We start from the raw sequence: 57,671 nt of genomic DNA on the forward strand, positions 1-57,671 counted from the left end.
TAGAACAGGCATTTTTCGCCAGAGCTCTTGGCCCGTTTCCAAGCGGATTCCGCATGCTCCAGCAACAAAGCCGGCGTATCGCCGTCCTCGGAAAACATCGCCACTCCGCACACCAGCGATAAGGAGAGCGCTTTGTCCATCGCCTCGAAACCGTCAGCCAGGCACTCCCGCAGCAGCGCATCCAGGCACGCCGCGGCCTCGCTTTCGCTGCCCGCCTGCGGCAACAGCAGCAAGAACTGATCCGCGCCCAGCCGGGCCAGCAACGACGGGTCCTTGACACTCCACTCCAGCCGTCCCGCCAGCGATTGCAGCATCTGATCGCCCGCGATGCGGCCATAAGCGTCATTGATGGATTTAAACTGAGCGACATCCAGATGCGCCACAGCGAAGCGCTTGCCCTCCCTCAAGGCATCCGCTTGCCGCTGCGCCAGCCTATCCAGCAACAGGCTGCGATTGGCCAAGCCCGTCAGGCTGTCGTAATAAGCCAGGTAGTGCAGTTGATCGGCCTTCTCCAGATGGCCCAGCGCATAGGCGATATCCTCCTGCAGCTCCCTGAGCAGCGCCATTTCCTGGTTGTCGAATGTGCCGGCGTCGGCGGCGAACAAGCCCAGCACGCCATGAGTCCGCGCATCGCGGACAATCGGCAGATAGACCGCGGCCCTCACCCCCTTGTCGACCAAATCGGCGAGCAAGCCTCCCAGAGTCGGGTCGTCGGCCAAATCGTTGCAGACCACGATCCGTTTTTCCCGCGCCGCCTGATTGCAGGGCCGGTTCAAGAAAGGCGAATCGCGCCGCAGGCTGAGCTGGATTTGCGGCTGATGCGGAACTTGCAGACCGCGATAGGCGAGAATATTGCCCTCCCCGGTCTCGTCATTGATCTCGCCCATCCAGGCGATCCGATACGCGCCCACCTCGACCGCGATCTGGCATACGCCATCGAACAATGCCTGCCGAGTCTCGCAACGGACAATCAAAGCGTTCACCCGGCTTTGCAAGACATGCAGACGCCCCAGCCGCTCGACGCGCAAGCGCAGCAAAGACTGCTGCAGGCCGATCGCCAGCAACTGGGCATAGGCGGACGCCGCCTCGATTTGCGCCGCCGGGAAACCGCCCGCTTGATCGGAAGCCAAGTCCAGCATGCCGAGCAAGACGCCCTCCGCCATCAACGGCAGGCGGACGCCGGAACGCATGCCCTGCTGAAACAGCCGCTCATGCAAGGAAGCGCGCTTGGCGCATGCCTCCAGATCGCCGCAAGAGCAGATATTCCCCGCCTTCAAGCTCGCCACGTCATCCTGGCCATAGCTGAGCAAGCTCACTTGCTGGCCGGGATCGAAACGGGACGACGCTTCTCTTTGCACCGCCAGCACCCGCGCGAGCCGCGGCTCCTCTTCGATCAACATCACGGCGGCGCCCCAGAACAGCACCTGCTGATGCAATAGGCGCAAGCCTACTTGGGCGATCTGCCGCGGCTCGCTCGCCGATAGAATCGCCTGGCTGAGATTGTTCAATGACTCCAGTTGCAGCACATGGCGGCGCAGTTCCAACTGCGTCCTGCTCCGTTCGCTGACATCCCGCAGGATCGCGGTGAAAAACGACTCGCCGTCCTGCTGCTGGCGCGAGATCGAGGCCTCCAGCTCAAACTCCTCGCCGTTGGCGCGCACCCCTTGCAGCAGCCCCAGCTTGCCCATGCTGCGATTGGTTTCGCCGCTGTCGCCGAAGGCCGCGATCCATGTATCGTGCAGCCCGCGGAAAGGCTGCGGCAGGAAACGCTCCAGCGAGCCGCCCAGCACCTCGTCAGCGCGGCAGCCGAACATTCTTTCCGCCGCCGGATTGAACTGGATGACGCGATGCTTGGCGTTGATGGTGATGATGGCATCCATCGCCCCATCGACCATGCCGGCGTAACGGGCCTCGCTGTCCCTCACATCCTGCTCGGCAGCCCGTTGCCGCGTCAGATCCTGGCTGATCTCGGCATAGGCGGACAGTTTGCCTTCTGAATCGAAAATGGCGTAGAGAATGAAGCGCGTCCAGAAACGGCCGCCGCTCTTCCTTACCCGCCAGCCTTCACGCTCGTTGCGCATCCGCTCCTTGGTCTGCGCCAGCAAGGTTTGCGGCGCGCCGGCGGTTTGATCTTCGCTGGTGAAAAAACAGGCATAACTATGCCCGACGATCTCCTCCGCCGCATAACCCAGAATATTCTGCGCGCCGGCATTCCAATTCATCACCGAGCCGTCAGGCGCCATCAGGAAAAACGCGTAATCGCTGATGGTTTCGGCCAATAAGCGGAACTCGTGATCGCGCCGCGCCAGCTCCCGCGACATCTCGTGCTGGGCGCTGACATCCAGCACTACGCCGTGCAAATACTCCTCGGCGCCAAAGCGGACCTTGCGCAAGGAGAGCAAACCATGAATGGCCCGGCCGCGGACATCGACGAAGTCCATCGCCTCGCTTTGCACGCCGCCATGCTGGCTCAACACCGCCAGCACCCTCTCCCTGTCGGCGGGCCTGCGCCAGATGCCCAGCCCCAAAGAGCTTTTGCCCAGCGCGGCGCTTTTCTCCACGCCGAACAGATCCAGCCAGACCTGATTGATCTCGGTCAGCGCGCCATCCGAGACGCGGCTGATCGCCATCGCCACCGGACTGTCTTCAAACAAGGTCTGAAACCGCTCGTCGCTCAGACTCACTTCGCGCAGCGCCGCCGCCAAGCCTGCCTGGGAGCGCAGATGCAACTCGCTGAGCATGCTCAGCAGCAATCCGATCAGCGCCAACATGGCATGCTCAAGCAGGAAGGTTCCGATTTCGCCGCCAGGCGCCGGCGACACCATCAGAAAACGCATGGCCAGCGAACTGGCGATGGTGCCGACTGTCGCCAAAATGCCAGGGCCAGCCCCCCCGAACAAGGCGCTCAAAGTGATGGGCAACACCAGCAGCAGCAGCAGGTGGTGCGAACCCAACCCGCTGCCCAAGGCAATGCGTACCCCCTGAATCAAGGCAACGCTCAACACGGCGAACAAATACTGCATGCCGCTTACCCACCAGCTTGAAGGCGGGAGCCGGGCCAAAGAGGCCGCCTCCGGATCCGTCGAAGACAGCGCGCAAAACAAGAGATAGGCGCTCAAACCAACGAACAACCCATCGAAAAACACAATCCCGACAAAATAGTGCGTGCCATGCAAAACCCTTGGCAGCAAAATATCCGGCACCGACAAAAATAGGGTGGACACCACCGCATACACGGCGGCAGCCGATAAGGCCAGACATCCCGGCCTGTCCGTCAGCCAATGCCATGCCGCGCCCCGGCGAGCGAGCCATTCGCGCCACATGGGGCTGTAGCGCCAGACGCCCTGGCATAGCACAGCCGCATTCACCACGATGAACAGACCATCCCATACCCAACCAGACGGAACGTCCTTGGCCGCCAGCCACACATTCTGTTCCAGCGCGTCCGGCACCATGATCCAAAACGCAGCCAGCAAGGCATACAACAACACAATGATGTAACGCATGCGCGAACCACGCATTTCCACCCCCAGACGCGAAACCACACCGTAAACCGCCATTTCTGGCGCAAGACATTGTTTCAAGTATGGCAATCATCTCGGCGGCGACAACATGCTTTTGGCCATGAAAACAAAAAGCCCGCGATGAATCTCGCGGGCTTGGCTTGGGCCTGAAGGCAGGGCGGCGCTCAACTCAAGGGCAGCAGGCTGTCTCGCGTCAGCAATTCGGCGAACTCGCCGGCCGGCAAGGGCTTGGCGATCAGATAACCCTGCACGAAATCACAGCCCTCCTGCTCCAGGAAATGCCACTGCTCCATCGTTTCGACGCCTTCCGCCACCACCTGCATGTTCAGGTTCTTGGCCATATTGATGATGGCGCGGGCGATGGCGCTATCGTCGGCGTCCTGCGGGATATCGCGCACGAAGGAACGGTCGATCTTCAGCTTGTCGGCCTTGAAGCGCTTGAGGTAGGACAGGCTGGAATAGCCGGTGCCGAAGTCGTCGATGGACAATCTGAGACCCATGCTCTTCATATTGTCTATCGCCTGTATCGTGGCCTGGGCGTCTTCCATGATGATGCTTTCGGTCACCTCGATATCCAGCGCGTGGCCCGGCAGGCCATTGGACACCAGCGCCTGCTGCACCTGCTCGGCCAGATCCGGCTGGCGGAACTGCAGCGCCGACAGATTGATCGCCAGCGTCAGCTCCGGCAGCCCGGCCTGGCGCCAGGCCACCAGCTGGCGCGTAGCCTCGGCGATCACCCAGTTGCCGATCTGCACGATGAAGCCGCGCTCCTCGGCCACCTGGATGAAACGCACCGGCCCCAGCAGGCCCAGCGAAGGATGGTTCCAGCGGATCAGCGCCTCCGCGCCTATGATGCGGCCGCTCTTCATGTCCACCTGCGGCTGGTAATGCAGCACGAACTCGTCGCGCTCCAGCGCGAAGCGCAGCTGGCTTTCGATGGCCAGGATTTCGCGGGCGCGGGCGTTCAGGTCGGCGGTGTAGAACTTGTAGCTGTTGCGGCCGGACGATTTGGCGTGATACATGGCCGCGTCGGCATTGCGCACCAGGGTTTCGTAATCGCGGCCGTCCTCCGGATAGACGCTGATGCCGATGGACGGCGTGATGGTGATCACGTGGTTGTGCAGCTCGATGGGATTGGCGAACACTTCCCGCACCCGCTCCGCCGCCAGCGCCGCCTCGCCCGGATCGGTGATCACCGGCAGCAGCACGATGAATTCGTCGCCGCCCTGCCGCGCCAGCATCTCGCCCGGCCCCAGCACCGAGCGGATGCGATCCGCCGCCACTTGCAGCAGCGTGTCGCCGGCCGAATGGCCCAACGACTCGTTGACGGTCTTGAAGCGGTCCAGGTCCAGCAGCAGCATCGCCAGCCGCTGGTTGTCGCGCACCGCGTTGTGGATGGCCAGCTCGACGCGGTCTTGCATGTGCACGCGGTTGGGGAGGCTGGTGAGCACGTCGAAATGGGCCAGGAACTGGATGCGCTCGTCGGCGGCCTTGCGTTCGGTCAGGTCGCTGAAAATGGCCACGTAATGAGTGATCTCTTCCAGGCTGTTGCGCACCGCGTTGATGGCCAGCCATTCCGGATACACTTCGCCGTTCTTGCGGCGGTTCCACAGTTCGCCCTGCCAGGAGCCTTGTTCGGCGATGGCCTGCCACATCTGCTCGTAGAACGGCGCGTCATGGCGGCCGGACGACAGAATGCTGGTTTTCTGGCCCAGCACCTCGTGCTGGGTGTAGCCGGTGATTTCGGTGAAGGCGCGGTTGACGCTACGGATGCGCTGATCGGCGTCGGTAATCATGATGCCTTCGACGGTGTTTTCGAACACCTTGGCCGCCAATTGCACCCGCTCCTCGGCGGCGCGCTTTTCCGAGATGTCGCGCACCATGCGCCACACCGCGTTGATGCGCCCGAAGGCGTCCCGCATCGCCACCGTCTTGACGCTGACCGGCACCTGGTTGTCGAAGCGGTTCAGATAGGTGGCTTCGAATTCGTCGCAATAACCGAAGCGCAACACCTTGTTGTCCAGATTGAAGCGCTCCAGCGCCTCGCTTTCCTCGGCCACCAGGCTCCAGAAATTCTGCTGTTTGAGCTGATCCAGGCTGTAGCACATCAAATTGAGGAAGGCGGGGTTGGCGTCTATCACCTGGCCGTCCAGCGAGCTGATCACGATGCCGTCCAGATTGGACCAGAACAGCTCGCGGTATTTGTTCTCGGAGCGGCGCAGCGCGTCCTCCACCTCGCGGCGGCGGGCGATGTCGGCCTCCAGCGCCAGCGTTTTGGCGCGCAATTCGTCCACCAGCCGCTTCAGCTCGGAGCGGGTCCACTCCAGGTGGGTGCCAAGGCGTCCCAGCTCGTCGCGGCGCGACCATTCGAACGGCGCGTCCAGCTTCAACTCAGCCAATAGCCGCGCCTGCTCGGTCAGCAAACGCATCGGCCTCAAGAAGCGCGAGTGCAGGATGCTCATGATCAGCATGATGGACAGCACCAGTTGCGCCGCCAGGATCAGCAGGATGTTTTTGACCTGGTTGCTCAACGCGATGGCCAGGTTCTCGTTGTCGAACTCCATCGTCACCTGGCCGATGGCCTCGCCGCGGTAGATGACCGGCTTTTCGACATAGGACACGCTGCCGATGCGGCGCTCGCTGCGCACCGCCGACAGGAACACCTGATTGGACTGGGTATCGGTGACGCGGATGGAAATCACCCGCGGGTCCTCCATCACCGACGCGATCAAGGGATTGCCGGCCTGGCGGCTCAGGTTCCACAATGGCTCCTGCATGCCCAGCGCGACGATATCGAGCAGGCGGCGCTGGTCGGTATCCAGCTGGCTGGTCAGATTGTCCTTTTGGATATTGAAGCTGAGGTAGCTGATGATGGAGGCTGGAATCAATAGGCCGAGAATGACGGCGATGAGAAACACATCCCGCAAGTTCAGGCCAGAGCTGGCATTGGATTTATCGTCTGCTTGTTGAGCCATGTCGCGCTAGTCTTAAGTTCGCCCAAATCGAAAACCGGTAGCCCTGGTTCAAAACGTTTTAACAATCAGCAGTATACACCGGACAAGCCCGGCGACGGCTGGAATATTCAACAGTCATCCCATTTCGCGGTTTTTCAAGCCGCGGCGGCGAGCTCTACTGGGCTGCGCCGACAATTGCCTTGCCAAGCGGCTAGGCCTACAATCCACGACACTTTCGATACCGGATTCAGGATAATAACCATGCCGCAGTCACGTTATGAAAAGATTATTTCCGCCCGCTGGATCATCACCGTGGAGACTGACGGCGAAGTCCTGGAAAACCACGCGCTAGCCATCAAGGATGGCAGGATTGCCGCCATTATTCCAGCGGCGCAGGCCGCCGCGCTAGAGGCCGATGAACGCATCGAGCTGCCCGACCATGTGCTGATGCCCGGCCTCGTCAACCTGCACGGCCACTCGGCGATGACGCTGCTGCGCGGCCTGGCCGACGACAAGGCGCTGATGGACTGGCTGACCAACCACATCTGGCCGGCCGAAGGCAAGCATGTCCGCGACGACTTCGTGTTCGACGGCGCGCTGCTGGCCATGGGCGAGATGATCCGCGGCGGCACCACCACCATCAACGACATGTATTTCTACAACGCCGCGATGGCGCGCGCCGGCCTGGCCTCGGGCATGCGCACCTTCGTCGGCTGTTCCATCCTGGAATTCCCGACCAATTACGCCACCAACGCCGACGATTACATCGCCAAAGGCATGGCCGAGCGCAGCCAGTTCCTGGGCGAAGACCTGGTCACCTTCACCCTGGCGCCGCACGCGCCCTACACCGTATCGGACGACACCTTCCGCAAGGTTGTGACGCTGGCCGAGCAAGAAGACATGCTGATCCACTGCCACATCCACGAAACCGCGGAAGAAGTGAGCAACAGCGTCAAGGATCACGGCCAACGCCCGCTGGCCCGCCTGCAAGGCCTGGGCATGCTGTCGCCGCGCCTGGTGGCCGCCCACATGGTGCATTTGAACGACGCTGAAATCGAGCTGGTGGCCAAGTACGGCGTATCGGCCGCCCACAACCCGGCCTCCAATATGAAGCTGGCCTCCGGCATCGCGCCGGTGGACAAGATGCTGGCCGCCGGCGTGGCGGTGGGCATCGGCACCGACGGCGCCGCCTCCAACAACAAGCTGGACATGCTGGCGGAAACCCGCCTGGCCGCGCTGCTGGCCAAGGTCGGCACGCTGAACCCCACTTCCGTTCCCGCCGCCGCCGCCATCCGCATGGCCACGCTGAACGGCGCGCGCGCGCTGGGCATCGCCGACAAGGTGGGCTCGGTCAAGGAAGGCAAGGACGCCGACCTGATCGCCATCGACCTGTCGGCGCTGGAAACCGCGCCGGCTTTCGATCCGATTTCGCACGTGGTGTACGCCGCCGGCCGCGAGCAGGTCAGCCACGTCTGGGTCAAGGGCCGCGCGCTGATGGCCGGCCGCAAGCTGTCCACCCTGGACGAAAGCAATTTGAAAGCCCGCGCCGACGACTGGCGCAACCGCATTCTGGCGAAGTAAAGCATGAGCAACGTAGACGAACTCGAAATCGACAAATTCAGCCAGCTGGCGCACAAGTGGTGGGACAAGGACAGCGAATTCAAGCCGCTGCACGAGATAAACCCGCTGCGCCTGGACTTCATCGACAGCCACGCCTCCATCGCCGGCAAGAAGGTGCTGGACGTGGGCTGCGGCGGCGGCATTCTGGCGGAAAGCATGGCGCTGAAAGGCGCGCAGGTGACCGGCATAGATCTGGCCAAGAAATCGCTGAAAGTGGCGCAGCTGCACAGCCTGGAAACCGGCGTGCCGCTGGATTACCGCTGCGTGGCGGTGGAAGATCTGGCGGCGGAGATGCCCGGCCAGTTCGACGTGGTGACCTGCATGGAAATGCTGGAGCACGTGCCCGATCCGCAAAGCGTGGTGCGCGCCTGCGCCACGCTGGTGAAGCCGGGCGGCTGGGTATTCTTCTCCACGCTGAACCGCAACGCCAAGGCCTATCTGTTGGCGGTGGTGGGCGCGGAATACGTGCTGAACATGCTGCCGCGCGGCACGCATGACTACGCGCGCTTCCTCAAGCCTTCCGAGCTGGGCCGCATGGCCCGCCACGCCGGCCTGGGCTTGTCCACGGTGAAGGGCATGGGCTACAACCCGATCAGCCGCATTTATTCGCTCAACGACGACACCGCCGTCAACTACCTGATGGCCACCCGGCGCGCCGCCGAATAACCCCATCCAGCCGGCTCGTACCCGCGAGCCGGCTTCTCCCCCTCGCTCTCTTCTCCCGCTCAAGCCACTCGGACGTTTGTCGCTGGCTTTGACATAACTGGCAGCTTTCTGCCGCCCTTCCTGCGCCTTCACTCTGCAAATTTGCCTTTGCTGCCGAATTCCATGCCGAACCCTGATTTCATTGCTTAAAAATGGAAAAGCATAATATTTCAAATCAAGAAGTCGAGATTACGATAAAACATGCGCTTTAATCTCCTGATTGATATGATAGCGCCCGATCCGAGGGGGCTTGACGCATTCTCGATCCGTCTCCGATTGGCGATTTCGCCCAAATGGAATGAATACATACCGGCAGACAGACAAAATATTGCCCGACAATCTGCCAAATACTTGCCGTACAATACGCACCAGAACGATAAAATTGATTTCCGGAGATGATTCATGACTTTCAAGGCCAACGACCTCTTGACCGAGCAGATCGCGCAGTATCTCGGCAAGCAGATCATCCAAGGCGACATGAAGCCGGGCGAGCGCATTCAGGAATTGCGCATCGCCGCCGAGCTTGAAGTCAGCCGCGGCTCGGTGCGCGAGGCCTTGCTGATTTTGCAGCGCCGCCACTTGGTCGATATCTTCCCGCGCCGCGGCGCAGTCGTCGCCAGCATCAGCCCTAATGATGTGCGGGACTTCTTTGAGATGTGGTTCTTATTGCTGGAGCGCGTGGTGCAAAACCTGGCCGCCGGCTGGCAAAACGACGACCTCGCCCGCTTCATCGAACTGATGGCGCAGCTGGAAGAAGACAACCACCACGCCGATCTGCAGGCTTTCTACGATCACGGCATCGAGTTTCTGTCCGCCTTGTACCGCCACGCCGGCAACCGCTACCTGACCGAAACGCTGAACGACATGCTGCCGCTGACCCAGCGCTGCCTGTACGCCATTCTGCGCGCAGGCCAAAGCCAGATGAACCGCACCCATGAGTTCCTGGAAAGCCTGCTGAAAACGCTGATCGCCCGCGACACCAGCAAGCTCAAGCAGATGGTGGCCGAATTCGGCCGCGACTACAGCGAGCTGGCCCAAAGCGCCGTCGAAGCGCTGGCTGGCAAAGGCTGAGACTCCGCAACGCCCTTGCCGGGCAGCCGCAGCTGCCCGGACATCGCCGCGGCCTAGCGCCCGCTAGGCAAGCGGCCAGCGCTTTTCGCCGTTCTCATCGTACAGCGTCTCGGCCAGGTCTCCGCCATTCAACTCCACCCGGGCGAAGCCGTTCAGCACCCGCTGCGGATACTGGCCATCGCCGGCCGATTTCGTCTCCGCCCACGCCACCTGCGGCTTGCCGTTCAGTACGCTGGCGACGCCGTAAGGAATGGCTCCATGCCCGACGCAGCGCGCCCGCATGCCATTTTGCGGCTGATAGCAGATCACATTGTGCAGATGCCCCCAATACCAGTAGTCCGGGGCGCGCCCTAAAGCGCCGCTCACCGCCTGGCATAGCGCATTCGGCTCTCCGACCATCGAATACCCCTGATGATGGGAGAGCACCATGATCTTGCCCTGCCAGCCAGCCGCCACCTCCTTAAGCCAGGCGGTCTGTCCATCGCCCAGCGCGCCGTCCATGTACAGATTCCACTTGTCGCTCCAATAAGCGGTGTCCAGCCCCAGGATCAGCCAATTGGAATTGAACAGGCTGAAATAGCTGGTGCCCTGCTGCAAGGGGAAACGGCTGGCCAGCACGCCGAAATAGCCGAAGGCGCCGTTATACATCTCATGGTTGGAGTTGAGCGTCAGCTGCCCGCGCGCGCCGCTTGGCCAGCCGGCAAAATCCTGGTTCTCGTCCGAACCCACGCCGGCGTAATAGACATCGCCCAGATGGATGGTGTAATCGGCCGGCCGGCCGGCCATCGCCGTTGCCACCTTGTGGGCGATGTAATCCCCGGTTCCCCAGTCGCCGGCGATATTGAAGCTGACCTTGTCGGGTATGGCCAGATGACAGGGCTGCGTCCGCCACGGCGCCCGATTTTCCAGATGCTCGATCCACTGCGTCAGCGCTTCTCCCCACAATGGGTCCAGCAGCTCCCACTTGCGACAGCCCAGCAGCGTGCCGTCGTCCATCACCCGCGTCGGCAGCTGCACCTCGGTGGTCGGCAGCGGCTTGCCGTCCTCCAAACGGCCCAGAATCGACAAGCCATTGGCGAACTCCCACGGCACGCCCTCCGCGCTGAGCGCATCGGGATTATTGATCACCGCCCTTGCCTGAGCGTCGATCTGCTTCAGCTTCGCCAAGATTCGCTGCTGCTGTTGCAGATCTTGCTCAACGCCCGCCAAGCCTTGCTCTATCCGGTCTTTCCATTCATCGAAAATGCCCATCGCTTGCCTCCCCTTCTCAGGAATCGCCGCCGACGGCGGCTACAAGGTCTTCATGTATTCGATCAAGTCCCACTTCTCGCTGTCGCTAAGATGAATGCCGTATTCGTGCCCGCTGTTGTGGTTGCCCGGCAGGCGGGTATCGAACTTGAAGTATCCTCCGCCCTTGACCTCCGGCCCCGCCGAGCTGAAACCCACGTTGCGGACATCGAACACGCTGGAGCCGCGGTAGAACACCTTGGGCCGTTTGTCCGGCGGCTGCAGCAAATCCCACAGCGTCGGCACCGAACCGTTGTGCAGATAGGGCCCGCGCAGCCAGATGCCGTCCGTCGGCGTATTGCTGTAGCTCTGCGTCTTGCGGTAGGCGCCGAAATCGAACGGCGGCTTCTTGAACTCATGGAACTTGTCCACCAGGCCCACGGTGAATGAATTGACGCGATAGGGGTCGGTGCCAAGCTCATCCAAACCCACCGTCACCTGGCCGGTGGCGGCCTTGCCGAAATCATGGCAGCTGGTGCAGTTACCTTCCCACAAGGTCCGCCCGCGCGACACTCGCACTTGGTCCAGTCCGCCAAACGGCCACTTCGGCGGCTGATGGGTCAGCAGCCAATCGGTCACGCGGGTGAATTCGGCCGGCAGCACCGATTGCGGCGTGGCGCCCACCGCCATCGCCGCGGCGTAATTGCGTTCGTGGATGTCGTTGTTGTTGCCGTCCCAGTGCAGATACATCGATTCGCGCGGCTTCTGGTTCCAGATCTGCGGCAGATCCACCGTGCCTATGGTGGAATCGTCCGGGAAGCCGAAGATCACCATCTTGGTGGGATTGAAAGTGTCGGTGCGGCCGGGTCCCTGCAGCGGCCGCAGCTTTTGCCAGGCGTACTGCTTTTCCTGCTTGAGGAAGGCCTGCTGGCTGGCCGGCACGATCAGGAAGCGGTAGAACAGCTTTTCGATGGGCCCCAGATCGTAATGCTGCTCGATGGCGTCCATCACCTTGCTCTTGAAGTTAGGATCGCCGGCGCAGTCGTACAGGAACCACTGGAAGGACTCCAGGTCCAGCAGCGCCGCCGGCGCGGTGGGCACCGGCACCGGCACGTCATCCGCGCTCTTGCGGTACTGCCCGGTATGGCATAGCGCGCAGTTGGGCTCGACCGACGGATAGCCTATCTGCCGCTTGGCCAGGCCTATGGGCAGATCATGCCCGCCCTCGTAGATGAAGCCGAAGGTCTGCCAGCCGGTGCCCATCCTGGGCATGCGCTGAGCGCACACTTGCGGCAAGACCGAGAAAACATAGAGCGGAATGCGCGCGTCCGGTCCCAGGCCGATGGCGGCGTACTTGAAGTGGTCCACATCGGATGCGATGGGCGGCTGCGGCACTTCGCGGAACAGATTGAGCCAGGTCTCGAAACCGACAAAGCCCAAGACCAGGGCGACGATGAGCGCCGCCTTGCGGCAGCGGCCGCAGAAACAATGGCAGAAGCAGCGCCACAGCCCGCGCAAGCCGGCGCGGATCAGCGGCCATGGCCTGTGCTCGGGCGGCATGCCGGCGTACAGCAGGCCGCCCAGGATCAGGAACATCGCCCCGTCCGAGTACAGCAACGGCCGGAACGCATCCGGATAGCCCGAAGTCTGGATCAGGTAAATCCAGAACACCACGGCGATCAACCGCGACAATACGCACAGCCAGGCGTACACCGGGTAGCGCTCGGCGCGGACGCCGGCCGGCGCGTAAAACAGGCTGACGCCCACCAGCAGCATGCCGGCGTTTTGCAGCCAGGGGTAAACCGCCTGGGCCGGCAGGCCGAAGTAGCTGTTCAAGTAGTCCGGCCACAGCAGCGCCGGCACCGCGAACACCATATTGATGAGAATCCCGATCCAGATGAACCGCTGAAACCAACGGATCGCGGGCTGGGCGGAGCAGGCGTTTTCCATGACTTCATCCTCGTGGCGCCGCCCCGGGCGGGGCGGCTGCAGGGTTCAGGATTAGGCGGTCTTGTCCAGATGGACCACGATGGCCGGGTAGATGTCCAGCGCCGCGCTCTTGCCGAACATGCAGTCGATATGGCCGTAGCCCGGCACCACCAGCCGGCTGTAGCTCTCCGGCCCGTAGCTCGCCACCAGCTTGTCGTAAGTGCGCTGCGTGCTTTCCGGCAGATAGCACTCGTTGTTCGCGCCGCTGATGAACAGGATGGGCAGCTGCAGCCGGTCGAAGTGCGGCATGTAGGCGTCCGCGCCGTCAAAAGCCACCAGATGCCCCGCGCGGCACATCCGCGCCAGATGCTCCATGGTGCGCATATTGGCGATGCCGAACAGCTCGTGCAGATTGTCGTGCAGCGTTTCATTCAGCTTGTCGTGGCGATACAGCGAGGCGTACATGAAGGTGATGCGGTGGCACACCGGGTTGTCGCAATAGCCCTGCGCCTCCGCCAGCGCATAGCCTTTCAGCGCGGTGTCGTACAGTTTTTCGAACCAGCTGGAGTCGGTCGCGGTGTAGGCGGTCAGCGACTGCACGCCCAGCTTGTCCAGCACGCTGGGCAGATGCAGCCCGGTCTTCACCGCGGTGGCCGGCGGCACCACGATGTCGGCGGCGATCTGCGAGCACACCACCGAGCGCACGCCTTCCAGCCCGGCCAGCAGCGACATGAAGAAAGTGGTGGCGCCGTAGCAATGCACCACGCACTGCACGTCCTTGGCGCCGGTCGCCTCGCGGATTTGCCGGATCGCCGCCGGATAGTCGTAGCGGGCGATCTGATCGCCATCCCACTGCTCCTTGCTGGCGGGCAGCAGGATGCTGACGCGGAAATCCAGCAGCCACACGTCGTAGCCGTGCTGGTACAGGTACTCCAGCAGATTGGTGGCGATGGTGTCGGTGGAGAAGATGTTGGACCCCACGCCCAGGCCGTGAACCAGCATCACCGGCCCCTTCGTCCCGCCCTGGTAGCGGGTGAGCTTCAGGTCCACGCCATCCTCGGTGCGGAAGAAAGTCACCTCCGGCGCGCCCGCGTTCAACGGCCGCTTGCGGCGCGGCGGCGCCTCCGGGTTGAAGTAGACATTGGGCGCCAGCACGCCGCCGTAACTGTCCCACAGCACGCCGGCGAAGTATTCGCCGAAACGGGCCAGCTGTTTCAGCCTCTCGGCCTCGCTGTCCACGTTCAGCACCTTCATCGTGGTCATCTGCCGCGCGAAATCGGCCGGCGCGATATGCAGGACGCCGCTGCCGACGACCTCGCCAGAATCATCGGCGCCGCGATAAACGGTGACATACAGCGTGCTGGTGTCCGACCATACCCTGAGCGCGCTGTGATTGCTCGGCACGTACTTGAAGGCGCTGAAGAAGAACTCAGCGCCATCCTCGGCCGTCAGCCGCATGTTGTAGTTCATGTGCCGCACGCCCACCTGCTCCGGATACTCCTCGAACAGATTGAACACCCCGTGGCTGACCGTCAGCGGCAACGGCGACAGCGCCGGCGCGTCCAGAGTGCCGACGATGGACGCCTGGTGCTTGGGGTTGGAAATCAACTGCTCCAGATCGTCCGATTCCACGGTGACGGTGAAACCCATGGCCGAGCCGGCATCCTTGCCGGCCTGGTACGCCGCCTGGTAGACGGCCAGATCCGTGCCCGCCGGCTGGCGATGGGCGGTGGAGAAGAAGCCCTTCATCGTCTCTGTGAATTCGATGCCCGGCTTGGCTGCCGCCTGCGGCGCGCGCGGGGCGGAAGGCAGCGCGTAGTCTATGCTCCAGCCTCGGTCCGCCGCCAGCAGCGCCATCGCGCGCTCGCTGATGGCGGAAATGGTCAAGAGCGGGTTGACCGCCAGCGAAGTGGGAATGACCGAGCCGTCGGTGACGTACAGCCCCGGATACACCGCCTCGCCCGCCTGGCCGCTGAACACCTGGCCCTTGTGATTGACCACGCCTTGCGCGGCGTCCTCGCCCATCACGCAGCCGCCCAGCGGATGCACGGTGATCAGGCTGTGGCGGAACAGCTCGGTCCAGATCGGATTGCGCACATAGATGCCGCCCAGCGCGCGCGTCGACTCCAACAGCCGCGCGTTGCCGATCTCGAAATTGGGCTGCTCGCCCACGCCCGGCCACTCCAGCTTCAGCTGGTCATGCTCATCCAGCGCCATCACGCCGGCGCCGTCGTCATGGCTCATGATCAGATAGGTCTGCAGACGGTTCATCGCGCCGTGATAAGGCCCGCGCAAGGCGCTGTCCGCCTCCCGCGCCAGATAGGCGAGCTTAGCGCCCATCCCGGTTTCGGCCGGCTGCCCCAGTTCCGCTGACGCCAGCGCCATGGCCGGCTTCATGACTTCGCCGATGGCGCCGGGAATGGAGCCTTCCTCTATCACCATGCGCTTGCGCCAGTCGGCTTCGTCGCGCATGTCGATGATGGAGGTGATACAGGGGCCGACCGGGCCGATTTCCTTGGCCGAATGCGTGCCGAAGCCTATGCCGTTGATGCGCTCGTCGTTGTTGTAGCCGAAGCCCAGAATGTCGCCGTTGCCGCTCATATGCTTGCCCAGCTCGCCGGACAGCGCCAAACCCTGCTCGCGCGAGCGCAGCAGGATTTCGGTGGAGCCCAGCGTGCCAGCGGACAGAATGACGATGTCGGCCTTGACGAACAGCGTCGGCGCGTCGAATTTCTCGCGCCCGGTGCCCACGTACTGGTAGTGCACGATCCAGCCGTCGCCGTCGCGCTCCAGATGGCGCACCGAGGCCTGGCAGAAGATTTCCGCGCCGTGGTTGCTGGCGTCCGGCAGATAATTCATCAACGTGGTGTTCTTGGCCTTGTTGTTGCAGCCGGATACGCAGTCGCCGCAATAATTGCACGGCAGCTGCTCCACGCCGACGTGATTGCGGTCGCCCGGCAGCTTGTCGAAGGTGACGTTGATCGGCGGGCGGTAGAAAACGTGCTTGTCCTTGAGCCGGTCCGACGACTTTCGGTTGGCCTCCAGCTTGGGCAGCGCCGGCGCGCATTCCGGATAGGGATTGGGCTTCAGCATTTCCCGCGCCCGCGCGAAGCCGTCCTTCAACAACGTATCGGCATGCTCGCGCACCAGTTTCGGCCAACGCGGGTCTTCGAACACCTGCGGCTCCGGCGGCAGCGAGACATTGGCGTTGATCAGCGAGGTGCCGCCCAGGCCGCAGCCGACCATCACGTTCTGCTGCGGGTTGACATGCAAGTCGTACAGGCCGGTGCGCGAACCCAGATGGCCGTCGGGATGGTGAACCTGGAACTCCGGCGAGGCCTGCGCCAATGTGGCCGGGTATTCGCCGGGAATGATCTCGCGCCCGCGCTCCAGCAGACAGACGCTGCGGCCGGCCCGCGCCATGCGCGAAGCGGCGATGCCGCCGCCGTAGCCGGAGCCGATCACCACGACTTGGTAATGTTCCTTGATTTCACTGAGGGGGATAGCAATGCGCGCCATGCTTCGTGCTCCTGTCCGGATCGAACGACGAGCCACGAATACCTTGCAAAAGGCGCGGGGCAGCCTGGCTGCGCGAGCGCGGCGCCGCCTGACGGCGGCCTTATCGTTTTGTGACGCTTAAGATTTGATCTAGATCAAAAAAATGCTTGCGGCAATGACTAATCGACAGCGAGGCGCGCATGGCATGCCCACAGTGAAAGGAAAAGCCGGAAGCGCAGGCCTCCGGCTTTGAATAAGCGCCAAACGGCGTTTAAACGCGCTGATAATCGACGAAAGCGTAAGCCAGGCCGTTCGCGCCCACCGCCTCAGCTCGCGAGACCTCGCGCCAAGCCGCCGGGTCAAACTCCGGAAAGTAGGCGTCGCCATCGAAGCGCTGGGCGATTTCGGTCAAACGCAGTTGATCCGCCCGCGCGATGGCCTGGCCATATAGCTGCGCGCCGCCGATCAGGCACACCTCCTCCACCGAGCCCGCCAAGGCCAAGGCCTCCTCCAGGGAATGCGCCGCCTCGGCGCCTTCCGCTTGCCAGTCCGCCTGCCGCGTCACCACGATATTGCGCCGGCCCGGCAGCGGCCGGCCTATGGAATCCCAGGTCTTGCGGCCCATGATCACCGGCTTCCCCAGCGTCACCGCCTTAAAGTGCTTGAGGTCTTCCGGCAAATGCCAGGGCATGCGGTTGTCCAGGCCGATGGCGCGGTTGGCGGCCATGGCTGCCACCAGGGTCAGGATGGGTTTCTGGCTCATACCGCCACCGGCGCCTTGATGGCGGGATGCGGGTCGTAGCCTTCCAGCGTGAAGTCCTCGAAACGGAAGGCGAACAAATCTTTTACATCCGGATTCAGCTTCATGGTCGGCAGCGCATGCGGTTGGCGCGTTAATTGCAACTGGACCTGCTCCATATGGTTGCTGTACAGATGGGCATCGCCCAGCGTATGGATGAAGTCGCCCGGCTGCAGGCCGCACACCTGGGCCACCATCATGGTCAGCAAGGCATAGCTGGCGATATTGAAGGGCACGCCCAGGAAGATGTCGGCCGAACGCTGGTAGAGCTGGCAGGACAGCTTGCCGTCGAGAACATAGAACTGGAACAGGCTGTGGCAAGGCGGCAGCGCCATCTCGTCCACCAGCGCCGGGTTCCAGGCCGACACGATCAGCCGGCGCGAGTCCGGGTTCTTTTTGATCATGTCCAGCACATTGGCGATCTGGTCGATGTGGCGGCCGTCCGGCGCCGGCCAGCTGCGCCACTGGTAGCCGTACACCGGGCCCAGGTCGCCGTTTTCATCGGCCCACTCGTCCCAGATCGACACGCCGTTTTCCTTGAGGTAGCGAATATTGGTGTCGCCGGACAAAAACCACAGCAGTTCATGGATGATGGAGCGCAGATGGCACTTCTTGGTGGTCACCAGCGGAAAACCTTCCGCCAGGTTGAAGCGCATCTGATAGCCGAACACCGAGCGGGTGCCGGTGCCGGTGCGGTCGGATTTGTCATGGCCATGTTCCAGCACATGGCGCATCAGATCGAGGTACTGTCGCATGTCGAATTTCCTGTTGATTGCCGACATTGTACCCGCTGGCGGAGGCGGAGGCGAGGCGGCGGGCTGGCCGGACAGCCCCCTGATAAGCTAACATTCATTTTAAAATCAAGACAAAAGCATTATTAACGCCGAAACGAGCCCATGGCAGAAGATTCAGACCTCGAACGCACCGAACCCGCGTCAGCCAAACGGCTATCGATGGCGCGAGAAGACGGCAACATTCCCCGATCGCGGGAGTTGTCGACGTTCGCCGTCACCATGACCGGCGTCGCCTTGCTGATGGTGCTGGGCGGCAAGATCGCCCGTTACCTGGGCGACACCATGCAAAAGCTGCTGACCTTCGACCAGAGCACGGTGCAAAACACCGAGCCGGTGCTGGCCCGTTTCAAGGAATCCATCTTCGGCGCGTTGTGGGAGCTGGCGCCCTTCTTCGGCGGGCTGGCGCTGGTGGCGCTGTTCACCCCCATGCTCATCGGCGGCTGGAACCTGACCTTCAAGGCGCTGGAGCCCAACTTCGGCAAGTTGAACCCGCTGCCGGGCATCAAGCGCCTGGTATCGATCAATTCCGCCACCGAGGCGCTGAAGGCGATACTCAAAAGCCTGCTGATAGGCGGCATCGCCACCTGGTACATCTGGAAAGAGCGCGACGAAATCATCGGCCTGTTGGCCATGCCGCTGGAATCCGGCGCGCTGAAGCTGACCGATCTATTGATCCGGACATTCTTCATCGTCACCGCCTCGCTGATCCTGCTGGTCGCCATCGATGTGCCTTACCAGCTGTGGAGCTACTACAAGAAATTGCGCATGACCAAGGAAGAGGTCAAACAGGAATACAAGGAAGCCGAAGGCTCGCCGGAAGTGAAGGGCCGCATCCGCCAGATGCAGCGCGAAGCCGCGCGCAAGCGGATGATGCAGGAAGTGCCCAAGGCCAATGTGATCGTCACCAACCCGACCCACTTCGCCGTGGCGCTAAAGTACGATGAAAACATGCGCGCGCCGCAAATAGTCGCCAAGGGCTCTTTGAAACTGGCCGAGAAAATCATCGATACCGGCAAGGATAGCCGCGTGCCGGTGATGCGCTCGCCTCGCTTCGCCCGGGCGCTGTATTTCAATGCCGAACTGGGAGAGGACATCCCTTCCGCGCTCTACGCCGCGGCGGCCCAGGTGCTGGCCTATGTCTACCAGCTGCAGCAATATCAGTCGGTCGGCGGCGTCGCGCCGGTGTTCCCGGACAAACTGGAAGTGCCCGAGGAGCTTGACCCGTACAGCAAACGTCCGCAAGATTCGGCGCCAGAAGAAAGCCGATAAGCCAGCATGGATTCGATACTGCAAATACTGCGCAACCTGAAGATCTTCCAGCTCGCCGGGCCGCTGCTGATCATCCTCATCCTGTCGATGATGATCCTGCCGCTGCCGCCGGTGCTGCTCGACATCTTCTTCACCTTCAACATCGCGGTGTCGGTGATTGTGCTGCTGGTCGGCATCAATGTGCGCAAGCCGCTGGACTTCTCGTCCTTCCCCTCGGTGCTGCTGATCACCACCATGCTGCGGCTGTCGCTGAACGTCGCCTCCAGCCGGGTGGTGCTGCTGGAGGGCCATACCGGCCCGGACGCCGCCGGCAAGGTGATTGAATCGTTCTCCCACTTCCTGGTGGGCGGCAACGTCGCCATCGGCATCGTGGTGTTCGTCATCATCACCATCATCAACTTCGTGGTGATCACCAAGGGCGCCGGCCGGATCGCCGAAGTGTCGGCGCGCTTCACACTGGACGCGATGCCCGGCAAGCAAATGGCGATCGACGCCGACCTCAACGCCGGCCTGATCGGCGAAGACGAAGCCCGCAAGCGCCGCTCCACCATCGCCGAGGAAGCCAACTTCTTCGGCGCCATGGACGGCGCCTCCAAATACGTGCGCGGCGACGCCATGGCCGGCATCCTGATCATTTTGATCAACGTGATCGGCGGCCTGATCGTCGGCGTGGTGCAGCATGACCTGCCTGTCGGCCAGGCGGCGGAAACCTACACCCTGCTCAGCATCGGCGACGGCCTGGTGGCGCAAATTCCGGCGCTGATCATCTCCACCGCCGCCGGTATCGTGGTGACGCGCGTCGGCACCGATCAGGACATGTCGGAGCAGTTCCTGACCCAGCTGTTCACCAAGCCGCAGGTGCTGTACATCACTTCGGCGGTGATAGGCATGATAGGCCTGATCCCGAATATGCCTCACTTGTCCTTCCTGCTGATCGCCGGCGCCTTGCTGGCCTTGGCGAGGGCGATGGAGCAAAAGGCCAAGCGCGCCGAGCGGGCTGCCCAGCAGCAGGCGGTGCAACAGGCAGCCCCGCCCGAACAACAGGGCGCGGAAGTCAGCTGGAGCGATGTGCAGCATGTGGATCAGCTGGGCATGGAAGTGGGCTATCGTTTGATTCCGCTGGTGGACCGCACCCAGGATGGCGAGCTGCTGCGCCGCATCCGCGGCATCCGCAAGAAGATCGCCCAGGACTTGGGCTTCCTGGTGCCGCCGGTCCATATCCGCGACAATCTGGAAATCAAGCCCAATGCCTACCGCATCCTGCTCAAGGGCGTGGAGATCGGCAAGGGCGAGGCCTTCATGGGCCAGTTCCTGGCGATCAACCCCGGCCGCGTCAGCCGCGAAATCGCCGGCAACGCCACCACCGACCCAGCCTTCGGCCTGCCGGCGGTGTGGATAGACGCAGGCAAGCGGGAAGAAGCGCAGTCTCTGGGCTATACCGTGGTAGATGCCAGCACGGTTGTGGCCACCCATATTTCCAACCTGCTGCAGACCCACGCGGCAGAGTTGCTGGGCCGCGAAGAGGTGCAGGCCCTGATCGACCACCAGGCCAAGGAATCGCCGAAGCTGATCGAAGACCTGGTGCCCAAGGTGGTGCCGGTGGGCACGCTGCAGAAAGTGCTGCAGCAATTGCTGAACGACGGGATTCATATCCGCGACTTCCGCACCATCGTCGAAACGCTGGCCGACCACATCCCGCAAAACCAGGATGTGGACGAACTGACCGGCGCGGTGCGCACCGCCTTGTCGCGGGTGATCGTGCAGCAGCTGTTCCCTGGGGAAAACGAGCTGCCGCTGATGACGCTGGAGCCGCAGCTGGAAAACGTGCTGATGCAGGCGGTGCAATCCAAGGCCGGCGGCGGCCTGGAGCCCGGATTGGCGGAGAATTTGCTGTCCAGCGCCGCCCAGCAGACGGAACAAGTGGAGATTCAAGGGTACAATCCGGTTTTGCTGACGGCGCCCGGTTTGCGGCCGCTATTGGCGCGATTCTTGCGAAGGGCATTGCCGCAGCTGCGTGTGATTTCGCATAATGAGATTCCGGACAATAAATCCATTCGTATAATTGCGGTAATCGGCGGTAGCAAGGGCTAATCGACAATGGTGGTGAAAAAGTTCTTCGGGAAAACCACTCGAGACGCGCTGCGGCAAGTTCGCGAAGAACTGGGGGCCGACGCCCTCATCTTGTCCAATCGCCCCACCATGGGCGGCGGAGTGGAAATCATGGCGGTGGCCGACTCCGACGTCGCCAACCTGGCCAGCACCCTGTCCACGTCCACCAGCAAGCATCCGCCGCGCAACGCTCCGCCCGCGGTCAACCGGCCGCAGCAGCCCGCGCCCATCCCGCCGGCCAACGGCAGCGCGGTGAACCGCGCCATCGCCCGCACCTACGCCATGCCGGTGGAACCGCTGGAAAGCCCCGCGCCGCCGCGGCTGGAAGCCGCCATGCCGCGCATGGAGCCCACATACGCGCCCGAGCCGCAGCCCATCCCGCGCCCCGCGCAGACTCCGGCGCCGCAAATGCGCCCGGCCGCGCCGCCCACGGCCCAGCCGCAGGCATCCAAGCCGCCGCAGCCGGACCCGGGCTTCGCCATTCCGCTGCACACGCCGCGCAATAACGGCCAGGAGCCGGAGCAGATGGCGCACGAACTCAGGCAGATAGGCGATGAAATCAAGCTGCTGCGCAGCCTGCTGCAAAGCCAGCTGGCCAGCTTCGCCTGGTCCGACATGGAGGGCAAGGCGCCCAACCGGCTGGAATTGTTCAAGCATCTGCTGGCGATGGGCTTTTCCGCCCAATTGATCCGCCAGCTGATCGAAAAAATGCCGGCCCAGTATCAGGCCGAAGTCGCCGTCAAATGGGCGCGCTCGGCGCTGGTGCACAATCTGAAATGCGCCGACGCCGACCGCGAAGTGATGGACCGCGGCGGCATCTTCGCCCTGGTCGGCCCCACCGGCGTCGGCAAGACCACCACCGTGGCCAAGCTGGCCGCGCGCGCCACCATGCGCTTCGGCGCCCAGCACGTGGCGCTGATCACCACTGACAGCTACCGGATCGGCGCGCAGGACCAACTGCGCATCTATGGCAAGATTCTGGGCGTGCCGGTGTTTTCCATCCAGAACGAGGGCGATCTGCAGCTGACGCTGGCCGATCTGTCCAACCGCCACATCGTCTTCATCGACACGGTGGGCATGGGCCAGCGCGACGCGCGCGTGTTGGCGCAGATCGAAATGCTGCGTACCGCCGGCCGGCCCATCGAGCGCCTGCTGCTGCTGGCCGCCAACACCGACGGCCACACGCTGGAAGACGTGGTGCGCCGCTACCGGGGCGAGGGCCTGGCCGGCTGCATCCTGTCCAAAATAGACGAAGCGGTGGCGCAAGGCCCCAGCCTGGACGTGATCATCCGCAACCGCCTCAAGCTCTACTACATCACCAACGGCCAGCGCGTGCCGGAAGACCTGCACTCGGCCAACGCCGCCTTCCTGGTCGACCGGGCGATGCGCGCGCAGCAGATCGGTTCGCCGTTCTCGCTGCAGACCGAAGAAATGCCGATCATGCACGCGGCCCAGGCCGGATGGCTGTAAGCGCCATGCAGGACCAAGCCGCCAGCCTCCGCCTGCTCGCAGCGCAGCAAAAGCGTTCGCCCAGCTTCGCCTTCATCGGCTCCGAGCACGCCGGCACCAGCACCATCGTCACCGAACTGTCGCTGGGGCTGGCCTACGCCGGCCTGCGCCCCATGGTGCTGGACTGTTGCCTGGGCCAGGTGCAAACCCGCCGCCTGGGCGTGCCGACCACCGCCACGCTGGAAAGCCAGGTGATCAGCGTCGGCGGCCTGGATGAGATGATGGTGACCTCGCGCCAGGGCGTGCAGTTGGTCAATCTCTACGCCAGGCCGGAACAGCGGGCGCTGTTCTCCACCCAGCTATGGCTGCGCCTGGGCAGCGAATTCGGCGCGCTGGAGCGCGACGCGTCAGCCTTGCTGATCGACGCGCCCAACCCGGCAGTCGACCCCATCCCCGCCTGCGTGGCCGATAATCTGGTGCTGGTGCTGACGCCGGCGGCGGAGTCGCTGACCACCGCCTACGCCATCGTCAAGCGGCTGGCCAGCCTGTACGGCCGGCAGCGCTTCAACATCTTGATCAACAAGGCGCGCCATCTGGACGAGGCGCGCGAACTGTTCACCCGGCTGTCGGCGGTCACCAGCGAATTCCTGACCGTGTCGCTGCGCTGGGTGGGCTTTGTGCCGCAGGACAATACCGTGCGACGCAGCCAGACGCTGCACCGCCCTTTGATGGAAGCCTTTCCCGAAAGCGAGGCGGCAGTAGCCTTCTCCCAGCTGTCTGCGGTACTGTTGCACTGGGATGCGCCGGAAACCAGCCGCGACAGCACTGGATACATGGACTTGCTGATAGCCGCCTCGCGCGATTGGGCCGAGGCCGATGGAGCCAAACCTTTATGACATCTCCGTCTTTCCGCCGATCCGGCTACGCTGCCGCAGCGTCCGCCAGCGCCGAGATCGACGTGGAAGCCCACGCCCCGCTGGTGCGCAAGCTGGCCAGCATCATGATCGCCCGCCTGCCGGCGTCGGTGGAGCTGGGCGATTTGATCCAGGTGGGAATGATAGGCCTGATCGAGGCCGCCCGCCTGTTCGACCCCAACCAGGGCGTGCTGTTCGAAACCTTCGCCAGCCAGCGCATACGCGGCGCGATGCTGGATGAGCTGCGCCGCGAAGACTGGCTGCCGCGCCAGGCGCGCCGCAACTCCCGCCAGATTGAAGAAGCCATCTCCCGGCTGGAACAACAACACGGCCGCTCGCCGCTGGAATCCGAAATCGCGGCGGAAATGGGCATAGAGCTGGATCAATACCAGGACATGCTAGGTGAATGCAAGGGCACAACCCTGCTACACTTCGAAGACTTTTCCGGCGACGACGAAGGCATCCACAACCCTGTGGCCAATATCGCCGACGATGACGCGCCGGACCCGCTGGCCTCGCTGTCCGACGACAGCTTCCGCCAGCAGCTGGTGAGCGCGATCAAGTTCCTGCCGGAGCGGGAACAGCTGGTGATGGCGCTGTATTACGAGCAGGAATTGAACTTGAAGGAAATCGGCGCGGTGCTCGGCGTCACCGAGTCGCGCGTCTGCCAACTGCACAGCCAGGCCGTCGCCCGGTTGCGCACAAAATTAAAAGACTGGCTGTAACGTGAGGTTCGGCCGCGGCCGGCCGGGCGCCAGACCAGCTCGACAACGGATACATTGTGGATAAGATCAGCTTAATCGCCATCACACTGGGCTTGACCGCCATCATCGCAGGCCAGGCCATCGAAGGGGGCAATATCGGCTCGCTGATGCAGCTGACGGCCTTCATGATCGTGATCGGCGGCACCACCAGCGCGGTGATGCTGCAGAGCACGCCCAAGCAATTCATGGCCGGCCTGCGCATGCTGCGCTGGGTATTCCGCCCGCCCAATTTCGACCACGACAAAATGATCCGCGAAGTGGTGAACTGGAGCCAGGCCGCGCGCAAGGGCGGCCTGCTGTCGCTGGAGGGCACCATCGCCATGCAGAAAGACCCCTTCACCAAGAAAGCGCTGCAAATGCTGGTGGACGGCACCGAGCCGGACACCCTGCGCGGCGTCATGGAAGTGGAAATCGGCATGTTCGAACATGCCCGCAAGCAGGCGGCGAAAATCTGGGAGTCCGCCGGCGGCTACGCGCCGACCATGGGCATTCTGGGCGCGGTGCTGGGCCTGATCCACGTGATGGAAAACCTGTCCGACCCGTCCAAGCTGGGCGGCGGCATCGCGGTGGCCTTCGTCGCCACCGTCTACGGCGTCGGCTCGGCCAACCTGTTCTTCCTGCCCATGGCCAACAAGCTCAAGCACCTGGTGGCTTCGGAGCTGGCGATGAAAGAGCTGGTGGTCGAAGGCGTGGTGGCCATCGCCAACGGCGAAAATCCGCGCATCATCGAAAGCCGGCTCAAGGGCTATCTCGCCATGCATGAATAAAGCGGCCGGCAAGCCGCAGAAAAGCAAAAGGCAAACCCCCGAAGGTTTGCCTTTTTCGCATCTGCTCCCAGACAGCGCTACAACCGGACCAGCTCGCGCTGCGGCTTGCGCAGTTCGCTTTCCAGCAATTTGTAATAATCCAGATCGAAAGCAGGTTCGCCCTGCAGCGCGCCGCCGTTGACGCGGCTGCCCAGATAGCACCAGCGGTCGAACAGGTGCTCGGTCACATCGCCGCACACCTCGTCGCGCTCCACCACCGCCACCGCGCCCTCGAACGGCCATTGTTTAACCTTGAGCCGCTGCAGCGCCGACAGCAAACGTTGATTGTGGCTGTCCGCGCCCTCCTCGCCCACGCAGGCGCCGCGGCAGCGGCCAATGCGGTAGGCCGCGCAAGCCACGCCCTTGCGGCTAGTAACCTGCTCCACGCCCAGCACCGATTGGCACAAACCCTGGGCCAGCGCGATCTGCGCCAGCGCCTTGCGCGCCTCGCGGGCGTGGCGGAACAGGCCGAACAAATCCGCGGTGCGGGTAAAGTCGATGGCATGCGCGGCGACCGGCAGCGGCCGCACATAGCCATCTTCGCCGGTCTGCAGCTGCAAGGTGCACACTTCGCCCATCATCCGCGCCTTGGGGTTGTGAACCGGCTTCCATCTGGCCAGCCATTGCAGCTCGGTCAGCTGCGCGCCGAACTCGCCCAGGCACTCGCGCCACTCCACCCGCGCCACCGGCTCGTCTATCTTCACCTCGTGCCGGTTCGGCTTGCGCTCGGCGAAATGGCCCAGCGCCTTGCGATAAAGATTCGGCGCGCGGCCGACATACAAGGCGCGATCGTCCGCGCCGAACAGCGCGTACACGCCGGCGGAGTCCGGCATCTCCTCCAATTGCTGCTGCAGTTCGGCCGGCAGGCTGGACAGCTCGGCCGGCTGCGACAACAGCTGCCCCGCCTCATACGCCACCTTGTCCTCGCCCAGCTCCGCGCTGGCGATCTGGATAAAGCGGTACACCGCCTCGGCGTCGGCCAGGGCGCGGTGGCGCTCCGGCATTTCAATGCCGTGACGGGCGATCAGGCTGTCCAGGCTGTGCTTGAAATGCTGCGGATACAGCCGCCGCGACAGCTTGACCGTGCACAAAGCCCGCGCCTGGAAACGCATGCCGGCGCGCCGGAATTCATTGCGCAGGAATCCATAATCGAAGCGCGCGTTGTGCGCGAGCAATAAACGGCCTTGCAGCGTGGCCAGCAAGCCGTCCGCCAGCTCGGCGAACGGCGGCGCGGCGGCCACCATCTCATTGCTGATGCCGGTCATGTTTTCGATGAAGGGCGGAATCGGCTGGCCGGGGTTGACCAGCCAGGACAGCCGTTCGACGCGTTCGCCGTCTATCAGCACCAGGCCGACCTCGGTGATACGGTCGCGCGCGATATTGCCGCCGGTGGTTTCCAAATCGACGATGGCGCAGGGCTGCGCGAACAAAGTATGCAATCTTGCCTCGCTTTCAGGCTGGCGGCGAAACGGCAACATGCCAATTGGCTGAAATTGTTGGCCGGCCGCGACATAGGTAGCGGACGAGTTTACCGGCTTTGCAAAAAATTTCATACAAGGTGTTGACAGCCATTATGGCCCTCTGTAATATCCACCTCCTCGCAAGACACAACGTCTCGCAAGGCAGTGCACCCGTAGCTCAGTTGGATAGAGTATCTGGCTACGAACCAGAGGGTCGGGCGTTCGAATCGCTCCGGGTGCACCACAAACAGCGTCCCTATAGTTTAGCGGTTAGAACACCGCCCTTTCACGGCGGTAGCCGGGGTTCGATTCCCCGTGGGGACGCCAAGATGCACCCGTAGCTCAGTTGGATAGAGTATCTGGCTACGAACCAGAGGGTCGGGCGTTCGAATCGCTCCGGGTGCACCAAATGTCCCTATAGTTTAGCGGTTAGAACACCGCCCTTTCACGGCGGTAGCCGGGGTTCGATTCCCCGTGGGGACGCCAGGATTCAAGAAAAAGCCCAGCATGGCAACATGCCGGGCTTTTTCGCATTCTCCGCTCCATCGAAAAAAAGCGGCTCGCGCCGCCCTCTCCTATCCTCGCAACGCCTCTGCCGGCCGCAGACGCAGCGCGAAACGCATATGCTTCCACACCGCCAAGGCCGACACCAGCAGGCACAGCGCCAGCGCCAACAACAAGGTCCAGCCGCCTATCGGCGCGCGCTCGATAAAATCCGCCTGATAGTGCTTGATGAACAGCCAGGCCGGCAACAATCCCACACCGGCGCTGGCCAAGACGATCCAAAGCAATTCCCTGCCTACTCGCAGGATCACCGCCAGACTGCCCGCGCCATACAGCTTGCGCAGTACAACCTCTCGACTCATGCGCTGCACAGAATAGGCCATCAACACATAAATGCCGAAAGCGGCGATCAGCAAAGATATCGCAGCGGCGGCAGCCAACATCTGCGCATTACGCACATCCCGCTCGTATTGCCTTCCCAACTGGCGCTTTGCGCTGATCAGGTTCAGCGGATAATCCGGAAAATACTGCGGCCACAATTGCGCAAAAGCGGTTCGTAAAACAGCCTCCTCGCCCTGATAGCGAATGGCCAGCACATTGCCGCTGCCTTTCAGATACACCAAAGCTAACTTTTGCTCGCGCGCAGTCCCCTCACGAGCATCGCCCACCACGCCCACGATCTGCGCCCGGCCGCTGCCCACCACCTCGGTTTCCAGCCATTGTCCCACCGCCCTAGCCGGATCAGTAAAGCCGAGACGCCGCGCCGCAGACTCAGACAACACCACGCTCTCATCCGACGCAGCATCATTTTCAGCCGCGCAAGTCGAAAACCGCTTGCCGGCCAGCAAGGCCAAGCCGTAGGCTTCTACAAAGCGGCAATCCACCATCCGACGAGCCAGATCCAGCGACCGGCCTCCCGGCACATGATAGGAGTCAGTGTTGCGACTTCCTCCCGCCGGCATAGTATCGCCATAGCTAAGCATTTTTACGCCTGGCAATCGCCGCACCGCTTCCGCCAAACCACGTCGTCGCACCGCATCCGCCTTGTTGTTATCGCCGGCATCCGACAGCATCAGACCATTCACCTCATAGCCAGACGGCAAACGGGAGCCATGCCAGGTTTGCCAAGCCACCGCCAGCGTCATGCTGGCCAGTCCCATCGCCACCGCGAACTGCAATACCGTCAACGAGCGGCGCAACCAGATGCCTTGCGGGGTCTCCTGCTGGTCTCGACCAGCCAAGGACTGAGTCGCCCTCACCCTGGCGGCCGTCCATGCCGGATAAGCGCCACTAGCCAGACCTATCAACATCGCTCCCGACAAGGCCATGGCCAGATTGCCAAGCGAGAACATCCCAACCAGCTCGCGCCTAAGCATGCCCTCGAATACGGGAAGCAATAGCCAGGCCAGACCCATTCCAATCAAGGCGGACAACAGCGCCACCAGCACAGACTCAGCGACAAACTGCCCGGCGACGCGCGCCACGCTGGCGCCCAGCACCTTGCGCACGCCGATTTCTCGCTGACGCCGTATCGCTCGCACCGTCGCCAAATTCACGTAATTGATGGCCGCCAGCAGCAGAATGGCCATGCCAATCGCCACGCACCCCCACAATATGGACTGCATGTCGTGCCGACCGGGATCCGCGGTACTGTCCATATCCGGATCCAGATAAGCGTCGGCCAAACTCACCATGCTGAACTCCAGCGGCTCCTTATGCCCAGCCGCGCCCATATTCGGCGTAACTTCCTTATAAAATGGCGTTTTACGCAATGCTTGCCGCAAAACCTGAACTGCCTCTGCCAATGAATGCCCAGGCTTAAGACGAAAATAGTTGTATCCGCCAAGGCTCCCCCAGTTCTGGTAAAAGCCCCCATACATGCTATCCGGCGTCATCCGGCTGCCTCTGCCGCCCAAAATTTCGTAAGGCTGAGTGGCGGTAGGCGGCGGTGTCTTCACCACCGCCGCCACGCTCAAGGCCTTGCCGCCCACAGTGAAGGTTTTGCCTACCGCCTGAGTCGTGCCGTACAACTTGAGCGCAATGGCTTCGGTCACCGCCGCGCCATCAGGCCGGGTCAAGGCATGCATCAGATCGCCAGACACGGTTTTGACCTCGAATAAGTCGGCATAGTCTGGATCAACCAGCGTCACCCAGCGGTCCACCACCTGATTGCCCACACGAATAGGGGCGAAATACCCGAGAGCCATCGACAGCTTTTCGACGATGCCGCTGTCGCGCAGCGCTTGCCCCGCAGCCATTGGACTCTCCGGCCGCCAAGCATGCTCTTGGTCGCCGAAATTCATCTTGGATCTCAACAAATAAACCTGCTCCCGCCCCTGGATATGGCGATCAAACTGCCAGGAATAACCGACATAGCCCAGCAACAAAAAGCAGCAGGCGAAGCCTATCGCCAGCCCGCCTATCACCAGCGACGACCAGCCCGGCTCTTTAGCCAGCCAGCGCCAGCCGACGCGAAAATCATCCCAACGAAAGTAAGACACAGCATCCCCTTTGTTCACCCGGCGCCAGCCTGTCTCCTGGACAAGCTGGCTATCTTCATATTGTTTATCCGCGCAATGCCAATACCGGGCGCAAACGCAAAGCGGTCAGCAAATGCCGCCACACCGCCAACGCCGCTGCCAGAACGCACAAACCCAAGGCCAGCAGCAAGGTCCAGCCGCCTATAGGCGCCCGCTCGACGAAAGCGCTGAGATACGACCGGATATACAGGGCGGCGGGCGCAAGGCCGATCAGTGCGGATGCGGCCAGCACCCACAGAAACTCGCGACTGACCAAGCCGGCGATGGCGGCGCCGCTGGCGCCATGCAGCTTGCGCAACACCACCTCCCGCGACATGCGCTGCACCGAGTACGCCGCCAGCACATAGATGCCGAAAGCGGCGATCAACAGCGCGACGCCGGCGGCGGCGGCCAACAAGCCCGCCTGCTTGGCATCCACCGCGTAACGCTGATCCAACCGATAACGCGCGCTGTCCATCTTCAAGGGATAATCCGGGAAATAGCGCGGCCACAGCCGGGCGATGCCGGCGCGGACTGCCGCCTCATCGCCCTGAAAGCGCAACGACAACACGGTGGCGTCATGCCTGATCGCCAGATAAACCCATGAGCGCGCCTGCTCGCGCGCGGACTGCAGATGGATGTCGGACACCACCCCGACCACGGTGTACGCTTGGCCGCCGCTGATGGCCATCTGCCTGCCCACCGCCTGCCACGGCGAGGCATAGCCCAGATCGCGCGCCGCGGACTCGCTGATCACAGTCTCCCTCTTGGCGCTGTCAAAGCCGGCGCCGCAGCCAGGGAAAGTCCGCCCGGCCAACACTTTGACGCCGTAGGTTTCCAAATAGGCGCAGCCTATGGCACGAATTTCCACATTGATTGAACCCTGGCCGCGCTTGATATTGGAGAGATTCATCGTGCCATCAGCCACATTATTGCGGCTGTAAGCCGCACCGCCAACGCCGGGCAAGGCTGCCACCGCGGTGCGAAACGCCTCTCTGGCACCCGCGCCATTGCCTGCGTCCATTGTCAGCAAACCCTGCGCCTGGAAGCCTGGATCTCGGCTGCTGCCGTACCAGGCTTGCCAAGCGATGGCCAGCGTCACGCCGCTCAAGGCCATCGCCGCGGAGAACTGCAATACCGTCAAGCTGCGGCGCAGCCAGATGCCGCGCGGCGTTTCCTGCTGATCCCGCCCGGCCAGCGCTTGCGTGGCGCGTACCCTGGCCGCCACCCAGGCGGGATAGGCGCCGGCCAGGGCGCCCACCAGCAAGGCCGCCAGCAGCGCCTGCGCCAGACTGGCCAAGTTGAATATCTCCGACAGTTCGCGCGACATCAGATACGAGAAGCCTGGCAGAGCCAGCCAAGCCAAGATCAGGCCCAGAACCATAGCCAGCAAAGACACCAGCACCGACTCCAGCAAAAACTGCCCGGCCACGCGGCCAATGCTGGCGCCCAGCACTTTGCGCACGCCGATTTCGCGCTGGCGGCGTATGGTGCGCACCGTCGAAAGATTGATGTAATTGATCGCCGCCAACAGCAGAATCAGTAAACCGATGGCCGCCAAGCCCGCTATCTGGCTGCGGCTGACATGCTCGTCAGAACTGCTGCCCATGCCCTCGTCCAGCTTGGGATCGAAATACACTTCAGCCAGCGAGGCCGCGCCGTAAGTCACCAGCGGGCGATTTTTCAGCATCTGCCTGAACTCGGGCGGCAGGCCGCGGGAAAAGGCCGACTGCTCGAAAGCTTGCTGCAGCTTGGCCAGCGTCGCCTCGCGGCTGATGCCCGCCCGCGGACGGAAATACACTTTCCCAGCCACGCCGCCCCAGTTCTCCAGCACCTCCTGGGTGGTTTTGGCATCCATCACCGCGCTATGGCGCGAAGCCAGCATCGTAAAGGGCTGAGTGCCGGCCAAAGGCGGCCCCGCCACCACCGCCGAAACCAGGTAAGCCTGCCCGTTGATCTTGATGGATTTGCCCACCGCCGCCGCGCTGCCGAACAGCTGGCGCGCCTTGTCGTCGGTCAGCGCCAGGCGGTCAGGCCGCGTCAAGGCGGCTTGCAGATCGCCGGACAAGGTTTTGAGCTCAAACAACTGGGCAAAATCGGGGTCGACCAACAGCAGATTCTGCATGCTCACCGCCGTGCCTACCCTAACGGGCATCGGCACATCCCAGGCGATGCTGGCGCGCTCGATCAAGCCGCTGTCCTTCAAGGCCTGCGCCGCCGGGAACGGCGCATAGTTGGTCCACTTCTGATCCATGCCTGGCAGATTGAAGCGCGCCTCCAGCTGGTAAGTGTTGTCGGCATCCTGCAAATAGCGGTTGTACTGCATGGAAAAGCGCGTGTAGCCCAGCAGCAGAAAGCAGCAGGCGAAGCCCACCGCCAGGCCGGCGATCACCAGCGCCGACCAACCCGGCTCTTTCGCCAGCCAGCGCCAGCCGACGCGAAAATCTTTCAGGATGTCGTTCATCGCCGCGCCTTATAGTTGGGTTGCGTCGACCACCACGCGGCCGTCCAGCATATTGATGGTGCGCGAGGCCTGGGCGGCGTGCGATGGCGAGTGGGTCACCATGATCACGGTAGTGCCGTCTGCGTTGATCTCGCGCAGCATGCGCATCACCTCGTCGCCGTGGGCGCTGTCCAGGTTGCCGGTCGGTTCGTCGGCGAGCAGCAGTTCGGGCTCGGCCACCAGCGCGCGGGCGATGGCCACGCGCTGCTGCTGGCCGCCGGACAATTGCGAAGGACGATGGTCGGCGCGATGCGCCACGCCCAAGCGCTTCAATGCGGCCTCGACGCGAGTCTTGCGCTCGGCGGCGGGCACATCGGAATACTCCAGGGCGAGCGCTACGTTTTCGCGCACCGTCAGCTCTTCGATCAGATTGAAGCTTTGAAAGATGAAGCCGACTCGGCCGCGGCGCAGCTGATTGAGACGTGCCTCGCTCAAGCCCGCCACATTCTGGCCGTTGAACCAGTATTCGCCGCTATTGGGCACGTCCAGCAGGCCCAGCAAGGACAGCAAGGTCGATTTGCCGCAGCCGGACGGCCCGGTCACCGCCACGTATTCGCCGGACTCAATCTCCAGATCCACGCCATTGAGCGCGCGGGTTTGCACTTCGCCGCCCACATGCAGCTTGGTGATGTTCTTCAGTTTGATCATTTCTCTTCTCCCTTATTGTCTCAATTCAAGGTCAGCGCCTGATATTTGCCGAAGGCGGCGTAAGAGGACACGATGACCTTGTCCCCGGATTTCAGCCCGTCCAATATTTCCAATTGCGTCTGGCTGCGGCGGCCGATGCGGATTGCGCGTTTTTCCGCCCGGCCGCCATCCGCGCTCAGCACCATCGCCCATGCGCCGCCGGTGTCGTTGACGAAGGGACCATAAGGCAGCACCAGCCCCTGTTTCGCCGCGCCCAGCTGCAAACGCGCGTCCAAGCCCTGGCCGGAGTTCAGTCCGGCAGGAGAGCCGGCCGCGAACTGCATCTCCAGCTGAAAGTGGCCATCCTGCACTTGCGGATTGATCGCGCTGACCGTCGCCGCCACCGTGCGGCCATCCAGTTCTACCGACGCTTGCTGCCCGCGCCGGGTGCGCGGCAGATAGAACTCGTCCACCTGGGCGCTGAGCTTGAAGCTGCCCAGGCTGTCCACCCTTCCCACCCGTTCGCCGGGCTTGAGCGTGCTGCCGGTCTGAATATTGAAATTGGTCAATTGACCGGATACCGGCGCGCGCAGCGACAAGGCCGCCAGGCTGCCCGCCACCACCTGGGTGCCGCGGCTCAGCTCGTTCTGCGCCTGCTGCATCTGCTGCAGCGCGGTTTCCTTGATGCCTAGCTCCACCGCCTGGCTGTGTTGCTCCGCAGCGTAATCGCCGCGGTATTGCTCCAGCTTGTCGCGGGAATCCTCCAGCGCGGCGGCGGAGATGAAGCCCTGCGCCGCCAGCGCGGCGTCGCGCTTGAACTGGCGCTCCTGCTGCTTGAGCTTGAGCGCCAGATCGCTCAGCCGGCGGCGGTACTCGCTGCGCCCGGCTTCCAGTTGCTCGCGGGTGGAGGACAGATTGGCGTACTGCTGCGCCAGATCCGACTTGCGGGCCAGCAGGTCCAGCTGCCGCTGCGGATTGGACAAGCGCGCCAGCACCTGCCCGGCCTGAACCTTGTCGCCATCCTTGGCCAACACTTCATCGACGCGTCCGCCTTCCACTAAATCCAGCACCACCGACTGCGCCGGTTGCGCCGTGGCGCGCAGGATGACCTCATCGCTGAAAGTGCCCGTCTGAGCCTGGGCGATCTGCAGTTCGGACGCCGCCACCCGCAGCCCCGCGGACTGGCTATACCACCAGCCGGCGCCAGCCAGCAGAATCGTCGCCCCGGCCATGCCGGCCAGCCACAAAGGACGCCGTCCCCAACGCTTGCGGACAACCGCCTCATCCATGGCCGCGCCGGTAACCGGCTGAACCACGCCCTGCTCGGCCTCGCTCACAAGCCCACCCCCTGCAGGCTCAGAACCTGCAGTTGCAAGTGGACAGGCCCCAGCCGCGCCATCAGCGCGATGCCCTCGCTCCCCACTTTGCCGCTAAACGCCATACTGCCGCTCATCAGCGCCAAGACCACCAGCGCCGGAACCAGCGCCAGGGACGCGCCCATCAGGAATCTGCCCATCATATTCATGCTCCGCATTGTGTTCCCCATCTGATTTAGCAAACACCATGCCAGATTTATTCTTCATAAAAATCAATAAACTAGACAGAAACCATCGCCAAACTGTCCGCAAGCGGACAGCGGACAGTGTTCGAAACCGGACAGTTGCGCCATGACAAACAGCTTGCCAAAGCACCGATGAGACCGCACCATCCCGTGGTCCTTGAAATGAATGCCGTCGCCATGAATCGACCCCGCCTGCTGCTGATTGAAGACGACGCCGATGTCGCCCTCGCCGCCCGTTTGCTGCTGCGCAAACTGAATGCGGACTGCGTCCACCTGCCCCACCCCAGCCTGCTGGATGATTATTTGGCGGCGGGCGCGCCCGATGTCGTGCTGCTGGACATGAATTACACCCCCGGCGCCATCTCCGGCGAGGAAGGCATGGCGGTGCTGCGGCGGCTGCGCGCGCTGCCTCGGCCGCCGCAGATTTTCGTGCTCACCGCCTACGCCGACGTCCCGCTGGCGGTGGCGGCGTTGAAGCAAGGCGCCAGCGACTTCATCACCAAGCCCTGGGATAATCAAAAGCTGTTCCAGACCGTGGATCAGGCTTTGCGCCTTGCCACCCGCGGCATGGAAGGCATGCCGGAAGGCGAATTGCTGGGCCAATCGCGCGCCATGCAAGCGTTGCGGGCCATGATCGCCAACGTGGGCCCGACCGAGGCCAATGTGCTGATCCTCGGCGAGAACGGCGTGGGCAAAGAGCTGGTGGCGCGCGCCCTCCATCTCGCCTCCCTGCGCCAAGACGGGCCGTTTCAGAGCGTGGACATGGGCGCGCTGCCGGAATCCACTTTCGACAGCGAATTGTTCGGCCATCGCAAAGGGGCTTTCACCGACGCGCGCAGCGACCGCGAAGGCCGCTTCCAGGCCGCCGCCAGCGGCACGCTGTTTCTGGATGAAATCGGCAATCTGCCCTTGGCCAACCAGGCCAAATTGCTGACGGCGCTGGAGCGCCGCCAAATCACGCCGTTGGGCGCCGACCGGCCGCTGGACTTGAACGTGCGCGTGCTCAGCGCCACCAATCTGGAAGAAGAAAAGCTGCACGATCCGCAGCATTTCCGCCGCGACTTGCTGTTCCGCCTCAACACCATCGTGCTGCGCGTGCCGCCGCTGCGCGCGCGCAGCGACGATATCCTGCCGCTGGCTCGGCACTATCTGCGGCTCTATGCCGAACAATACCGCCGTCCCCTGCGCGAGCTGACGGACCTGGCAGCCGACGCCCTGCTTAGCCATGGCTGGCCCGGCAATGTGCGCGCCTTGCGCCACGCCTGCGAGCGGGCGGTGATCCTGTCCAGCCAGGAGCGATACCAGGCCGATGATTTCGACCTCTCCAGTCCAGCTCGCCCGCTCCCGTCCGCGGCTGCGGCGCTGAGCAGCGCGCTCAATCTGGAGCAGCAGGAGAAGCAAGCCATCACCCAGGCCCTGCAGCAATTCGCCGGCAATGTCAGCCATGCGGCCAAGCAATTGGGGCTCTCCCGCGCCGCGCTCTATCGACGGATGGAAAAACATGGTCTCTGAAGCCGCGCGCTGGAAAAGCCTGGTCTTGTCGTCATCGCTGAGCTTGATCGCGCTGGGCGGCGCGGCGGTTTACGCGGTCGATTCGCCGCGGCTGGAGGTAGTCGTCGCGCTGGCCGCGGCGACGCTTTTGGCCTGGCAATGGCGCGCCATGGGACATGGCTGGCGAGCGGCAAGCCTTCAGGGACAAACGCAAGACGCGCCCATGCCGCCGGAGCTTGCGCTCTCGCCCGCCCAGATCGAAAACATCAGGCTGGAACACGCTCCCGTCGCGCTGTTCCGGCTCGCCGCCGATCATGCAGAACCCTTGAACGCCCGCGCCCGGCGCCTGGTCGCGCCCGGCTACGCCAGCAGCCCGGCGGCGCTATACCAGCAGCTGCTGAGCCATCAGGGCGAGCGGCGCTGGATACGCTTTGAAACCGAACGCGGCGTGGAGCGCGCGCTGGTGTCCTGCAGCCGCCTGGGTTTGGGCGCGCAACAGGAGCGCCTGCTGGCGCTGCTGCCATTGGAGAACGAGCTGGAAGCCGAAACGCTGCGCGCCTGGCAACAGCTGGTGCATGTGCTGACGCATGAGATCATGAATTCGCTGACTCCGGTCGCTTCTTTATCGCGCAGCGCCAGCGAGTTGCTCGACGACAACGATGCCAGCCTGCCGGAATCGCTGCGCCAGGAGCTGGAGCTGACTTTCCATACCATCAGCCGCCGCGCCGACAGCCTGGCCGACTTTGTCTCCAGCTATCGCAGCCTGTCGTCGGCGCCGGAGCCGAAACCGGAAATCGTGGCCATCAGCCAACTATTCGAGCGCTTGCACGCGCTGACCGCTCCCGCCTGGCGCGCGCGCGGCGGCGAGGCGGTTTTCCATGCCGAATCCCCGTCGCTGGAATTGCGCGCCGATGGCGGTCAGCTGGAGCAGGCGCTGATCAATCTGATCAAAAACGCTTTTGAAGCGACCGCCCATCAGCCCCGCGCCCGCCTGGAGGTGAATGCGACGCTGGCGCGCGGCGGCAGGCTTAGGCTGGAAGTCGCCGATAACGGCCCAGGCGTGCCGGATGAATTGATCGAGCAGATCTTCACCCCCTTTTACTCCACCAAGGCCAAAGGGCGCGGCATCGGCCTCGCCCTGGTGCGGCAACTGGTCAACAGCAACGGCGGCACCGTCCGTTATGCCCGCAAGCTTAACGGCGGCGCCAGATTGATTTTGACATTCTGATTGAAGCGATATTACTCATTAGAATTAGCGTTTTAATTTTTATTAATTAAAAACATATGACATAGAGTTATCCTGTGCTTTCCCCTATCCAAGGACAGCGCAAGCTGTTTGATGAAACGTGAAAACACAACTCGCCCTGCGCCAGACCGTGCTGGCATTGGCGCTTGCCGGCATCGCCCATCCGGCGAGCGCCTCCGACGCCCCGCAACCCGACTCCCTGGAGCAAGTCACCATCACCGGCTCGCGCATCGCCCGCTCCGCCAAGGAAGGGCCGACCAGCGTCACCGTGATCAGCGGCGCCGATATCGAAAAACAAGGCTATTCCAATGTCTACGATGCGCTGAACAATCTGACCCAGAACACCGGTTTCACTCAAGGCGCCGACTTCGGCAACACCTTCACCCCCGCCGCCAATGCCATCAGCCTGCGCGGCCTGGGGCCCAATCACACGCTGACACTGATCAACGGCCGCCGCATGGCCGACTATCCGATGGCGTATGAAGGCCAGGTCAACTTCGTCAATCTGGCAGACATTCCATCCGCCTTGATAGATCGCATCGAGATCCTCAACGGCGGCGCGTCCGCGGTTTACGGTTCCGACGCCATCGCCGGCGTGGTCAACATCATTTTGAAGAAGCGGGTCGAAGGCACCAATCTCAATGTCAAAGTGGGCAGCGCCGAGCATCATGGCGGCGAAAACGCCCGGCTACAGCTGACCGGCGGGACCAGCAATGATCAATTGAGCCTGATCTACGGCCTGGAGCTGAGCACGCGCAATCCCATATGGGCCCGCCAGCGCGGCTTCATGTCCAGTTCGACCCAATTAGGCGAAGCGCCCTCGGTATTCCTCAAACGCGGCATCGCCGGCGGCGGCACGCTGGATGCCAGCAGCGCCTGCGGCAACTTTGCCGGGATGTTCGCCGGAGATGTTCGAACCGTAGGCAGCAGCCAATCCGGCTATTGCGCCACCGGCCTGCTCAAACCGTCCTACTGGACGCTGCAAACCGGCCAAGACACGCGCAACGGCTTCCTCAGCCTCAACTATCAGCTCAATTCGCACGTCGAGCTGTTCAGCGACGCCATGCTGGGGCTCAAACATACCGAAAACAATACCCGCGGACCGCGCTGGGCCGCAGCCGCCGCCCAGAGCGGTTATTTCTACAATCAGACCTCCGGCCAAAATGAAACCTGGGCCAAGAGCTTCGCGCCGGAAGAGCTGGGCGGCGCCAGCAACTTCAACCGCAAGTGGGATGACCTGGCCGCCAATCTGACCTTTGGCGCCAGAGGCGATCTGAGCGGCAGCTGGAACTACGAGCTGGCTTACAACGCCTCGCTATACACCAGCAAGACCACCACGCCCTTGCTGCTCAGCAGCGCCGACAACTATTTCCTGGGGCCGCTGCTTGGCACCACCAGCAAGGGCGCGCCCATCTACGCGCCCAATCTGGACCATTTCTACAATCCCTTGACGCCGGCGCAATCCGCCAGCCTGATCGGCACCGCGACGGGCCAGAACAAATCCTGGCTGCAAGTTTTGAGCCTCAGCGCCAACGGCGAAGCGTTTCAATTGCCGGCAGGCCCGGCCAAGCTGGCAGGCCTGCTGGAATGGGGCAGCCAGGGCTTCAGCAACAATCCGGACCAACGGCTGAATCAAGGCGTGTTCTACAACCCCAGCCCAGCCATCAACGCCAGCGGCTCCCGCGCGCGCGATGCGATAGGCGCGGAGCTGCTGCTGCCTCTAGCCAAGCCACTCAATCTGACCTTGTCCGGCCGTTATGACCGTTATGAAACCGCCAGCAATAGCGAAGGCAAACTCACCTACGGCGCCGGCCTGGAGTATCGTCCGATCAGCAGCCTGCTGATCCGCAGCAACTACGCCACCAGCTTCCGCGCGCCGGACATGAGCTATTTGTTCCAGACCCAGACGCGCGGCTACTATTCGTCCAGCACCGACTACTGGCGCTGCGCCCAGGCGGGCCAGGCCTTGGCCAATTGCGATTACGCCGGCGTTTCTCCTGGGTTCAATTATGTCAGCAACGGCAACGGCACCCTGAAGCCGGAGAGCGGGAAATCCTATGGCCTGGGCTTTGTCTGGTCGCCCAGCAAGGACGCCGACATCTCCATCGACTATTGGAACATCGCCATCAACGATCTGGTAACCACACTGGATGGAGACAAATTGCTGAAGGATGAGGCGTCTTGCCGCAGCGGCAGCTACGACATCAATTCGGCGCTGTGCCAGGATGCGCTCCGCCGCATCGTGCGCTATCCGGTCAATGCCTTGGTCAATCCGGGCGGCATCAACTACATCATCGTCAATCCGATCAATGCCGCCAGCGAACGAACCAGCGGCATCGACCTGAGCGGCAAGCTGCAGGTCCGCACGGAAAACTTCGGCAAGTTCACTTTCCGGGCCGCCTACACCAAGGTGCTGACGCATACCTATCAGCAATTCGCCAACGATCCGGCGCAAAACGAGCTGACCGACATGGGCAATAGCGATTGGCCGGACAAACTGTCGCTGACGACCGATTGGAACATCGGCAACTGGTCCAGCACCTTGCAGCTGACCCGCTACGGCAAGATCCCCAACGCGGCCGGGACAGGCTATCTCACCCCCTCGGTATTGGCGAACGCGAGCGTGACTTATCAGTGGAGCAAGCAAACTTCGCTGGGACTGATCGTCAACAACCTGCAGGACTTCATCAAGAAGGATTACAGCGGCGGCTGGGGATACTATCCAACCGGCAGCTATTCGCCCTATGGCCGCCAAGCCTGGCTGGAGCTGAATCACAAGTTCTGAACCGGAGAGAGGCGAGCGCGCGGCGGGATGTCGAAAGACATCCCGTTTTTTATATCGAGAGAGGCATCCGCGAAGGCGGGAAGAGATATTACAGACAGATGAAATGCGAAAAGCCCAGCATTTTCATGCTGGGCTTTCGCTTGAATCCTGGCGTCCCCACGGGGAATCGAACCCCGGCTACCGCCGTGAAAGGGCGGTGTTCTAACCGCTAAACTATAGGGACGTCTTGGTGCACCCGGAGCGATTCGAACGCCCGACCCTCTGGTTCGTAGCCAGATACTCTATCCAACTGAGCTACGGGTGCAGTTTCTGGCGGAGAAAGAGGGATTCGAACCCTCGATACAGGTTTAAGCCCGTATGCTTCCTTAGCAGGGAAGTGCCTTCGACCTCTCGGCCATTTCTCCGTTCAGAGAGCGCCATATTAACTATAGGTCCGCCCTCTGTCAACAGCTGAATGTAAAAATATTTACGCCGGCTGGTCCAAACCGAAAACCTTATGCAAAACGCGGACCGCCAGCTCCAGGTATTTCTCGTCCACCAGCACCGATACCTTGATCTCGGAAGTGGAGATCATCTGGATATTGATGCCCTCTTCCGCCAGGGTGCGGAACATGGTGGAGGCGATGCCGCAATGCGAACGCATGCCCACGCCGACGATGGAGATCTTGGCGACCTTGTCGTCGGCGTCGATCTTGGCGGCGCCGATATGGGTCTGCACTTCGCGCAGGATGGACAGCGCGCGTTGGAACTCGCCGCGCGGCACCGTGAAGGAGAAATCGGTGGTGCCGTTTTCGCCGACGTTCTGGATGATCATGTCGACTTCGATATTGGCGTCGGCGATCGGTCCCAGAATCTGATAGGCGATGCCCGGCTTGTCCGGCACGCCCTTGACATTGATGCGGGCTTCGTTGCGATCGAACGCGATGCCTGCCACTACCGCCTTTTCCATGCTCTCATCTTCCTCAAACGTAATCAGGGTGCCCTCGCCTTCGTCTTCGAAGCTGGAGAGCACGCGCAAGCGAACCTTGTATTTGCCGGCGAATTCCACCGAGCGGATCTGCAATACCTTGGAGCCGAGCGAAGCCATCTCGATCATTTCCTCGAAGGTCACCGTCTTCAGGCGGCGCGCCTCCGGCACCACGCGCGGATCGGTGGTGTACACGCCGTCCACGTCGGTATATATCTGGCACTCATCCGCCTGCAGCGCGGCGGCCAAAGCCACCGCCGAGGTATCCGAACCGCCGCGGCCCAGCGTCGTGATGCTGCCCTCCTCGTCCACGCCCTGGAAGCCGGCCACGATGACGACGCGCCCCTCTTTCAGGTCGCCGCGCATCACTTGCTCGTCGATGGACTGGATGCGGGCCTTGGTATGGGCCTGATCGGTCACCACCTTCACCTGCCAGCCGCAATAGCTCTTGGCCGGCACGCCGATTTCCTTCAACGCCATGGCCAGCAGGCCGATGGTGACTTGTTCGCCGGTGGAGATCACCACGTCCAGCTCGCGCGGATCGGGATAGTCCTGGATGTCCTTGGCCAGCGCGATCAGACGGTTGGTTTCGCCGCTCATCGCGGAAACCACCACCACCACATCATGCCCCTGGGCTTTCCACTTGGCGACGCGGCGGGCCACATTCTTGATGCGCTCGGTCGTCCCAACCGAGGTGCCGCCGTACTTCTGTACGATGAGTGCCATACGTGCTTCTTGTTTCAAAATGGTTGAAATGTCGAACTTCGATTCTGACCACAGTTCCCCCGGAAATGCAAGACTGAAATCAAGCTTCTATCGTTGCGCCGCGGCGCAAGGACTGCGCTCGACGCTTTGCGGGCCGGAATGGGCCGCCTGTTTGCATCCCCTGCTGGCAAGGGCTACAAAAAAGTAGAGATTACGCACCCGACGACAGGATTCTGCATGACGGCCCCTGTTCAACCCTGGCGCTGGATCCGGCTGGAAATCGGCCTGATCGCAAACGGGGGTATCCAGTACGCGCTATTCATCAACCACCCTTTGTTCTGGCCTGCGCTGGGCCTGACCAGCCTTTTGTGGCTGCTCCTGATGCTGTGGCCGGTGGCCGCGCCGGCGGCTGCGGCCGATAATTCAAGTCAAGACGCGGACAAGCACGTGCTTTACTGGCGCAGCGTCGCCAACCATGTCTGCGCGCTGCTGCCCCTGTGGGCCGGCCACATCGCGCTGAGCCGGGAACAGATAGACGAGGCGGCGGCCCAGCTCACCGAGCGCTTCGAAGGCATGCTGCGCCAGATTGAAAACGGAGAGGACGCGGCGCCTGAAGCGCCCTCGGCCTCGACTCCGCCCCTGCCGCCGTCCAACGCGCTGGAGAGCTTGCGCCAGCTCAGCCTGTCCTGGTCGGAAGCGCTGGGCGGGCTTCATGAGCTGGACAAGCCGGCCATCGCCGAACACGCGCAATCGCTATTGCGCGAATTGGCCGCGCTCGAGCACGCGCTGTCCAGCGGACAGGGCGGCCATGCCTTGCAGCAGAGCCTCGAATTCCGGACCTCCATCGAACAGGTGCTGTTTTATCTGCAGTTTCAAGACCGGGTAAACCAGATCCTGTCGCATGTGCAAAATGATATCTGGCAACTGGAGGCCACCTTGCATGACGCGCTGCACAGCGAAGGCCCGCTGCCGGAACCGCCGGATACCGAAAGCTGGCTGAACTCGCTGAAAAGCAGCTACACCACCCATGAACAACGCGCTTTGCACAACAGGGAAGAAAATAGCCGTACGCCCGGGCAAAGCGACATTACCTTCTTTTGAATACCGGGGAAGCATCGAATGGCCAAAACCATATTGATCGTCGACGACTCCACGACCCTGCGCCAGGTTGTGAGGATGACGCTGGCCGGCGCGGGCTACGACGTGCTTGAGGCCGGCAACGGCAAAGAGGCGCTGGACATTCTGGATGGCAGAAAAATCCACCTGATCATCTCCGATGTGAACATGCCGCAGCTAGATGGCATCAGCCTGCTCAAAAGCATCAAACAATTGCCGCATTACAAATTCACGCCGGTGATCATGCTCACGACAGAATCAGCCGAAGACAAGAAGCGCGCCGGCAAAGAGGCCGGCGCCAAGGCCTGGGTCGTCAAGCCCTTCCAGCCGCCCGTGCTGCTGACGGCCGTCTCCAAGCTGATTCTGCCTTGATCGCTCCCCAGCACGGACGCGCCGCATGACGACTTCCATCCAGGCCGGCAACGAAGAAACCATTTACCAGGCAGCTGAATTCCGGCAGCGGCTGGCCGAAGCCCTGCAAGGCGGCCAGGACATCGAGCTGGATCTGTCGATGGTGGAGGAAATCGACTGCGCCGGCATGCAAGTGCTGCTCTGGCTGCAGCGCGAGGCCTCCCTGCGCGGCCTGGCGCTGCGCTTGATCGCGCCCAGCGCCGCCGTGAGAAGCTTCGCCAGAATAATGGGGTTTTCCGCTCTGCGGCTCCCGCCGCCAGAGGAGTCCGGCCATGGATCTTGAAAAGGCTAAGCAAACGTTTCTGGAGGAGGCGCGCGAGCTGCTGGATGAGATGGAGCGCATTTTGCTGGATGTGGAGGCCGAGCACGCCGACAGCGAACAGCTCAACGCCTTGTTCCGCACCATGCATACCATCAAGGGCTCCGCCGGCCTGTTCGGATTGGATGAAATCGTCGGCTTCACCCATCAGGCGGAAAACCTGCTGGATTTGCTGCGTGAAGGCGCCATGACGCTGGACGATGGCCTGATCGGCCTGCTGCTGCGCTGTCACGACCATGTCAGCGCCTTGATTCAGGCGCTGGCCGATGGCCGGAATTTGCAGGACTTGCGCGATGAAGCCCTGCTGGCCGATCTGATACGGCAGCTGCGTCCGGACGCGCCGCCTCCCCGCCAGGAGACCAGCCTCCCCTGCCCAGACGAGTCGGCGAGCGAGGCGGCCGGCAATGTCGAAACGCACTGGCTGCTGTCGCTGCGCTTCGGCCCCGACGTGCTGCGCAACGGCCTGGACCCATCGTCCTTCATCCGTTACCTCGCGACCTTGGGCTCGATCGAACAAATAGAGGCGATAGACAGCTGCTTGCCGGCAGGAGAGGCCTTCGATGCCGAAAGCAATTATCTGCGCATCGAAGCGCACTATCTGTCGGACATCTCCGAACAATCGCTGAACGAGGTCTTCGAATTCGTCCGCGAAGACAGCGAGCTGCACATTTTCCCGTTGCCGCTGGCCGCTGCTCACTTCCCGGAAGCCACGGCCAGCGCCTCTCAAGACGAAGCCGACGCGGTCCGCCGGGCCTGGCTGGGCTTTGGCGCGCTGGGACCGACCGAGGAAGAACCGCTGGAATACGACCCCGCGCTTGCCGAGCCGCAGGAAACCGCCCGCGCGGAGTTGCCCGAAGCCGTCTACACCGAGCCCACCGCGCCGCCGCCGCAAACGGAAAGCCGCAGCGAAACCGCCCATATCGCGGACAGCCCTGCCGCGGTTGAAACCAAACCCAGCAAGACCACGGAAAGCAAATTCATCAAGGTTGAGGCCAGCAAACTGGACAATCTGATAGACCTGATAGGCGAACTGGTCATCGCCGGCGCGGCGGCCAACCTGACGGCTCGCCGCTCGCAGCAGACCGCGCTGGTGGAGGCGACGCAAACCATCGCCAATCTGATCGAACAAATCCGCACCGGCACGCTATCGATGCGGATGGTGCAGATAGGCGAGATCTTCCACCGCTTTCCCCGCGTCGCCCGCGACGTGTCGCGCGAACTGGGCAAGGATATCCAGCTGCACATCGTCGGCGCCGAAACCGAGCTGGACAAGTCCATGGTGGAAAAACTGGCGGACCCGCTGCTGCATATCGTCCGCAACGCCATCGACCACGGCATCGAGCCTACCCATATCCGGGAGGCCCATGGCAAGCCGGCCGCCGGCAATATCTGGCTCAACGCCTACCACGAATCCGGCAGCGTGGTGATCGAAGTCCTCGATGACGGCGGCGGACTGGACAAAGAGCGCATTCTGTCCAAAGCGCGGCAACGCGGCCTGGTTGGCGAAAATGAAATCCTGCCCGACCGGGATATCTTTCAACTGATATTCGAAGCCGGCTTTTCCACCGCGGAAAAAATCACCAATCTGTCCGGCCGCGGCGTGGGCATGGATGTCGTCCATCGCAGCATAGAACACCTGCGCGGCAGCATAGACATAGACAGCGAGCCGGGGAAAGGCACCGCCTTCCGCATCCGGCTGCCGCTGACGCTGGCCATCATCGACGGCTTCCTGGTCGATGTCAGCCACTCCACCTTCGTGCTGCCGCTCGAATCGGTGGTGGAGTGCATTGAAATGCCGAGCGGCCTGAAGGAAAACAGCATTCACGACTGCATCAATCTGCGCGGCGAGCTGCTGCCGCTCTTGCATCTCAACCGTTTCTTCGAGCTGCCGCCGCTGCCGGTCAAACGCCGCAACGTAGTGGTGACGCAGTACGGCGAACACAAGGCAGGCCTGGTGGTGGACGCGCTGCAAGGCGAATTCCAGACGGTGATCAAGCCGCTGGGCGCCATGTTCAGCTCGCTCAAGGCCCTCAGCGGCTCCACCATACTCGGCACCGGCGAGGTGGCGCTGATTCTGGATGTGCCCTCCCTGATCCAGCATGCCTGCCGCCGCGAGCAATTCCGGTTCACCTCTCTTGCCGGAGGAGCCGGCTTGCCCCGCCACGACAACTCTGAGGAAAGCTCGCCATGACCACCTTGTCTGGAATGCGCGTCGCCACCAAACAGGCGCTGGGCTTCGGCGCCGTGATCCTGCTGCTGCTGATGTGCCTGCTGGTCGCATGGCAAGGACTGGATCAGCAGGACCAATCGGTGCATGAAATCACCCGTGTCAATAATGTGGAAGAACGGCTGGCCCACCAATTATTCGAATCCAACCAGCAAATCCGCATTCAAATACGCAGCAGCCTGCTGGCCCGATCGACTGCGGAACGCGAAACCGCCATCAATGGATTTGAAGAAGCGCTGCAACACTATCAGGCGACCGAGCAACAGCTGGCGGAGAAATTCCAGCGCGAAAGCGCCACACAAGCGCGCGAACGAGAGTTGATGGCGGCGATCCAGCAAGCCAGCCAAGTGGCGCATCAGGGCTATCGCCAGTCGCTGGAGCTGGTGCGCCAGGGCAAGCTGCAGGATGCGCTGGGCCTGGCCAACGCCGGCAAGGGCGCCAGCCTGAACGAGCAGATCGCCAGCCTGGCGAAACTGGAAGATCAAATGAACGACGAGTTGGTCAGCCAGAGCGAGCATGTCAGCCAGAACAGCCGGGAGCGCTTGTTGATCCTGGCCGCGTTGGCGATGGTCTGCAGCGTGGCGGTGGCGGCGACGATACAACGCAATCTGTTGCGCACACTGGGCGGCGAGCCGCAGCACGTCGCCGACATGATGCGCCAAGTCGCCAACGGCAATCTGCAATGCTCCATCGCGCTGCGCCCCGGCGACGACCGCAGCCTGGCTGCATCCATCATGCAAACCGTGCAGACGCTGGGCGCCATCATCGGCGAAGTCAAAAACGGCTCGGAGAGCCTGTCGGTCGCCGCGCAGCACATCCATTCCACGTCGCAGATGATCGCCCAGTCGGCCAGCGAGCAGGCTTCGGGCCTGGAGGAAACCTCGGCCTCGGTGTCGCAGATGTCCAACTCCATCAACCAGACCAATGACAATGCCAGGCTGACGGAAAACATGGCCGAGAAAGCCTCCACCGAAGCCGCCGCCGGCGGCGAAGCGGTGCAGCGCACCATCCGCGCCATGCGCCAGATCGCCGACAAGATCAGCATCGTCGACGACATCGCCTACCAAACCAATCTATTGGCGCTCAACGCGGCGATAGAAGCCGCCCGGGCCGGCGAGCACGGCAAGGGTTTCGCCGTAGTGGCGGCGGAAGTGCGCAAACTGGCCGAGCGCAGCCAGGTGGCGGCCCAGGAGATCAGCGCGCTGGCCGGCGACAGCGTGCACATGGTGGACCAGGCCGGCGCGCTGCTGGAAGAGATTGTCCGCTCCAGCAGCCGCACGTCCGACCTGGTGCAGGAAATCGCCGCCGCCTCCACCGAGCAGTCCAGCGGCGTCGGCCAGATCAGCCTGGCGGTGCAGCAACTGAACCAGACCACGCAGCAGAACGCCAGCGCCAGCGAAGAGCTGGCCGCCACCGCAGAGGAAATGAACCGCCAGGCGGAAAACCTGCACGACCTGATCGGCTTCTTCCATCTGGGCTCCTTGCATGCGGGCGCCTCCGCCCACCCTTCCGCGCCGCCGCCCGCGCGCGATGCGGGCTTCCTTTCCTTTTAGCCGGCAGAGGAGCGACTGATGGCATCCCTGAACATCCTGCGCCGCAACGACGCGCCGCCCAGCCAGGAAGCCGGCGCGGACGTTCGGCAATTCCTGACTTTCCAGATGGCGGGAGAAACGTTCGCCATCGGCATTTTGCGGATACGCGAAATCCTGGAATATGTGCGCCCCACCGTGGTGCCGCTGATGCCGGCCTTCATCCGCGGCGTGATGAACCTGCGCGGCGCCGTGGTGCCGGTCATCGATCTGGCGCTGCGCTTCGCCCGCGATGAAACCCTGGTCCATCGCCGCACCTGCATCGTCATCATCGAGATCGAGCATGAGGAGCAATGCCAACTGATAGGCATTCTGGTGGACGCGGTCCACGAGGTGCTGGCCATACCGGACAGCGAGATCGAGCCGCCGCCGCAGTTCGGCAATCAGATCCGCGCCGACTTCATCGAAGGCATGGCCAAGATCGACAATGGCTTTGTCATTCTGCTCAATGTCGACAAAGTGCTGTCGATGAACGAAATCTCCCTGCTGACCGAATTGAGCCGGCAACACGAAATCGAGGAACCGCAATGGTAAAGCCGCGCCCATTGCGCGGAGAGGCGCGATGAAACAGTTCACCATCAGACGACAGTTCATGCTGCTGACCGCCTGCGTGCTATTCGGCCTGGGCCTGCTCACCGTCACTGCCTGGCAAGGGCTGCGCATGGTGATGATCAATGGCGAGCTCTACCAGCAGGTCGTGATAGGCCAAAATTTCATCAATGATCTGGACCCGCCCTCTCAAGAGCTGGAAGCCAGCTTCCTGGTGGTCAATCAATTGCGCAATACCCAGGACCCTTCGATCCGCCAGCAATTGCTAAACCGCCTGCAGTCGCTGCGCTCGCAGTTTTATCAGGGCCAGCAGCAATGGAGCGGCAGCAGCCTGCCGGACGATATGCGCGCCGCCCTGGCGCAAAAAGTGCGCCCCACCGCCGATGCCTTCTACCAGGAGGTCGATGCTCGCTATCTGCCGGCGCTGGACGCCCATGACCAGCTGGCGGTCAACCAGTCCTTCGACCGTCTGCAAGGCCATTACGATCGCAATCACGACGCCATCCTGCCGCTGATCGAGCAGACCAAGCGCCTGGAACAGCAAATGGAGGCCGACGCCACCCGCAGCACGCATCTGACCTTCACCACCCTGGGACTGGTCAGCGCGGCGGTGTTGATTCTGCTGGTCGGCGCCCAGCTGCTGATTTACCGCCAATTGATCCGACGCCTAGGCGGCGAGCCGCAAGAGGTGGTGCGGATCACGAAAGAAGTGGCGGCAGGCCGCCTGGACATGCCGGCCAAAACCGCGCCGGCAGGCAGCCTGTTGGACGCCATCCAGCAAATGTGCGCCCAGCTGCGCGCCATCATCAGCGAAGTCAAGATCGGCTCGGACGGCATCGCCAGCGCCGCCTTGCAGATCAGTTCGACGGCCTCGTCCCTGTCGCAAGGCGCCAGCACCTCCGCCGCCGGACTGCAGCAGAGCTCCGCCGCCATCGAGCAGGTGTCCGCCTCCATCAGCCAGACCAGCGACAACTCCCACACCACCGAGGCCATGGCGGACAAGGCTTCCAGCGAGGCCACCGAGGGCGGCCAGGCGGTGCAGCAGACGGTGCAAGCCATGCGCCAGATCGCGGGCAAGGTCGGCGTGATCGACGATATCGCCTACCAAACCAATCTGCTGGCCTTGAACGCCGCCATCGAGGCGGCGCGGGCCGGCGCCCATGGCGCGGGTTTCGCCGTAGTGGCGGCGGAGGTCCGCAAACTGGCCGAACACAGCCAGGCGGCGGCGCAGGAAATCGGCGACCTGGCCGAACGCAGCGTCACCGTAGCCGAACAGGCAGGCAAGCTATTGCTGGAGATCGTCCGCTCCAGCGGCCGCACCGCCGACCTGGTGCAGGAAATCGCCGCCGCCACCAAGGAACAGGCCGGCGGCATCGCGCAGATCAGCCAGGCCATCATGCATCTCAACCACTCCACCCAGCAAAACGCGGCGGCGAGCGAGGAGCTCGCCTCCACCGCCGAGGAAATGACGCATCAGGCCGAACGGCTGCAGCACGCGATGAGTTTCTTTCGTCTGAGCGCGGACGCGGCGTTTGCCCCCGCCCCGCTGCCCGCGCCGCCAAACGATGATGATTTGCAAAACCTGTTCCAATATTGATCGCAAGGATATTTGTTAGGAAGGCTGTACTAGATTTAAACAGTTACGCGCAGATCAACACTTCGCCCTGCGCCCGCACAAGGAAGCATAGCCATGGCCCCCACTCCGCCGGCTCTATCGGCGGCATCCTCCTCAGCAGACAGCCGCGGCGCGGCCGAGTCCGGAGGAGACGCCGTCTTCCTCCACCCCGGCGACTGGCATTTCGGCGGCAGCGGCACCCGCATCCGCACCCTACTGGGCTCTTGCGTGTCCATCATCCTGTGGCATCCGCAAGCCAAAGTCGGGGGCATGTGCCATTACCTGCTGGCCCAGCGCAATACGCGCCGCGGCGAGAGCCTGTCCGGCCGCTACGGCGACGAAGCGCTGTTGCTGCTGCTGCGCGAAATCCTGGTCAGCGGCCTGGCACTGCAGGATTTCCATGTCCGGCTGATAGGCGGCGCCTCTATGCTGCTCAGCCGCGAGCGCAAGCTCAGCCACGATGTGCCCTCGCGCAATATCCAGGCGGCCCGGGCCATGGTGAAGCAATTGGGCTTGCGGCTGCAGGCCGAGGATCTGGGCGGCAACTGCCCGCGCCTGGTGCTGTTCGACGTTTCCAGCGGCAACGTCTGGATCAAACAATCGCAGGAAGCGGAGCTGGAGTCCATACCGCAGAAAAACACGAGGACGCGCACATGAGCATCAAGGTTATGATCGTCGATGATTCGGCGGTGGTCAGGCAGGTTTTGACCGCGGTATTCAACGAAGCCAGCGGCATCGAGGTGATGGATGTCGCCAACGATCCGTATATGGCGATGGACAAGATGAAGATCAAATGGCCGGACGTGATCGTGCTGGATGTGGAAATGCCGCGCATGGACGGCATCACCTTCCTCAAGCAATTGATGTCGACCCGCCCCACGCCGGTGGTGATCTGTTCCTCTCTGACGCAGAAAGGCACCGATATCAGCATGCAGGCTCTCGCGGCCGGCGCGGTGGAGGTCATCGCCAAACCGGTGGCCGGCGTAAAGGGCTTCCTCGAAGAAAGCTCCAACCAATTGGTGATGGCGGTGCGCAGCGCCGCGGCCGCGCGGATGAACCGGGTTAGGGTCATGCCTTCGGCCTCGGGCGCCCCGCCCTCCGCCCCTGCGGCGGGCGCCGCCGCCGGGGCCCACAATCTGGAAACCCGGCCCAAGCTGTCCGCCGACGCCATCTTGTCCGCGCCGACCGGCAGCAATGTCTTCGCCACCACCGAGCGCATCATCGCCATCGGCACCTCCACCGGCGGCACCCAGGCGCTGGAAGCGGTGCTGACCGAGCTGCCGCGCACCTGCCCCGGCCTCGCCATCGTCCAGCACATGCCGGAAAAATTCACCCGCTCCTTCGCCGAGCGGCTGAACAGCCTGTCGCAGATCGAGGTGAAGGAAGCCAGCAACGGCGACCGCATTCTGCCAGGCCGCGCGCTGATCGCGCCGGGCGGCAAGCATATGATGGTGAAGCGCAGCGGCGCTTTCTACCAAGTGGAAGTGGTGGACGGCCCGCTGGTCAGCCGCCACAAGCCCTCGGTGGACGTGCTGTTCCGCTCCGCCGCCAAGTTCGCCGGCAAGAACGCGCTGGGCATCATCATGACCGGCATGGGCGACGACGGCGCCAAAGGTTTGAAGGAAATGCATGACTGCGGCGCCAAAACCATCGCCCAGGACGAGGAAAGCTGCGTGGTGTTCGGCATGCCCAAGGAGGCGATCAAACTGGGCGCCGCCGACGAGGTGATGGCTTTGGAAATGATAGCCAAGGCCATCTGCCGCTGACGGACGCCGCCATGCCGATGATGGATATCCAGGACATCCTGGTCGTCGACGATAGCCGGGTGCAGCGGCGGCACGCGGTGGAGCTCTGCCAGACGCTGGGCGCCGGCTCGGTCCGCGAAGCGGAAGACGGCACTCAATGCCTGGCCATGGTGCGGCAGCAAACGCCCAGCCTGTTGCTGCTGGATCTGGAAATGCCGCGCCAGGACGGCGTGCAAGTGATGCAGCAAATGGCGAAGCTGGAGATGGCGGTCCCCATCGTCGTCCTCTCCAGCAAGGATTATCTATTGATCTCCACCGTCGAGCTGATGGGGCGGGAACTGGGTCTGCCGGTGCTGGGCGGCCTGCAAAAGCCATTGCGGCGCGAACCCTTGCTGGACTTGCTGCAAAGGGTGTGGACGCCGCGCCAGGCTCAGCAAGCGCTTGAGCACTGCCCGGCGCAAGAGGTGAAAGCCGCCCTGGAGAACGGCCAGATCCTGCCCTACTACCAACCCAAAGTGCAATTGAGCGACGGCAGGATCAAGGGCGCGGAGATGTTGGCCCGCTGGCACCATCCCGAACACGGCGTGATCGGCCCTGGCCGCTTCATTCCGGTGATAGAGCAGCAAGGCTGGGCCACGGAATTGACCATGCTGATGCTCAAGCAGGGGCTGAAGCAATGGCAAAGCTGGGCGCGGCAGGGACTGCGCCTGCCTTTATCGGTGAATCTATCCGCCTTGTCCTTGAGCGGCGACGAGCTGGTCGATGAAATCGAGCGCTATATGAGCGGCAGCAATGTGCCCGCCCGCTATATCATCTTCGAAGTGACGGAAACCGCCATCGTGGACAATCTGGCGCACGCCATCGGCTGCGCGGTGCGTTTGCGGCTGGCGGGCCTGGGCTTGTCGGTGGATGATTTCGGCACCGGCTTCGCCACCCTGCAGCAACTCACCCGCTTTCCCTTCACCGAATTGAAGATCGACCAGTCGCTGGTCACCGGCATCTCCGGCAAGCCGCATCTGATCGCAGTCTTCAACAGCATCATCGAAATGGCGCGCCGCCTGCAATTGGCCACCGTGGCGGAAGGCATAGAAAGCCCGGAAGACTATCAACTGGTGGCCGAGCGAGGCTGCCACTTGGGACAAGGCTTTCACATCGCCAGGCCTATGCCGGCGGCGGACTTCCTGGCTTGGGCCAGGCAAAAGCCCGAGCCCCCGGCGGCGGCCACGATCAAGGAAAACCTCAGTTAGACCACAGCGGCGGCTCGTCCATCAAGGCGATCTGCTCGCGCAGCGCCAGGATTTGCTCCTCCCAGTAGCGCGTGCCGCCAAACCAGGGAAACGCCGCCGGAAACGCCGGATCATCCCAGCGCCGGGCCAGCCAGGCGCTGTAATGCAGCAAACGCAAGGTGCGCAGCGCCTCCAGCAGATTCAGCTCGCGCAGGTCGAATTCGCAGAAATCCTCGTAGCCAGCCAACACTTCGCCCAGCTGGCGCGACTGCTCGGCGCGGTCCCCGGACAGCAACATCCACAAGTCCTGCACCGCCGGCCCGGTCCGGCTATCGTCGAAATCGACGAAATGCGGGCCGGCGTCGGTCCATAGCAGATTGCCGACATGGCAATCGCCATGCAGCCGCAGCGTCTCCACCGCGCCGGCGCGTTCATAACAACGGGCCGCGCCCTGCAAGGCCTGCTCGGCCACGCCGCGATACACCGTTTCCAGCTCAGGCGGCAGCAAGCCTTGCTTCAGGATGAAATCCAGCGGCTCGCGGCCAAAACTGTCCAGATCCAGCCGCGGGCGATGCGCATAGCTTTCGGTTTTGCCCAAGGCATGGATGCGGCCAAGGAAACGGCCTATCCACTGCAAGGTGTCATCGCGATCCAGTTCCGGCACCCGGCCGCCGCGCTTCTCAAACAAGGCGAAGCGGAAACCGGCATGGGCGTGCAGCGTTTCGCCGCCAAAGACGAGCGGCGGCACCGCTGGAATTTCGCGCTCGGCCAATTGCAAGGAAAAGGTATGCTCCTCGCGGATGGCTGCGTCGCTCCAGCGCGCGGGCCGATAGAACTTGGCCACCAGCGGCGCGCCTTCATCCAGGCCGAGCTGGTAAACGCGGTTTTCGTAACTATTGAGCGCCAGCAGGCTGCCACTGGCCCTGAGGCCCAGGCTTTCCACGGCATCGAGAATGACGTCCGGCGTCAAACCGGCGAACGGAGGGAGGCTAGAGGTGTTCATTCCCCGATTATACCGGCAAGCGGCACGCAATCTGCTAATCCTAAAGAGAGGCCACGACGGTCTTGAGGAACGGCCATGAAATTGCATCCACCCTTCTCTTTTCATCTCGACCGCGAACAATTGCGGCATGGCCCCGAACGCTGGGCCGACATCACCCTGCACGGCTGGCAGCTGCTGTTCGATCCACGCGAGCGTCGCCAAGTCTGGCGGGAATGGCATAGCCAGCGCCCGAAAGCCTGGCAGCTGATCGGCCATTTTCTGTGCTGGCTGAGCGGCACGCTGGTCTTGATGGCCTTGGCCTATCTCTTGTATCTCGCTTCGAGGCTGCGTTAATCCCTGATATCAACAAGGACTCTGCAGCTCATTCTCGTTTTCATTATAATTTAGTTTTGCAATCAATATTTAATGACTGATAGCCAAAATAATGGGAGAATAACGCCTCACGACAGGAAACCGACATGCACACCCACCCGCATCATGACGCAAAAGAACTGGACACCCCGGAACGGCAACGCGCGGCGCGCGTCAGCACGCTGGTGAGCGTGGCGGTCAATATCGTTCTGTCCACGCTGCAGGTGGCGGCCGGTTTTTGGTCCCACTCCTCCGCCTTGATCGCCGACGGCATCCATTCCTTGTCCGATCTCGTTTCCGACTTTGTGGTCTTGCTGGCGGGACGCCATAGCAGCAAAGGGCCGGACAGCGACCATCAATACGGCCATCAGCGCTACGAAAACGCCGCATCCCTGGTCCTGGGCCTGCTGCTGCTGGCGGTAGGCGTCGGCATGCTGTATTCGGCCGCCAACAAGTTCATCCATCCCGGCGAGATCCCCTCGGTGCATTCGCTGGCCTTATGGATTGCCGGCCTGGCGCTGATCGCCAAGGAAACCTTGTTCCGCTACATGCTGGCCGCCGCGCAGCGGGTGCGTTCCAGCATGCTGGTGGCCAATGCCTGGCATGCGCGCTCCGATGCCGCCTCGTCCTTGGTGGTGGCCGCCGGCGTGGCGGGCAATCTGATGGGTTATCCGATATTGGACCCGGTGGCCGCGCTGGTGGTGGGGCTGCTGGTGGGCCGCATGGGCTGGCGTTTCGCCTGGGACGCCATGCATGACCTGATGGACCGCGCCGCCAGCGAAGACGACATCGCCGCCATCCGGCAAACCCTGCTCGCCACGCCCGGCGTGTCCGGCATCCATGATTTGCGCACCCGCAAGATGGGCGATCTGATCCAGGTGGACGTGCATCTGGAGGTGGACGGCAAGATGAATGTGTTCGAAGCGCACGCCATCAGCGAAGACGCGCAGCAAAGAGTGCTGAATCAGCACCCGGTCCTGGATGTGATGACCCATATCGATCCGGCTGGGCTCTATCATCCGCACCGTTTGCCGATGGCGGGATAAGCCAGCAGGGAAACTTAACGACCGCGCCATGGTCTAGCATGGACCATGACAATCACCAAACGCACCATACGCCATGGCTTGTGGCTGATCGCCGCATCGATGGCCGCGCTCTGGCAGTTCGAAGCCTACTCCATCAGCCAGGCCCCCCTTAGAGAGCCATTGGCCATCAGCACCTGGCGCGAAGGCTGGCCAGCGGACACGCCGTTCATGCTGGCGCAAGAAGTCCGCGAGCAATTCCGCCGCGCCGACGCCAAGCGCGACGCCGGCACGCCGGTGCGAGATATCGCCAGCCTGCCGCAAAGACAGGACGAGGCGGTCTGAGCGCAGCCTTGCTCCTCTGACAGCTGCCGGCACGCCCTGCGCCGCCCATGACAAAGCGCCCCATTTGGGGCGCTTGTTCATTGCGCATCCGCTACGCCAGCACGTCTTACAGCGAAGAAGACGGGGCGAACCGCTGATAGCCGCCGCAAACCAGGCAGTTTGGAATATTGCAGTGGATGGCGCTACCGTGCGCCAGCGTGCGCAGCTGCGCCAAACGCTCATAGTCCTTCGCCGCATCAAGCTTCTTCACCAGCAGCGCGCTGCCGTGGCTGCTCAGCGTCGGCTCGGCGGCCATTTGCAACTGTTCGGCATGAGCTACGGCGCTCGCGCCCAGCATCACGCCGCCGGCGCTCAATGCATAAATCAGCTGTTTCTTCATCGTTTTGTTCTCCTTTTGCATGACCAGCCCATTGGGCATGCTAAAAGCATAACCGGATTGGCGCAGATGAGCAGATGCCTAAGCCCGCGCATAGCCTGCCGGCAAGGAGCCATCCAATAAAAAAGCACCACCGGCCCGGGCCATGGTGATGCTTTCTTTAAGATATCGGCCAGCGTCATGACGAAACCGGCCAGAATATCCCTTCGACGACAACTTTACGCCTATCGTCTATTTTGTTAATGAATTTAGCGGACGAACTCGACTTTGTAGCGCGGAGGCAGCAATAAGGCCGGCACTTCGCGTTTGGCCTTGCGGCTGCGGCGGCCAGGGCGAGCTTGCTTCAAGCCCTCGGAAGAAGACGCAGCGGCGACAGGCTGTTCACGCATCGCCGGCTTGGGACGCGGCAGCCAGGACGGCCAGAAGCCATCGACGCTTTGCGGCGTCAAGGTCTGCTTGGTCAGCTTCTCGATCGCCTCGTGCTGGCGGGTTTCGTCCGGACACATCAGGGAAATCGCCACGCCCTTGGCGCCGGCGCGGCCGGTACGGCCGATGCGGTGCACATAGTCTTCCGGCGAATTCGGCATTTCGAAGTTCACCACATAGGGCAGCTCGGAAATATCCAGGCCGCGCGCCGCCACATCGGTGGCCACCAGCACGCGCAGGGTGCCCTCTTTGAAGGCCGCCAGCGTTTCCAGCCGCGCGCCTTGCGTCTTGTCGCCGTGGATGGCTTCGGCATCCAGTCCTTCGCGCTTCAGATCGCGGGCCAGTTGATCGGCGCTGATCTTGGTCTTGCAGAACACGATGACCTGGCTCATCTCGCGCGAACGGATCAAGTGGGCCAGCAGTTGGCGCTTCTTGAAGTTGTCCACCTGGAACACCAGCTGCTCGACCTGGTCATTGGTCGCGTTCTGGCGCGCCACTTCCACCGTCTGCGGCGTATGCATGAAATCCGCCGCCAAGCGCTTGATCTCGGGCGCGAAGGTGGCCGAGAACAGCAGCGTCTGGCGCTCTTTGGGCAGCATGCCCATGATTTTGCGGATGTCCTGGATGAAGCCCATGTCCAGCATGCGGTCGGCTTCGTCCAGTACCAGCACTTCCACTTTGTTCAGTTGCACGGTCTTTTGCTGGATATGATCCAGCAAACGGCCCGGCGTCGCGATGAGGATTTCCACGCCGCGGCGCAATTCCTGCGTTTGCGGGTCCATATTGACGCCGCCGAAGACGGTGGTGGCGCGCAGCGGCAGATACTTGGTGTAGCTCTGCACATTGACGCCGATCTGGTCGGCCAGCTCGCGGGTCGGCGACAACACCAGCGCGCGGATGGGGTGCATGGCCGGCGATACGCTGGTATTGGCGAACTTTTTCAGCCGTTCGAGAATGGGCAGCATGAACGCGGCGGTCTTGCCGGTGCCGGTTTGCGCGGCGGCCAGCAAGTCGCGGCCGGACAGGACCAGAGGAATCGCCTTCTCCTGGATCGGCGTCGGCTGGCTATACCCCTGCTCTTCAATGGCGCGCAGGATTTCCGGCGACAAACCGAGTTCGGAAAACAACATGTAATTCACTCCTGCAATAGGGAAAGGGCACGTTGCGCTTCGCGCCAACGCGCCCTGAATATGTCTAAACGGGCCGCAGCGCGGCCCAAAATCTCGTTAAAGGGCAGCTCAACGCTCAACCCATGCGACTGGCGAGGCTGATCAACAGCGTCACCGCCAGCCATAGCAGCGCAGAGCGCCACACCAAACCGACCGCGCTTTTCAGGTGGCTGGAATCGGCATCGTCGCCCAGGCCCAGCTCCGGCCGGTACTTCAAGGAATAATCCTGCCGCAGCGGATCGCCCAGCTTCACGCCCAGAGCGCCCGCAGCCGAAGCCAGCAAGATCCCATTGGCGTAATTTCCCCAAGCGCGCGCCTGGGAGCGCCAGCAATAGATCGCATCCTCGAAATCGCCCATCACCGCGAATGCCGCCGCCGTCAG

Annotated in this window: 43 protein-coding genes and 7 tRNA genes (2 of these 50 running past the window's edge); 29 read left to right on the forward strand and 21 right to left on the reverse strand. The window is 62.7% G+C overall.

The annotated features are described in order from the left end of the window. On the reverse strand, nucleotides 1–3,506 hold the 5' portion of the coding sequence (locus NKT35_RS02605) for an EAL domain-containing protein (protein ID WP_254298601.1). 823 nt of this gene lie to the left of the window's left edge; 3,506 of the gene's 4,329 nt are visible here — the first part of the coding sequence; its start codon is at nucleotides 3,504–3,506; its stop codon lies off the left edge, out of view. A gap of 182 nt (nucleotides 3,507–3,688) precedes the next feature. Continuing rightward, complete coding sequence (locus NKT35_RS02610) at nucleotides 3,689–6,499, reverse strand: bifunctional diguanylate cyclase/phosphodiesterase (RefSeq protein WP_254298603.1); 2,811 nt, start codon at nucleotides 6,497–6,499, stop codon at nucleotides 3,689–3,691. A 240-nt stretch (nucleotides 6,500–6,739) separates the two neighbouring features. Between NKT35_RS02610 and NKT35_RS02615 the strand changes: the two genes are divergently transcribed. The 3 genes from NKT35_RS02615 to NKT35_RS02625 all read left to right on the forward strand — a co-directional run bounded on the left by NKT35_RS02615 (nucleotide 6,740) and on the right by NKT35_RS02625 (nucleotide 9,874). Further along, nucleotides 6,740–8,059 (forward strand): TRZ/ATZ family hydrolase, encoded by a 1,320-nt coding sequence (locus NKT35_RS02615; RefSeq protein ID WP_254298605.1) that lies wholly within the window; start codon nucleotides 6,740–6,742, stop codon nucleotides 8,057–8,059. Between the two features lie 3 nt (nucleotides 8,060–8,062). Then, nucleotides 8,063–8,764: a bifunctional 2-polyprenyl-6-hydroxyphenol methylase/3-demethylubiquinol 3-O-methyltransferase UbiG gene (gene ubiG, locus NKT35_RS02620; RefSeq protein WP_254298606.1), complete on the forward strand. Its 702-nt coding sequence runs from the start codon at nucleotides 8,063–8,065 to the stop codon at nucleotides 8,762–8,764. A 441-nt stretch (nucleotides 8,765–9,205) separates the two neighbouring features. Continuing rightward, the gene (locus NKT35_RS02625) at nucleotides 9,206–9,874 is read left to right on the forward strand and encodes a GntR family transcriptional regulator (protein WP_254298607.1); all 669 of its coding nucleotides are present in this window, start codon (nucleotides 9,206–9,208) and stop codon (nucleotides 9,872–9,874) included. A gap of 63 nt (nucleotides 9,875–9,937) precedes the next feature. On the opposite strand, the gene NKT35_RS02630 is transcribed toward NKT35_RS02625, so the two are convergent. The 5 genes from NKT35_RS02630 to NKT35_RS02650 form a co-directional block, all read right to left on the reverse strand. Next, nucleotides 9,938–11,125, reverse strand: coding sequence for a metallophosphoesterase family protein (locus NKT35_RS02630; RefSeq protein WP_254298608.1), 1,188 nt, complete (start codon nucleotides 11,123–11,125; stop codon nucleotides 9,938–9,940). A gap of 39 nt (nucleotides 11,126–11,164) precedes the next feature. Then, nucleotides 11,165–13,051 (reverse strand): c-type cytochrome, encoded by a 1,887-nt coding sequence (locus tag NKT35_RS02635; RefSeq protein WP_254298609.1) that lies wholly within the window; start codon nucleotides 13,049–13,051, stop codon nucleotides 11,165–11,167. Nucleotides 13,052–13,102: 51 nt separating this feature from the next. Next, a complete protein-coding gene (locus NKT35_RS02640; RefSeq protein ID WP_254298610.1) occupies nucleotides 13,103–16,549 on the reverse strand; it encodes an alpha/beta fold hydrolase in 3,447 nt (1,148 codons plus the stop codon). 250 nt (nucleotides 16,550–16,799) lie between these two features. After that, nucleotides 16,800–17,291, reverse strand: a complete 492-nt coding sequence (locus NKT35_RS02645) for a dihydrofolate reductase (RefSeq protein ID WP_254298611.1) — start codon at nucleotides 17,289–17,291, stop codon at nucleotides 16,800–16,802. Next, the gene (locus NKT35_RS02650; protein WP_254298612.1) at nucleotides 17,288–18,082 is read right to left on the reverse strand and encodes a thymidylate synthase; all 795 of its coding nucleotides are present in this window, start codon (nucleotides 18,080–18,082) and stop codon (nucleotides 17,288–17,290) included. Before NKT35_RS02650 ends, NKT35_RS02645 begins: the two co-directional genes overlap by 4 nt. Before the next feature lie 141 nt (nucleotides 18,083–18,223). Here NKT35_RS02650 and flhB point away from each other — a divergent pair, with 141 nt between their 5' ends. From flhB to NKT35_RS02680, 6 genes are read left to right on the forward strand one after another with little or no spacing between them, the layout of a single operon-like run. Then, nucleotides 18,224–19,390, forward strand: a complete 1,167-nt coding sequence (gene flhB / locus NKT35_RS02655) for a flagellar biosynthesis protein FlhB (RefSeq protein WP_254298614.1) — start codon at nucleotides 18,224–18,226, stop codon at nucleotides 19,388–19,390. A 6-nt stretch (nucleotides 19,391–19,396) separates the two neighbouring features. After that, nucleotides 19,397–21,481 carry a flagellar biosynthesis protein FlhA gene (gene flhA / locus NKT35_RS02660; RefSeq protein ID WP_254298615.1) on the forward strand — a complete coding sequence of 695 codons (2,085 nt, stop codon included), beginning with the start codon at nucleotides 19,397–19,399 and terminating at the stop codon, nucleotides 21,479–21,481. Between the two features lie 6 nt (nucleotides 21,482–21,487). Beyond that, complete coding sequence (flhF, locus tag NKT35_RS02665; RefSeq protein ID WP_254298616.1) at nucleotides 21,488–22,969, forward strand: flagellar biosynthesis GTPase FlhF; 1,482 nt, start codon at nucleotides 21,488–21,490, stop codon at nucleotides 22,967–22,969. 5 nt (nucleotides 22,970–22,974) lie between these two features. Next, nucleotides 22,975–23,844, forward strand: a complete 870-nt coding sequence (locus NKT35_RS02670) for a MinD/ParA family ATP-binding protein (RefSeq protein ID WP_254298617.1) — start codon at nucleotides 22,975–22,977, stop codon at nucleotides 23,842–23,844. After that, entirely contained in the window at nucleotides 23,841–24,587 is a 747-nt protein-coding gene (locus NKT35_RS02675; RefSeq protein ID WP_254298618.1) for an RNA polymerase sigma factor FliA, read from the forward strand. Before NKT35_RS02670 ends, NKT35_RS02675 begins: the two co-directional genes overlap by 4 nt. A 56-nt stretch (nucleotides 24,588–24,643) precedes the next feature. Next, complete coding sequence (locus NKT35_RS02680) at nucleotides 24,644–25,393, forward strand: flagellar motor protein (protein WP_254298619.1); 750 nt, start codon at nucleotides 24,644–24,646, stop codon at nucleotides 25,391–25,393. A 77-nt stretch (nucleotides 25,394–25,470) separates the two neighbouring features. Here the strand turns inward: NKT35_RS02680 and NKT35_RS02685 are convergent, their stop codons facing one another. Beyond that, nucleotides 25,471–26,871, reverse strand: coding sequence for an exonuclease domain-containing protein (locus NKT35_RS02685; RefSeq protein WP_505190900.1), 1,401 nt, complete (start codon nucleotides 26,869–26,871; stop codon nucleotides 25,471–25,473). Nucleotides 26,872–27,059: 188 nt separating this feature from the next. Between NKT35_RS02685 and NKT35_RS02690 the strand changes: the two genes are divergently transcribed. The 4 genes from NKT35_RS02690 (at nucleotide 27,060) to NKT35_RS02705 (ending at nucleotide 27,378) form a co-directional block, all read left to right on the forward strand. Beyond that, nucleotides 27,060–27,136: transfer RNA gene (locus tag NKT35_RS02690), tRNA-Arg, on the forward strand. Nucleotides 27,137–27,144: 8 nt separating this feature from the next. Then, nucleotides 27,145–27,219, forward strand: a tRNA-Glu gene (locus NKT35_RS02695). A 4-nt stretch (nucleotides 27,220–27,223) separates the two neighbouring features. Continuing rightward, nucleotides 27,224–27,300: transfer RNA gene (locus NKT35_RS02700), tRNA-Arg, on the forward strand. 3 nt (nucleotides 27,301–27,303) lie between these two features. Next, nucleotides 27,304–27,378: transfer RNA gene (locus NKT35_RS02705), tRNA-Glu, on the forward strand. Nucleotides 27,379–27,467: 89 nt separating this feature from the next. Here NKT35_RS02705 and NKT35_RS02710 read toward each other — a convergent pair. From NKT35_RS02710 to NKT35_RS02730, 5 genes are all read right to left on the reverse strand, one after another. Further along, nucleotides 27,468–29,897: an ABC transporter permease gene (locus NKT35_RS02710; RefSeq protein ID WP_254298621.1), complete on the reverse strand. Its 2,430-nt coding sequence runs from the start codon at nucleotides 29,895–29,897 to the stop codon at nucleotides 27,468–27,470. Between the two features lie 64 nt (nucleotides 29,898–29,961). After that, the gene (locus NKT35_RS02715) at nucleotides 29,962–32,379 is read right to left on the reverse strand and encodes an ABC transporter permease (RefSeq protein ID WP_254298623.1); all 2,418 of its coding nucleotides are present in this window, start codon (nucleotides 32,377–32,379) and stop codon (nucleotides 29,962–29,964) included. A 9-nt stretch (nucleotides 32,380–32,388) separates the two neighbouring features. Beyond that, entirely contained in the window at nucleotides 32,389–33,066 is a 678-nt protein-coding gene (locus NKT35_RS02720) for an ABC transporter ATP-binding protein (RefSeq protein ID WP_254298625.1), read from the reverse strand. A 20-nt stretch (nucleotides 33,067–33,086) separates the two neighbouring features. Then, on the reverse strand, nucleotides 33,087–34,382 hold the full coding sequence (locus NKT35_RS02725; protein WP_254298628.1) for an efflux RND transporter periplasmic adaptor subunit: 1,296 nt from the start codon (nucleotides 34,380–34,382) through the stop codon (nucleotides 33,087–33,089). Beyond that, nucleotides 34,379–34,564, reverse strand: coding sequence for a hypothetical protein (locus tag NKT35_RS02730; protein WP_254298630.1), 186 nt, complete (start codon nucleotides 34,562–34,564; stop codon nucleotides 34,379–34,381). Before NKT35_RS02730 ends, NKT35_RS02725 begins: the two co-directional genes overlap by 4 nt. Before the next feature lie 219 nt (nucleotides 34,565–34,783). Between NKT35_RS02730 and NKT35_RS02735 the strand changes: the two genes are divergently transcribed. The 3 genes from NKT35_RS02735 to NKT35_RS02745 all read left to right on the forward strand — a co-directional run bounded on the left by NKT35_RS02735 (nucleotide 34,784) and on the right by NKT35_RS02745 (nucleotide 40,128). After that, nucleotides 34,784–36,118, forward strand: coding sequence for a sigma-54-dependent transcriptional regulator (locus tag NKT35_RS02735; RefSeq protein ID WP_254298632.1), 1,335 nt, complete (start codon nucleotides 34,784–34,786; stop codon nucleotides 36,116–36,118). After that, nucleotides 36,108–37,325, forward strand: coding sequence for a sensor histidine kinase (locus NKT35_RS02740; protein ID WP_254298634.1), 1,218 nt, complete (start codon nucleotides 36,108–36,110; stop codon nucleotides 37,323–37,325). The genes NKT35_RS02735 and NKT35_RS02740 overlap by 11 nt, the downstream gene beginning before the upstream one ends. A gap of 118 nt (nucleotides 37,326–37,443) precedes the next feature. Continuing rightward, nucleotides 37,444–40,128, forward strand: a complete 2,685-nt coding sequence (locus NKT35_RS02745; protein ID WP_254298638.1) for a TonB-dependent receptor plug domain-containing protein — start codon at nucleotides 37,444–37,446, stop codon at nucleotides 40,126–40,128. A 148-nt stretch (nucleotides 40,129–40,276) separates the two neighbouring features. Here the strand turns inward: NKT35_RS02745 and NKT35_RS02750 are convergent. From NKT35_RS02750 to NKT35_RS02765, 4 genes are all read right to left on the reverse strand, one after another. Next, nucleotides 40,277–40,351: transfer RNA gene (locus NKT35_RS02750), tRNA-Glu, on the reverse strand. Between the two features lie 4 nt (nucleotides 40,352–40,355). Further along, nucleotides 40,356–40,432, reverse strand: a tRNA-Arg gene (locus tag NKT35_RS02755). Between the two features lie 6 nt (nucleotides 40,433–40,438). Then, nucleotides 40,439–40,532 (reverse strand) — tRNA-Ser (locus tag NKT35_RS02760). A 62-nt stretch (nucleotides 40,533–40,594) separates the two neighbouring features. Continuing rightward, nucleotides 40,595–41,821, reverse strand: a complete 1,227-nt coding sequence (locus NKT35_RS02765) for an aspartate kinase (protein ID WP_254298643.1) — start codon at nucleotides 41,819–41,821, stop codon at nucleotides 40,595–40,597. Nucleotides 41,822–42,037: 216 nt separating this feature from the next. Here NKT35_RS02765 and NKT35_RS02770 point away from each other — a divergent pair, with 216 nt between their 5' ends. The 10 genes from NKT35_RS02770 (at nucleotide 42,038) to NKT35_RS02815 (ending at nucleotide 52,618) form a co-directional block, all read left to right on the forward strand. After that, nucleotides 42,038–42,901: a hypothetical protein gene (locus NKT35_RS02770; protein ID WP_254298645.1), complete on the forward strand. Its 864-nt coding sequence runs from the start codon at nucleotides 42,038–42,040 to the stop codon at nucleotides 42,899–42,901. Between the two features lie 18 nt (nucleotides 42,902–42,919). Beyond that, entirely contained in the window at nucleotides 42,920–43,288 is a 369-nt protein-coding gene (locus NKT35_RS02775; protein ID WP_254298647.1) for a response regulator, read from the forward strand. A 25-nt stretch (nucleotides 43,289–43,313) separates the two neighbouring features. Further along, entirely contained in the window at nucleotides 43,314–43,610 is a 297-nt protein-coding gene (locus tag NKT35_RS02780; protein ID WP_254298649.1) for an STAS domain-containing protein, read from the forward strand. After that, nucleotides 43,600–45,837 (forward strand): chemotaxis protein CheA, encoded by a 2,238-nt coding sequence (locus NKT35_RS02785; protein ID WP_254298651.1) that lies wholly within the window; start codon nucleotides 43,600–43,602, stop codon nucleotides 45,835–45,837. The genes NKT35_RS02780 and NKT35_RS02785 overlap by 11 nt, the downstream gene beginning before the upstream one ends. Next, the gene (locus NKT35_RS02790; protein ID WP_254298653.1) at nucleotides 45,834–47,426 is read left to right on the forward strand and encodes a methyl-accepting chemotaxis protein; all 1,593 of its coding nucleotides are present in this window, start codon (nucleotides 45,834–45,836) and stop codon (nucleotides 47,424–47,426) included. The genes NKT35_RS02785 and NKT35_RS02790 overlap by 4 nt, the downstream gene beginning before the upstream one ends. 18 nt (nucleotides 47,427–47,444) lie before the next feature. Then, entirely contained in the window at nucleotides 47,445–47,996 is a 552-nt protein-coding gene (locus tag NKT35_RS02795) for a chemotaxis protein CheW (protein ID WP_254298655.1), read from the forward strand. 28 nt (nucleotides 47,997–48,024) lie between these two features. Further along, nucleotides 48,025–49,608 (forward strand): methyl-accepting chemotaxis protein, encoded by a 1,584-nt coding sequence (locus NKT35_RS24015; protein WP_256493434.1) that lies wholly within the window; start codon nucleotides 48,025–48,027, stop codon nucleotides 49,606–49,608. A 93-nt stretch (nucleotides 49,609–49,701) separates the two neighbouring features. Beyond that, a complete protein-coding gene (locus tag NKT35_RS02805; protein WP_254298657.1) occupies nucleotides 49,702–50,283 on the forward strand; it encodes a chemotaxis protein CheD in 582 nt (193 codons plus the stop codon). Continuing rightward, a complete protein-coding gene (locus NKT35_RS02810) occupies nucleotides 50,280–51,392 on the forward strand; it encodes a protein-glutamate methylesterase/protein-glutamine glutaminase (RefSeq protein WP_254298659.1) in 1,113 nt (370 codons plus the stop codon). The genes NKT35_RS02805 and NKT35_RS02810 overlap by 4 nt, the downstream gene beginning before the upstream one ends. An 11-nt stretch (nucleotides 51,393–51,403) precedes the next feature. Continuing rightward, a complete protein-coding gene (locus tag NKT35_RS02815) occupies nucleotides 51,404–52,618 on the forward strand; it encodes an EAL domain-containing response regulator (protein WP_254298661.1) in 1,215 nt (404 codons plus the stop codon). Here the strand turns inward: NKT35_RS02815 and NKT35_RS02820 are convergent. Continuing rightward, a complete protein-coding gene (locus NKT35_RS02820; RefSeq protein ID WP_254298663.1) occupies nucleotides 52,611–53,600 on the reverse strand; it encodes a serine/threonine protein kinase in 990 nt (329 codons plus the stop codon). The two genes, NKT35_RS02815 and NKT35_RS02820, sit on opposite strands and share 8 nt — an antisense overlap. A gap of 75 nt (nucleotides 53,601–53,675) precedes the next feature. On the opposite strand from NKT35_RS02820, the gene NKT35_RS02825 reads away from it, so the two are divergent. The 3 genes from NKT35_RS02825 (at nucleotide 53,676) to NKT35_RS02835 (ending at nucleotide 55,318) form a co-directional block, all read left to right on the forward strand. Next, the gene (locus NKT35_RS02825; RefSeq protein WP_254298665.1) at nucleotides 53,676–53,933 is read left to right on the forward strand and encodes a hypothetical protein; all 258 of its coding nucleotides are present in this window, start codon (nucleotides 53,676–53,678) and stop codon (nucleotides 53,931–53,933) included. A 125-nt stretch (nucleotides 53,934–54,058) separates the two neighbouring features. Beyond that, nucleotides 54,059–54,997, forward strand: coding sequence for a cation diffusion facilitator family transporter (locus tag NKT35_RS02830; RefSeq protein ID WP_254298666.1), 939 nt, complete (start codon nucleotides 54,059–54,061; stop codon nucleotides 54,995–54,997). Nucleotides 54,998–55,042: 45 nt separating this feature from the next. After that, nucleotides 55,043–55,318 carry a hypothetical protein gene (locus NKT35_RS02835; protein WP_254298667.1) on the forward strand — a complete coding sequence of 92 codons (276 nt, stop codon included), beginning with the start codon at nucleotides 55,043–55,045 and terminating at the stop codon, nucleotides 55,316–55,318. 106 nt (nucleotides 55,319–55,424) lie between these two features. Here the strand turns inward: NKT35_RS02835 and NKT35_RS02840 are convergent, their stop codons facing one another. The 3 genes from NKT35_RS02840 to NKT35_RS02850 all read right to left on the reverse strand — a co-directional run. Beyond that, entirely contained in the window at nucleotides 55,425–55,697 is a 273-nt protein-coding gene (locus tag NKT35_RS02840) for a hypothetical protein (RefSeq protein ID WP_254298668.1), read from the reverse strand. A 245-nt stretch (nucleotides 55,698–55,942) separates the two neighbouring features. Then, nucleotides 55,943–57,250, reverse strand: coding sequence for a DEAD/DEAH box helicase (locus tag NKT35_RS02845; RefSeq protein ID WP_254298669.1), 1,308 nt, complete (start codon nucleotides 57,248–57,250; stop codon nucleotides 55,943–55,945). A gap of 115 nt (nucleotides 57,251–57,365) precedes the next feature. Continuing rightward, a protein-coding gene (locus NKT35_RS02850) for a CobD/CbiB family protein (protein ID WP_254298671.1) crosses the window boundary here: on the reverse strand, nucleotides 57,366–57,671 show its 3' end. It continues 615 nt past the right edge of the window; 306 of the gene's 921 nt are visible here — the last part of the coding sequence; its start codon lies beyond the right edge, outside the window; its stop codon occupies nucleotides 57,366–57,368.

The organism is Chromobacterium sp. IIBBL 290-4, from assembly GCF_024207115.1.
GTDB lineage: Bacteria > Pseudomonadota > Gammaproteobacteria > Burkholderiales > Chromobacteriaceae > Chromobacterium.

Excerpts from the sequence above, each read along its gene's own strand:
- NKT35_RS02715 (WP_254298623.1), bottom strand. The coding sequence starts at position 32,379 with ATGAACGACATCCTGAAAGATTTTCGCGTCGGCTGGCGCTGGCTGGCG.
- NKT35_RS02635 (WP_254298609.1), bottom strand. The coding sequence starts at position 13,051 with ATGGAAAACGCCTGCTCCGCCCAGCCCGCGATCCGTTGGTTTCAGCGG.
- NKT35_RS02735 (WP_254298632.1), top strand. The coding sequence starts at position 34,784 with ATGAATCGACCCCGCCTGCTGCTGATTGAAGACGACGCCGATGTCGCC.
- NKT35_RS02835 (WP_254298667.1), top strand. The coding sequence starts at position 55,043 with ATGACAATCACCAAACGCACCATACGCCATGGCTTGTGGCTGATCGCC.
- flhA (WP_254298615.1), top strand. The coding sequence starts at position 19,397 with ATGGATTCGATACTGCAAATACTGCGCAACCTGAAGATCTTCCAGCTC.
- NKT35_RS02810 (WP_254298659.1), top strand. The coding sequence starts at position 50,280 with ATGAGCATCAAGGTTATGATCGTCGATGATTCGGCGGTGGTCAGGCAG.
- NKT35_RS02650 (WP_254298612.1), bottom strand. The coding sequence starts at position 18,082 with ATGCGACAGTACCTCGATCTGATGCGCCATGTGCTGGAACATGGCCAT.
- NKT35_RS02645 (WP_254298611.1), bottom strand. The coding sequence starts at position 17,291 with ATGAGCCAGAAACCCATCCTGACCCTGGTGGCAGCCATGGCCGCCAAC.
- NKT35_RS02840 (WP_254298668.1), bottom strand. The coding sequence starts at position 55,697 with ATGAAGAAACAGCTGATTTATGCATTGAGCGCCGGCGGCGTGATGCTG.
- NKT35_RS02640 (WP_254298610.1), bottom strand. The coding sequence starts at position 16,549 with ATGGCGCGCATTGCTATCCCCCTCAGTGAAATCAAGGAACATTACCAA.
- NKT35_RS02830 (WP_254298666.1), top strand. The coding sequence starts at position 54,059 with ATGCACACCCACCCGCATCATGACGCAAAAGAACTGGACACCCCGGAA.
- NKT35_RS02825 (WP_254298665.1), top strand. The coding sequence starts at position 53,676 with ATGAAATTGCATCCACCCTTCTCTTTTCATCTCGACCGCGAACAATTG.
- NKT35_RS02765 (WP_254298643.1), bottom strand. The coding sequence starts at position 41,821 with ATGGCACTCATCGTACAGAAGTACGGCGGCACCTCGGTTGGGACGACC.
- NKT35_RS02815 (WP_254298661.1), top strand. The coding sequence starts at position 51,404 with ATGCCGATGATGGATATCCAGGACATCCTGGTCGTCGACGATAGCCGG.
- NKT35_RS02820 (WP_254298663.1), bottom strand. The coding sequence starts at position 53,600 with ATGAACACCTCTAGCCTCCCTCCGTTCGCCGGTTTGACGCCGGACGTC.
- NKT35_RS02720 (WP_254298625.1), bottom strand. The coding sequence starts at position 33,066 with ATGATCAAACTGAAGAACATCACCAAGCTGCATGTGGGCGGCGAAGTG.
- NKT35_RS02770 (WP_254298645.1), top strand. The coding sequence starts at position 42,038 with ATGACGGCCCCTGTTCAACCCTGGCGCTGGATCCGGCTGGAAATCGGC.
- NKT35_RS02785 (WP_254298651.1), top strand. The coding sequence starts at position 43,600 with ATGGATCTTGAAAAGGCTAAGCAAACGTTTCTGGAGGAGGCGCGCGAG.
- NKT35_RS02795 (WP_254298655.1), top strand. The coding sequence starts at position 47,445 with ATGGCATCCCTGAACATCCTGCGCCGCAACGACGCGCCGCCCAGCCAG.
- flhB (WP_254298614.1), top strand. The coding sequence starts at position 18,224 with ATGGCAGAAGATTCAGACCTCGAACGCACCGAACCCGCGTCAGCCAAA.
- NKT35_RS02780 (WP_254298649.1), top strand. The coding sequence starts at position 43,314 with ATGACGACTTCCATCCAGGCCGGCAACGAAGAAACCATTTACCAGGCA.
- NKT35_RS24015 (WP_256493434.1), top strand. The coding sequence starts at position 48,025 with ATGAAACAGTTCACCATCAGACGACAGTTCATGCTGCTGACCGCCTGC.
- NKT35_RS02845 (WP_254298669.1), bottom strand. The coding sequence starts at position 57,250 with ATGTTGTTTTCCGAACTCGGTTTGTCGCCGGAAATCCTGCGCGCCATT.
- NKT35_RS02630 (WP_254298608.1), bottom strand. The coding sequence starts at position 11,125 with ATGGGCATTTTCGATGAATGGAAAGACCGGATAGAGCAAGGCTTGGCG.
- NKT35_RS02625 (WP_254298607.1), top strand. The coding sequence starts at position 9,206 with ATGACTTTCAAGGCCAACGACCTCTTGACCGAGCAGATCGCGCAGTAT.
- NKT35_RS02730 (WP_254298630.1), bottom strand. The coding sequence starts at position 34,564 with ATGATGGGCAGATTCCTGATGGGCGCGTCCCTGGCGCTGGTTCCGGCG.
- NKT35_RS02790 (WP_254298653.1), top strand. The coding sequence starts at position 45,834 with ATGACCACCTTGTCTGGAATGCGCGTCGCCACCAAACAGGCGCTGGGC.
- NKT35_RS02610 (WP_254298603.1), bottom strand. The coding sequence starts at position 6,499 with ATGGCTCAACAAGCAGACGATAAATCCAATGCCAGCTCTGGCCTGAAC.
- NKT35_RS02675 (WP_254298618.1), top strand. The coding sequence starts at position 23,841 with ATGACATCTCCGTCTTTCCGCCGATCCGGCTACGCTGCCGCAGCGTCC.
- flhF (WP_254298616.1), top strand. The coding sequence starts at position 21,488 with ATGGTGGTGAAAAAGTTCTTCGGGAAAACCACTCGAGACGCGCTGCGG.
- NKT35_RS02740 (WP_254298634.1), top strand. The coding sequence starts at position 36,108 with ATGGTCTCTGAAGCCGCGCGCTGGAAAAGCCTGGTCTTGTCGTCATCG.
- ubiG (WP_254298606.1), top strand. The coding sequence starts at position 8,063 with ATGAGCAACGTAGACGAACTCGAAATCGACAAATTCAGCCAGCTGGCG.
- NKT35_RS02805 (WP_254298657.1), top strand. The coding sequence starts at position 49,702 with ATGGCCCCCACTCCGCCGGCTCTATCGGCGGCATCCTCCTCAGCAGAC.
- NKT35_RS02775 (WP_254298647.1), top strand. The coding sequence starts at position 42,920 with ATGGCCAAAACCATATTGATCGTCGACGACTCCACGACCCTGCGCCAG.
- NKT35_RS02670 (WP_254298617.1), top strand. The coding sequence starts at position 22,975 with ATGCAGGACCAAGCCGCCAGCCTCCGCCTGCTCGCAGCGCAGCAAAAG.
- NKT35_RS02615 (WP_254298605.1), top strand. The coding sequence starts at position 6,740 with ATGCCGCAGTCACGTTATGAAAAGATTATTTCCGCCCGCTGGATCATC.